Source organism: Cedecea sp. Ae19-4, assembly GCF_059801165.1.
Map to the genome: position 1 here is coordinate 1,425,457 of NZ_JBCHWG010000001.1, position 55,325 is coordinate 1,480,781.

The following is a 55,325-nucleotide window of genomic DNA, read 5'->3' on the forward strand; positions in this document are numbered from 1 at the left end:
TATTATTCATTTTTAAACTTTGTGCCTCAAGGCTACTGTTAACATCTCATTCACCTGTCGAGGCACCACCATGCAATCAGTAACCGGGCAAACCCACGCCATTTCACGCAATCCCGCTACCGGTGAGCGCATTGCGGTTTATCCTTTTGAGAACGCCGCCCGGATTGATGCCGCCCTGGCCCGTAATCAGCAGGCTTTTAACGCCTGGCGCGTTACCCCGCTTAACGAACGTGCGCAAAAGCTGCGTGATTTGGGCGCGGCGGTGCGTAAACACGGCGAAGCAATGGCACAAATGATTACCGCCGAGATGGGCAAGCCTATTTTGCAGGCGCGCGCTGAAGTGGCGAAATCCGCTAACCTTTGCGACTGGTATGCCGAGCACGGCCCGGCCATGCTGGGGGCGGAAGCGACTCAGGTTGAACACAATAAGGCGGTGATTGAATACCGTCCGCTGGGGCCGATCCTGGCGGTAATGCCGTGGAACTTCCCGCTGTGGCAGGTGCTGCGTGGGGCGGTGCCGATTCTGCTGGCCGGTAACAGCTATATTCTGAAACATGCGCCAAACGTGATGGGCTGCGCAGAACTCATTCGCCAGATGTTTGTTGACGCGGGCTTTGTGCCTTCGCTGTTCGAACTGCTTAATGTGACGCCGGAAGGGGTCAGCCAGGCGATTAACGACCCGCGTGTGGCTGCCGTCACCGTGACCGGTAGCGGTAGAGCAGGTGCCGCGATTGGTGCCCAGGCAGGTGCCGCACTGAAAAAATGCGTGCTGGAGCTGGGCGGGTCCGATCCGTTTATCGTGCTGAATGATGCCGATCTCGACGAAGCCGTGAAGGCCGCCGTGGCAGGGCGCTTCCAGAACACCGGGCAGGTTTGTGCCGCCGCGAAACGCTTTATCGTTGAAGAGGGAATTGCCGCTGCCTTTACCGACCGCTTTATTGCCGAGCTGAAAAACTATGAGGTTGGTACGCCGCAGGAAGAAGCTAATCGCATTGGGCCGATGGCACGCTACGATCTGCGTGATGAACTGCATGAGCAAGTGACAATGTCACTTAAGCAGGGCGCAAAACTGCTGATCGGCGGGGATAAACTGCCTGGCGAGGGCAACTACTATGCGCCGACCGTGCTCACTAATGTCACGCCAGAGATGACCGCGTTCCGCCAGGAGCTGTTTGGCCCGGTGGCCGCGATTACCGTCGCCCGCGACAGCGAACATGCCCTTGAGCTGGCAAACGACAGCGATTATGGCCTGTCCGCGACGGTTTATACCGCGAATGAACAGCTGGCGCTGGAGATGGCGGCACGCCTCGAATGCGGCGGAGTGTTTATCAACGGCTATAGCGCCAGCGATCCGCGCGTGGCGTTTGGCGGGGTGAAAAAGAGCGGGTTTGGCCGCGAGCTTTCCCATTTCGGGCTGCATGAGTTCTGTAATATTCAGACCGTGTGGAAAGACAGGCGCTAGCTTAGCCCGCCTGACGTCGGTTTGCCGGGGAGGAATAATGCTTGTTTTCTCCGGTAAGGGCAGACGTTATGCTGGTTTGTGCCCGCGCAATCAGTAAAAAGTAAGGCCGCCGTGAAGGTGGCCTTGTTTGTCATGAGAATGAAATAATTCTGTCATTTTCGCTCAGTACACTCGCGGCATCGTTGTGTTACTGAAGAAAATCATGAACATAAGTCAAATTTTTCGCCGTTTAAATCCCTTCAGGCTGCTTGCCCGTCGCCCTCGTGAGTTCGGGCTGCTGAGCGGGGTGGTTGGCGTTATCGCACTCTTTTCCGTGCTACAAATTCTCTCCACCGTGTCCCTGTCCAACATCCTGCACGAAACCCGCCAGAGCGTCCTCGAAAATAACCAGCTTCATCAGCAGCAGGTGGTCATGGAGAAGGCGAGAACCTCGCTGCTGATGACCAGTGACCTGCTGAACCGGGCGGGCGTTTACTTTATGCAGGACAAAGAGACCGGGTCGGTCGGCAGCTGGAACAGCCTGGTGGATGAGGCCGACGCCGCCCTGAAAGTTTCGCAGCAGAATTTTGCCGCCTGGCAGCAACTTCACCCGGCGGGCAGCGAGAGCCTGGCCAACAGCTATCAGCTGTTCTTCGGCGGATTGAAAGAACAGCTGGAAGGGATGCAAAAGAAGGCCTCCATCGATGCGTTCTTTGAAGTGCCGATTCAGGCTTTCCAGTCCGATTTCAACGAGCAGTACGCGCGCTATCAGACCGAAGGCGAGAAGCAAACAGCTGCGGCCAGCCACACATTGCTGGACAGCCTGAGTCAGGCGCAAACGCTGTTTATTATCGCGCTGGGTATATTACTGGTCGTGGCGATTGCCGTCTGGCTGGGCGTGGCTCGCTGGGTGATTCGCCCGCTGCGCAGCCTTATCGAACATTTACATATTCTGGCCGCCGGCGATCTGTCGCGGCTCCCCGCTGAGCGAAAACTGGTTAATCGCGAGGTGAAGCAACTGCACGGCAGCGTGCTGGAAATGCAGCAGGGCATTCAGCAACTGGTGCAAGAGGTGCGGGAATCCTCGGCCATTCTGTTAAGCAATATTGGCCAGCTTGCGGAAGGGAATAACGAGCTGTCTACCCACTCTTCACAGCAGGAGCAGGAGCTGGAGAAAGTCACGCTGCATATCACCGAGCTGGAATCCCGCGTACAGGAAAACAGCCAGTACGCTATTCAGGCGAACCAGCGCGCGGACGAAGCGCGTGAGATGGTGGCCGGTGGCGACCAGATGATGCACACGGTGAATACGTCAATGCAGGATATTGTGACCCGTTCCTCTGAGATGCGCGGCATTGTGGCGATGATTGATAACGTTGCTTTCCAGACCAATATCCTGGCGCTAAACGCCGCCATTGAGGCGGCTCATGCGGGCAACCAGGGGCGAGGTTTTGCGGTGGTGGCACGTGAAGTTGGCCTGCTGGCGAAACAGAGCAGTCAGTCGACCAGAAATATTCAGTCGTTGATCAATAACTCGCTGCAGGGTATTGAGCAAGGCAGCGAGGCCGTCTCAGAGCTGGAGGCGCAGTTGAAAAATGTGATTGCCCTGGTGACCCGCCTGAGCGGGCTGCTGAATGAAATTTCCAGCGCCTCCGTTGACCAGGGCGCCAGCGTGCATCACGTCACGGCGCGGATCACCACGCTTAATCAGGCGGTGAGTCAGACCGGGCTGCTGATTAAGGCCTCGGCTAATACCTCAAAACGTTTGCTGGATGAGTCCCAACGCCTTGAAAAAGCTGTCGCTCGCTTTCAAATGACCGCCTGAGTTCGTCTTATTATCGGCCCGTGGCTCTGGTATACTTTCGCCGCTTAACATATGCCTCAGGAGCGCACGGTGCCGGTTCAATTAAACAATCAGTTACTGGAAGAGATCCTCGACCAGGTTCGCCCTTTGCTGGGTCAAGGAAAGGTCGCGAATTATATTCCGGCGCTGGAAGAGGTTTCCGGCAATAAGCTCGGGATTGCTATTTGTACCGTGGACGGAGAGTTCTTCAGCGCCGGGGATGCGTCAGAGCGTTTTTCTATCCAGTCGATTTCTAAAGTGCTGAGCCTGACGCTGGCGATGGGTCGCTATGATGAAGCTGAAATCTGGCAGCGCGTAGGCAAAGAGCCGTCCGGCCAGCCGTTTAACTCTCTGTTACAGCTTGAGCTTGAGCAGGGCAAACCCCGCAATCCGTTTATTAATGCCGGTGCGCTGGTGGTATGTGACATGCTGCAAACCCGCCTCAGCGCGCCCAAACAGCGGATGCTGGAAGTCGTGCGGGCGCTCTCCGGTGCTGACGATTTAGTCTATAACACACGCGTCGCGCGGTCTGAATTTGAGCATTCGGCCCGCAATGCCGCGATTGCCTGGCTGATGAAGTCATTTGGTAATTTTGAGAATGATGTCATTACGGTGCTGCAAACCTATTTCCATTACTGTGCGCTGGAAATGAGTTGTCTGGAGTTAGCCAAAACGTTTTTATTTCTGGCCAATCAGGGGCGGGCTCTGCACATTGCTGAACCGGTGATCTCTGCTCAACACGCTCGGCAGATTAATGCGCTGATGATCACCAGCGGCATGTATGACGGCGCGGGAGAATTTGCCTATCGCGTGGGGTTACCGGGGAAATCGGGCGTGGGTGGCGGGATTATCGCCAACGTACCGAATGAAATGTCTATTGCCGTGTGGTGCCCGGAGCTGGATGCTTCCGGTAACTCACTGGCCGGGACGGCCGCGCTGGAAATTCTCTCTCAGCGCATCGGGCGCTCTATTTTTTAACCGACGCAGTTATTGCAGTAATAATAATCCCGGTATGCGCAACCATAGCACGCCAACCAGGCTAACGGTGGCCAGCACGGCCAGCATTATGGCGGTAATGATGAGTCGTTCCGCCCAGGGTGTTTTACGCATTTCAGCTCCGGGAAATCCTACGTTTATGGACTATAAGGCAGCGACGTTAAACATCGGTTAAACCTGAGGCTGCTAATTATTCCCCGGCAATAAGTCTGAATTTTTAGCCACAAAGCCTGCCGTTGACAAAAGGCGGGGGAGAAGGTGGCAAAAATTTAACTTATGGCTAATAGTTCATGCGGAACGCTGGCGAGTTGAGTGAATTTTCTTCTTTCTCTCAATGCCCTGGATTGTTAGCGGGATAAACATGCTAAGCTAATGCTTATTTTCGCAATCACCTGATGGCGCTATTTATTTTCAGCGGTGATGAATAGATATGAACCAGGATAGCATGGTTAATCGACCTAAGTTTTCATTCTTTTCCGCCGATAAAATGCTGTTAAATGCGATCAGTGTTTTTGCGCTTACCACGCTATTTTACTTCTTTGGCGCTTCGCTTCGGCTGGTTAACGATCTTTCGCTATTCTGGCCGCTGAATGCGGTGCTGGCCGCCATCTTTGTGCGTAATCCGTGGCTGAACAAAGCCATTTATTATTTTATTTGCTATGCGGCAATGCTGGTTTATGACGCCTTTACCACCCAGTGGGGCTGGCAGTCGACGATCATCAACTTTTCAAATATGGTGTTTATTGTCACCGCCGCCCGTTTATTGCTGCGCTATTCGCGCAATATGGATGAGAGTAACTGGGCGCTAAATGCGTTTAATATTTTTAACTTTTCGCTGATTGCCGCCATATTATCTTCATTATTTGGCGCGGTAGGATCGCTGGGGATAAGCGGCGATTACCATGAAAAGTTTATGCCGCTCTATGCTGACTGGGTGAGCGAGCAGTTTTCAACCGGCGTGCTGATGCTGCCCTGTTTGCTGACCGCCAGCTGGCCTTCCTGGCGGAGACTGACCGGTATCGTGCCGTCAGACATGTATCCGTTTTTTTCCGTGGTGATTGCAGTCTGCACGGCGATGATTATCGGCGGGGCGGGCAGCCTGGCGTTTCCGCTCCCTGCGCTTATCTGGTGCGCCATTCGCTACCCCCTCCCGGTTACTGCGCTGCTGACGCTGATTACCGGCGGGGTGGAAATTGTGCTGGTGGCCCACGCGGCAATTAATCTCCATTCCGAACAGCCGTTGTTGCTGGTCGATCAGATGTTCTCGGCGCGCCTGGGCATTGCCACTATCGCGATTTGCCCCCTGATTGTTTCCATCAGCGTGGATGCCATTAATCAGCTGATTAAGCAGACTTCGCGGCGTGCGGACTATGATTACCTGACGGGCGTTTATTCCCGTTCCGGGCTGTTTGAAGCACTCAAGCGCAGCGGGCGGCATCAACCAATCCCGCAAGAGCCGCTGCTGTGCGTGATGCTGCTGGATATTGATTTTTTCAAACGAATCAATGACAGCTGGGGCCACGAATGCGGGGATACCGTGCTGGCCTCTTTCGCCAGCAGAGTGCTGGACACCGTAGGTGAGCGAGGAATGGTGGCGCGCATCGGCGGGGAAGAGTTTGTGGTGGTGTGCCGGGTTCGGGATAACCAGCAGGGTTTTGAGATTGCCGAGCAGATCCGCAAAACGATTGAAGTCAGTACTTTTCACTACGAAGAACAATCGCTGTTTATCACCGTCAGTATTGGCCTGGCTGAGGCGGCGCTGGGTAATAACACGCTGGAAGCAACCTTTAATCAGCTTATTCCCGAAGCGGATAAGTATTTGTATTTATCGAAGCGGCAGGGGCGCAATAAAACCAGCGCGAGTAACGTGCACGCTGAAGTGTTTCCGGCCTCGCACATGCGTGATTCTTAATAGCCATGTTCACTTCGGATCCTTTATTATCGCGTAGTATGCCCGTGCAGTTTGTCGTGGCTGGTTCGTTTGCCTGAGATAGTTATGCGTACACCCGATCCTCACAAAAATGCCAGAACTCACGGCTCTCGCTTCGTTAATCGCATGTATATCATGCGTATGCTGGGGACGTTTCTGTGCTTCTTGCCCCTCTTTTCGGTGCTGACTGAGCAGCAGTCCTCTGTGCCAGTTATGGCGCTGTTGGTCGTTAACGCTTTTGTCTGGCCGCACGTGGCGCTGTTAAAAGCGCGCTTTTCTGCTTCTCCCGTCAAGAGTGAAAAACAAAACCTGGTGATCGACGCGGCAGCCGGGGGATTCTGGATTGCGATGATATCGCTCAGCGCGCTGCCGTCTGTAGTGATTGTCACCATTCTGGTTTCCGACCGGCTGGCCGCCGGGGGAAAACCGCTGATGAAGCGGGCGATGCTGGCAATCTTGCTTGCGTTTGGGCTGACCTGGATAAGCCACGGGATGCCGTTTAGTCCGGCGGTTTCTGCCCGGACAATGTACGCCACGCTGCCGCTGATTGCCGTTTACACTATCGCGCTCAGTATGCTGACGGCTTCGATAGCGCTGCAGCTGCGGGAAAAGAGCCGCGAGCTGGAAAACATTGCCATGATGGATCCCCTGCTGGGGATTGCCAATCGCCGCCTGCTGGAACGAAAAATCAGTAATGAGCTGGCGCGGTTGCGCATTGCCTGCGGCAGTTCGGCGCTGATGTTTATCGACATAGACAATTTCAAAGAAGTGAATGACCGTTTCGGGCATAAAGTGGGGGACGCCATTCTGATGGCGGTGTCCGACGTGCTGCGGATTGTCGCTCGCTCCAGCGACACGCCGGCGCGCCTTGGCGGGGACGAGTTTGTGGTCCTGATGCCGAATACCTCCCTGGAGGAAGCCGAAGGTATTGCCCAGCGGATCCTGCTGGAATCCATTAATGTTCGAGTCCTGCCTGAAAAAAATGCGTTCTGCACCCTGAGTATCGGGATTGCCTGTGCGACAAAACAGATGCCGGATGCCGCCGAATGGTTAAAAGCGGCAGATGATGCACTCTACAACGCTAAACGTGCGGGGAAAAACCGCATTTACGCCGCCTGAGTAATGATCATCTAAACTGTAAGCAGACCCTATGATGAGTCTGCACCGGAGGATGAGATGCTCGATACCACCCTGACCGACGAGCTGACGGGCCTGCTGAACCGTCAAGGCCTTATGTTTTTGGGGCAATACGCCACGGGGAGCGCTAACCGCCGGGCTGAGCCGCTTTCTCTGGTATTTATCCACCTTGACGGGATGGCGCAGATTAACGACAGTTTGGGCCATGAGCAGGGCGATCGTGCGCTGGTCGCTTTCTCAGAACTTATGCGTGCTTCTTTCCGTGAAACGGATCTGATCGCCAGGCCGGGCGGCGATGAGTTTGTTCTGCTTTTTAACGGGACGAATGAAGAAGGGGCATTTATCGCCATGCAGCACCTGCAGGGCAAAGTGACCGATTTTAATCAGCGAGCAGATAATCGCTGGATGCTCTTCTTTCGCTGGGGAAGCGCGGAGTACGACCCCCGGCGACATCTCAGCCTTGAGGATGTGATAGCTGAAGCCAGCCAGGCTGGGATAAAATTATGAAAAGCTACAGACGATCGGTGCAATCATAATTCCTTATGGTGGAAGGGAATTAACACCCTGAGTGGATATCTCTCCTGATGCGCTTTTATTGGCTGCAGCAAGGGGGAGATTCTATTCTGGAACGAAAACCGCATCCCCCCAAACCGCCCATCCATATCTTTTCTGAATAGTGGGTTCCTGAGTTACCGGGTAAGCTGGACTATTCTTATGTCCGGTAATATTCCGACATAACTCTTAACCACTGTTCAGGAGTCGCTGTGCCCGAGTATCGTATTCGTTCCCTGAAGGCCTGTGAATTTGCTGCCGCAACCGCATCATTAACGGATGTACTGATTGATTGTGTGGCTGGTGGGGCTTCGGTCAGCTTTTTACATCCTTTGGCGCCGGAAAAGGCCGCGGCGTTTTGGGGGGAGGTTGGCCAGAGCGTGGCGCGGGGAGAACGCACGCTGATTGTGGCGGAAGATGGGCAGGGGCGCATTGTGGGCACCGTGCAGCTGATCACCAGCCAGCCGGAAAATCAGCCGCACCGGGCCGATGTGGCCAAACTTCTGGTTCATCGCGTGGCGCGGCGGAAAGGCATTGCCCAGCGCCTGATGGCTTATCTGGAAGCCGTTGCCACCACGCAGGGAAAATCAGTGCTGGTACTGGACACCGCCACCGGCAGCGATGCGGAGATATTCTACCAGGGCATGGGCTGGCAGCGCGTGGGGGATCTCCCGCATTATGCGTTAATGCCGGACGGCAGCCCGTGCTCCACGACGTTTTACTACCGTAATTTATGAGGCAATAGGTGACAATGTCACTTATTCGATGCGTTTATGCTGACTCAGGCGTGATATAGTGCCTGCAATATGGCAGTTGCAGGCATTCAGTATGGAAAACGCAGCCCTCTGGTTCCGGCAGTTTGGCGAACCTGAACAGGTCTTAACCCTCGAACAAACGCCGCTGGCACCGTTTATCTCCGGCACGCTCCGGGTGCGCATGCATTACGCGCCTGTTAATCCCTCAGACCTTATTCCCGTTACCGGGGCTTATCGCCACCGGGTATTTCCGCCGCGTATTGCCGGGTACGAAGGCGTCGGCATTGTTGCGCAGGCGGATTCTCCGGAGTGGATTGGCAGGCGTGTGCTGCCTCTGCGCGGGGAAGGCACCTGGCAGCGGTGGGTTGACTGCCCGATTCAGTGGGCCGTGCCCGTGCCGGACAGCGTGCCGGATGAGCTTGCGGCGCGCGGGTATATCAATCCTCTGGCGGCCTGGTTAATGCTGAAAAAGTGGCCCGTGGCGGGAAAAAATGTGCTGGTCACGGCGGCAGGGTCAACGTGTGCTGGTTTACTGGCGCAGTGGGCCAAAAGGCAGGGCGCCACGGAAGTCTATGGTGTTTACCGCTCGGCACAGCGTCTTCCGGCGTTGCTTGAATCCGGCATTATCCCGCTGAGCGGGGATGACGAGCATCGCATTGCCGAAGCTGCTGGCAAAGTTGACGTTGTGTTTGACGCCGTGGGCGGTGAGTTAGCCACATTGATGCTCGATCACCTTAATCCGAATGCCGAGTTGGTTTCTTACGGTTTACTGAGCGGGAAGGCGTTCTCTCCGCGCGGGAAGAACATTACCGCGCAGCGATTTCATCTGCGCGATACGCTGGCGGTCACGCCGGTTGCAGAATGGCAGGGCTGGTTTATCTCAATCTGGGAACTGTTGCTACAAACGCAGCAGCCCGATGCGGCGGTGTATGCGCTGGAGGAGTGGCGGCAGGCGCTGGCGCTGTTCCGTGAACCTGGCCGCCAGCGCAAACCGCTGCTGCAGCTATAAGCGTTATTTATCGCCGAGGATGGTATTCAGCGTTTCGGCATCCGGCATGCCCTGATGCTGCTGCAGGCGGCCTTCGGCATTCAGGTAGTATATTGAGGGCGTGGCATTGCCGCCGAGATCGTCCATCAGCGTCAGGTTATCTTTTAGGGCTTCCCCGATAACCGGATCTATTTTCTCCGGTTTTTGCAGCGCCAGTTTACCTTTGCTGTTCTCATAGTCGGCGAGCGTTTTGGCCGGATCTTTCGACATCAGAATTGCCGCCGCTTTTTGACCGCTGTCCGGGCGCAGCATCCCGACGAGCAGCACGCGGAGCTGAACTTTACCCGACTTTATCCAGGGCTGAGCCTGCTCCCAGAACTGGGTGCAGTACGGGCAGTACGGATCGGCAAATACGTAGACAATACGCGGGGCTTTTTCACTCCCGGCGGCGATCCAGCGGTGTTTCTCCAGGTTTTGCCACATGGCTTTGGCCATTGGCGCATAAACAAATTTCTCCACTTCCGCGTCGCTCAGGTTTTTCCCTTCGGCATCGACCATGTTGCCCATAATGGCGTGCTGTTTATCCGGCGTCAGGTATACGATTGTGCCTTGCCCCTGATACTGCATCGCGTACCCCTGCAGGTCGCCCGGTGCTTTAAATTCCCCTTTCAGTTCGAAGCCTTGTTTTTCCAGGGCGGCTATTGGCGCTGGCAGTTCAGCGCCAGCGGCAAAGGCCGAAGCGTTAAAAAGCAGGGCCAGCGAAACGGACAGGGCAGATATTTTTTTCATCGAGCGGTCCTTAATTAAATGCTATTTTCTTCAAAGGGTAACATTCCTTTTTGCGTTAAGTCATCAGACTCATTTTCCTTTACGTAACGGAGCATTTCGGAGGTCAGAGAATGACGGTCAGACGAGCCACGCTTAATGAAGCTCAGGCGCTGTGGACAATAAGAAACGAGGCCATTCGCTTTGGCTGTCGGGAAACTTATCCAGAAGATGTGCTGGCCGCATGGACGCCAGATGAGATGCCCGAGGGTTACCGAAATGAAATCGTGAATAATCCTTTTTTTGTGGCGGATAATGAAAACGGCGAGCCGGTAGCCACGGGATTTTTGGATCTGAAAAACGGCTCGGTTGAAGCCATTTTTACCCTACCGGCATGGACTGGCCGCGGGCTGGCCAAACAGATTCTTCAGGCCATCAAGCAAGAAGCCAGATCGAGGGGAATGAGCCGACTGACGCTTTCTTCCACGCCCAACGCCCGCGACTTTTACCTGACGCAGGGATTTCGCGTGGTGAAAGAGGGGCTTTATCCTATGTCGCGCAGCGGCACACTGCTGCGCTGCTACGAGATGGTTTGCGAGCTGGATCCTGACATGTGAAAGGTGCCTGAATGAACGATCGCATCGATTACCAGATTGAAAAGTACAGTTTCACCGAAACAGAAGCGTCGCCGCGCCTCAGCCGCCAGTGGGAGGAAGTCCAGGAGGAGTTCCAGAGAGAGCCTCAGGATGCGGAGCAGCGCCTGCGCCTGGCGTTGCTGAACGTGGACTACGTGACCAGCTTCGAACTGCCTTTTCGGCTGCTGCTTCTGCGGGCGCCGCAGCTGATCGATAAACTGCGCGCTGAGCTGCAGCTTAACCAGAAGAGCGTGACGATCAATGACAATAAGCGCGGGGAAGTCTACAGCATCAAAGACGATCTCAGCGCCGTGCCGGATGCCTTCCGCTATCGTTTTTCGAATCGCATACGTAGAATCGAACCAGGCGGTACGCCCGCGACGGGCTATCAGCAGATCGCGCTGCAGATCAGAAACCCGAGAGAGCGGCTGAAAATCGCCCTGGAAGGCGGGCTTCAGGTCAACGCCCTCGATGGTTTGTTTTGGTTTGGGCTGCAGCGCATTGCCGCCGATATCTCAGTGCTGAGGCAGTCCGGGATGCCGATTATCACGACAGAACGCACGGTCTTCGACAGCCTGACGGGAACAACCCGCCCAATTCCTGCCTACAGTTTGTCGCCTGAGATCGCACGGTGAGGAAAATGATGGCAAAGGAATACCTTTAAGGTTGAGCGAACATCAGAACAGGAAAAAATGATGAACATCAGCCATATGCGTATTGCCCGTCCGGTGAGCAGTCTTGAAAGAAGCCGGGAGCTGTACTGCGAGGGACTTGGTCTTCAGCAAATAGCGCAATTTAGCGATCACGACGGTTTCAGCGGCGTGATGCTGGGAGGTCCGTCGCTGGGCTGGCATCTGGAATTTACGGTCTGCCAGCATCATCTCATTACCCCACGACCTACCGAAGATGACTTACTGGTGCTTTATGTGCCCGATCGTGTCGAATGGGAAGCCTTCTGCGCCAGAATGGTCGCAGCCGGTTTTACCCGGCTGGATGCATTCAACCCTTATTGGGACGTGAAGGGGGCTACTTTTATCGATCCCGATGGTTATCGGGTGGTTTTGCAGAAGAGCGACTGGTCACTTTAGTCAGCGGTATCAACGCCTCAGGCCTTTGGCGTACTCGACAAGCTGATCGACAACGATATTCCAGCCGATGAAGAAACCCATTTCCTCATGTGCCTGTCGGGCTTCTGGTGTACGGTGGCGGGCGATAGCCGTGTAGCGCGTTTTGTTGTTGTCCGCATCTTCCAGAAGCAGAATCGCCGTCATGAACGGATTTTCAGCAGGCTTCCAGTCTTCGCCGTAGGCATCGGTAAACACCAGCTTTTTACCGTCCACAATATCCAGCCAGACACCGTTATTACGCATTTCATTCCCGTCGACGTTAAACACCGTATTGAAACGTCCGCCAACCCGAAGGTCTATGTCACAGGCCGTTACGCTATGAGGCCGGGGCACAAAGAACTGCCTGATATGCTGCGGCTGGGTCCAGCACTCCCAGACAAGCTGCCTGGGAACGTCAATAATGCGCTCTAGTTTTAAATCGGTTTCAGCATCCAGATTCATAGTATTTCCTCAGCGAGTGGGTACCCGTATAGCCTGGCTGAGGATCCTTTCTACGGCTAACTATTTTGCTGTTGTAGCTGCCGGGTACGCAGGCCGCTTAAGCCTACAGCCAGCAATGTCGTTCCGGCGGCCAGCCAAAGATTGAGGGTAATGGCCTGCGACTCAAACGAGGCGGCATTTCCGTAAATCGCCAGCACAATACCGACGATGGCCGCCCCGAGACACTGGCCGAAAGTTCGCATAATGGCCAGTATGCCTGAGGCGTAGCCGCTATTTTCTCGTGAGGCGTTAGCCATCATTTCCCGGTTGTTGGGGCTCTGGAAAATACCGAAGCCAATGCCGCATACCAGGCTCCGTAAACCGATGTCCCATGCCTGAGCGTGGGCGGGCAACAGGGCTAAAAGTATCAGGCCAGCCGCAAACACGCCTAAACCTGTGGTGGCGATAAGCGCCGGCGAATATTTGTCGGCCAGTCGTCCGGCCCGGGGGGCTGCGAGCATTATTCCCACAGGCCAGGGCGTAAAGAGCAGGGCCGATGCAAAGGCGCTGTAGCCATAAACGTTCTGGAATAAAAACGGCAGGGCGACAAATGTGATCCCTTGCCCGATAAACGAAATCAGAGACGTCAGGGCCGCCAGCGAAAATCGCGCGGAGGCGAACAGCGTCAGCGGCAGCAGGGGCTGAGCGGCGCGGCGTTCTCGCCAGATAAATGCCGCGCCCGCCAACAATGCCGTCAGGCTATAAGCCACCGCCTGGGCAATCCCTCCGCTTTTAGTAAAGCTGTCGGCGGCCACGATCAGCGCGCCCAGCAGCAGAGCAGACAGAAACGCACCGGCGTAGTCAAAGGGCTTGGGATGGGTGGCCTTTTCCCCCGGCAGGACGCGGAGGCTGAGCCAAAGCGCCACAATGCCTAACGGTAAATTAACTGCAAAAAGCCATTCCCAGCCTAAGGTTGAAAGAAGCGTTCCCCCAAGGAGCGGCGCTATGGCCGTACTGGTAGCGATTAAGAAGGCGTTCAGACCGAGGATCCTGCCCAGCAGGCGGGTGGGGAAAACCGAACGCAGGATTGCCGGAGAAATGCTCAGTACCGCCGCGCCGCCGATGCCCTGCAATATCCGCATCAAAACCAACATCTCGAGCGAGGTAGAAAGCGCACAGCCCGCGGATGCCAGCGTAAACAGGCTCAGCCCAAAGACGAAAATTTGCCTGAATCCCCGCCGGGTCGCCAGCGCGGCAAAAATCGCCAGCGTCATGGCGGCGGCCAACAGATAGCCATTGGCGACCCAAACCGCGTCGCTGGCGGAAACGTCGAGCGCGCGGGCGATATTTGGCAGCGCGATGTTCACCATTGAGCCATCGAACACCGCCATTGTGACCGTCGTCATCACGGCAAACATCGCCATCATACGCGGGCGGCCCGGCAGGCCCTCATCTCCTGGTTGGTTTGAAAATAATTCCATCGTTGTTCCTTCCCGCTGCGCGGTCATCAGTCTCAGGTTGTCAGTGCTGCAAATATAGTGATACTTAAAGAGAGGCGGAAGACGCACCATATGCAGATAATAGTTGCACCAAACGCCATATCTCTTTACAGGATGCCTGAATGAATGACCCCGATCTGAATTTGCTGCTGGCGCTGGATACGTTTCTGGCGGAAGGCAGCGTGGCCGGCGCCGCGCGACGCCTCGGACTCAGCGCGTCGGCGATGAGCCGCACGCTGAGCCGCCTGCGGGCTGCAACCGGCGATCCGCTATTGGTCAGAGCGGGCAGAAATATGGTGCTGACGCCCTATGCCGAAGCGATTCGCGAGCGGGCGAGAAACGCGGCGCTGGAGGCTCGGGCTTTGCTGAGCCCGTCCACGGCAGAGCTAACGCTTTCAACCCTGGAATGTACGTTTATCCTCCGGGCCAACGATGGTTTTATCGAAGCCTTTGCGCCTGCGCTTATCACTACAGCGGCGGCTGTAGCGCCTCGGGTGCAGCTGTGCTTCACCTCCAAACCTGAAAAAGGTCCCCGGCATCTGCGTGAGGGCCTGGTCGATCTCGAAATCGGCGTCGTGGGCGAAATGGGGCCAGAGATACGGCTCCAGGCGCTATTCCGCGATCGGTTTGTTGGCGTGGTGCGCGCCGGTCATCCTCTGGCCGCTCTGTCTGAGGTTACCGTCGAGCAGTATCTTTCGTACGGGCACGTGGTGGCCTCCCGGCGTCTCCGTTCAACTCGCGGGCCAGTAGACGATGCCCTCGATGAAAGAGGGCTGACGCGCAAAATTGCCGCCATAGTACCGTCATTTCCTGCGTCGCTAAAGGTCGCGCAGGCGTCCGATCTTATTGCGCTGGTGCCTGCTTCTTTCCTGCTGAATCAGCCGGTTTTGGCGGTCGAGGGAGAGAACGCGAGGCTGGCAATGTTTGAGCTGCCGGTGAAGACGAGAACCATTACTGTGTCCCAAATGTGGCACCCGCGTTCAGAGGCAGACCTCGCGCACCGCTGGCTGCGGCAGCTGGTACTAAACATCTGCCGACAAAGGGCAGGCGATCTGTCTTCATAGGGGGAACGCCGCGTTTGTCTGCGACATTATTCTCATTAGCCAACGCTGGCGCAGGGTGAGGCTGGCGTTTATGATAAGGGCCACTCTGGCACCGTCCGGCATCAACAAAGAAACGCATGGCTGCGGCACCGTCTGCGCGATGGGCTCGTTTCTTAAATATAAGGATGATTATGCCTTCAGCAGTTGGATTTGGCCGCATTGCAGCGACGCTGCCAGTCAAAAATATGCCTGCCGCACTGGCGTTTTACGTGGGCGTTTTAGGCTTCACTAAGCGTTTCGAGAACGGCGAACCCGTTGGGTTTGTTATCCTCCAGCAGGGGGCAAGTGAGCTGCATCTGACGCTCCAGCCTCAGCATAAGGCCGCACATTTTCCGGTGGCCCATCTTCTGGTTGATGACATCGGGGCGCTGTTTGCTCTCTGTCAGCAGGCGGGCGCCAGGATCGTGAAGGGGCTTCAGGATAAAGAGTACGGCCTGCGGACGTTTGTGTTTGCCGACCCGGACGGGAACCGGATAGACGTCGGGCAGAGAGTCGATAAGCCAGATCCGGGGGAATAGCCTGAATCAGTCATAAAAAAGCCGCTGCGGGAGACCGTGAGCGGCTTTTTTATGGGAGCGGATGTGCATCCCGGACACGACTTGATGAATGAAATCCTACCATTCATTAACGATCATCACCGTATCTGCTGAAAGTTTTACTTTAGTTACTTTGGGTGGCATCGGATTAGGAAGTATAGTCATTCTCACGTCGAAATTTCCGCTGACGGACGCCAGAGACATTTTGAAGGGAGTGAAAAGGCACAGCGCCAGGAGAAGTTGTTTCATATTAATACAATTTGTTTGCTTTTAATTAAAATCAATGGATTGGTCAAAATTATATCATATATGATGCCGTCGAGGGAACGCCTGCCGCTTTATTAACACTTAAAGCGTGTTTCAGACTGAAAAGTTAAAATTCTATAAATACGATAATTCAATGATATTTAAGGCAAGAGGTGGTTTATATGAGGTTTACGTCGCTACTCGCCAGGCTGTGTCTGGCTTCCTCCCTGATCTGGTCTGGCACTCTGTGGGCCGCCACCGAGCAGGCAATGGATGCGAATTTAGATAAGTTATTCAGCTCGCATGAAAACTATCATGCGTTTTTTGATAATTTTAAAACGCAGATTGCCGCGCAGAATAAAGCGGAAGTGGCAAAGCTAATTTCCTATCCGATAAAGATCGCGCTGGCGGGTAAAAAAGTGCAGATCAAAACGACGCAGCAGTTCATTAAAAACTATGACGCCATTTTTACGCCGGATCTGGTAGCGGTGGTTAACGCACAGAAATATCAGGATCTTTTTGCGAATTATCAGGGGCTGGCGATCGGCAAAGGGCAGATTTGGTTCTCCGGTATTTGCCAGGATAATCAATGTAAGAAATCAACCGTGCTGGTTATTGGCATCAATAAATAGCGTGGGGCTGGCCGTCATTCACGGCCAGCTTATCAGACATTACAAGGCAGCCAGATAACGCCGGTAGTTATCCTCTATCGCTTTTAGCAACTCGCTATCTTCGCTCTGGTGGAGGAGCGCCGAGCGCTCAGTACCCAGATCAACGCTTTCACACTGCGGGTAATACGCGGCCCGCAGCGACGGTTTGATGGCGTTAAAATAAGCCGTCGTGGGCACCTCAAAGGCGGCGGCAATATGCAAGGCCGACGAATCACAGGTATAGACTTTACTGGCGTGACGAATAATGGCGATGTAGTCAGACGTTGTCCGGGAATGAGAAGAAAGATCGATGCACTGCGGGTGATCTATTTTTCCAAAGCCTGCCACGGGCAGACCGTGCTGCCGATAGATATGCTCGACTAAATCAACCAGCACGGCAGCCGGGATATCGCGAAGCGGCGTGCTGGCGCGGTGATTGAACAGGACGTAACGACCTTGCAGGGGGGACGTTTGCTCTGGCATTCCGTCGCGTAGCCAGCGGTTAGCTTTTATCTCTTCGGGTACAGTCTCAGGGGCAATCCCCAGGTGGCGTAAGAAGAAATCGTGCATTTCCTGAGTGGCGAAATCCTCCCGGAAAAGCTGGTTCCCCGCGTCAATCAGCGCATCATATCCCTCCAGTGAAGCCAGTTCCTGAGGCATGAAATGCAGCTCATCGATCACGTTCCCCGCAAGCCGATAAATCTCTTCCACATAAGACTGGCAGGTGTGAGGACGCAGCACCGTCAGATGAAGTTTGGGATTTATGGCTTTAATAGCGTGCAGCGCCGCAATCCCGATCAGCGAATCGCCGAGCGTGACGCCCATGCCGTTGATAATACAGAGCCTCTGGATCTGGCTATAGTCGAGAGAAAAGGGACGTAAAGCATAGTTAAAAATGCCGGGCTGGCGTAAAGCCTGAAGATGAAGACTGCGCTTCAGCTCAAAAGGCAAAGACTCAAGATCGTAAGAGGCGACTAGCGTTTTATCATCCTGGAGCAAACTTCCGACAAAAGTTTGAAGCGAAGGGTTCATGGGGTTCCTGGGATCTGGCCAGTACGGCGTAAAATATCCCTCTCACCTTAATGAGATTCAACCTGCTGTCAATTTCCTGCCATCGTTTTTTGCAGCAAACCACCGGCATATAAAGCGCATTACCAGGGAATCAGTCCCATTTCATGTAATGCACCCAGAATCAGCGCGATAGACATGCAGGCATCGAAGGGATTAGGCATCGTGTTTCACCTTTACACAGAGCGTCACTGGTTAAATTATAGCCTGTTTTGTGTGCTATTCACGAGATGACAGCCAGTCCCAGGTATTAACTCAGCAACCCGGCGCCCACGTTGACGGAAAGTCCCAGAATCGCCAGGTTGAAGATAAACGAGATAACTGACTGCAGCAGGGTTATTTTACGCATGCCGGTTGTGCCGGTTGCCACATCAGCTGTTTGTGCGGCCACGGCGATGGTGAAAGAGTAATAAAGGAAATCCCAGTAATCCGGATCTTTCGGTTTATCAGGAAAGATCATCGGGGTTATCTCTTTGCTGCGATGCAAATAATGTTGATGGGCATAGTGCATCGCGAAAACGCTGGGCAGCAACGTCCAGGAGACGACCAGCGTCATTGCCGTCAGTAAAATATGCAGCACAAGCGGGGTTCCTGACAAAGAACGCAGCGACGGAAGTTCGCTCATAATCGCCACGAGGCTGGCCATGCAGGCAAAGATAAGCAGGCTTAACACAAGCGCGGCGCTTTGATCCTGTACCCTGGCTATTCTCGGGATGTCGCAGACTTCCGTTCGCAGCATGCGAAACCAGATAAAAATCAGGTAAAGCCAGGCCAAAACATTCCAGCCGATCAACAGCCGCTGCAGCATGCCAAGCTGAGCGGGAAAGGCGAAGTAACAAACGACGCCGGCAGCCACTGAAATCAATAACCGAAGGCGGGCGAACAGGTGAGTCCTTAACGAAAAGCTCATGGGGTGATTTATTCGATGAGAATTAGATAAGTTAACTGTAGACGAGGCTAAAGCCATGATGGTCTGAAAGGGCTGATAAGTAGCGATTTCTTGACCATCCATTTGCATTACCTGCGTGAATTCAGACGCACTGGGATGCTGTCAAAAAAGGAATACGGCTTAGACAATCTTCACTTCGCCAACTGAAAAGATGTTGGGCGGTATCCTTTCCCTCCAGAGGATACCCTTATCCCTCACTGAAAACGCCAGAGCTTAAGGTGCATTTCTGGCGTGGTTATCTCCGATGATTAATGCAATGCCTTCGCAATAGCGCTGAACATCAGCGAAGCTTCCAGCGGCTGGGCGCTGAACGACGGTTCCGCCTGCGGCCAGGTAGACCACTGGACGATCACCAGATTTTCCGCACGGTTGACCATGATCATCTGCCCATAAATCCCCAGCGCCCACATGGAGCCTTTCAGCGAATCCTGCGGCGTTGGTTCCACGTTTTTAGCGTTGGCAGGCACTTCGTTATTCCACCACTGATAGCCATACAGCCCCTGTGGATGCGCCGCAGAGACGGAGTTCTTCGCTCTGTTCCAGTCGGCCGACTGGGCAACCCAGTTCTCCGGCAGAACCTGCTTACCGTTCGGCAGGCGGCCATTGTTCAGTACGAATTCGCCGAAACGTCCCCAATCTTCCAGCGTGGCGTTAAAGCCGTGTGCGCCTACATCATGCTGGTTTTTGGTATAGGCATGCCATACACCATCGTTCGCCATACCGTACGGCCGCCAGATATTGTTCTCAAGGTAGGTAGCAAGCGTCATACCCGTTGCGCGCTCCAGCACATCGCCCAGCAGCCATGCACCGCCGGAGGAGTAAGACCACACTTCACCCGCTGGGTGGGCGCGTTTCAGACCAGAAACCAGCGAGCGGACGCAGTCATAGGTACCCGCGTGCGCTTCACACTGCGTGAGTTTGGCGAAGTCAGACTGCGGATTGGCGTAATCTTCATTCCACGCCACGCCAGAGGTGTGTTGAATCAACTGTTTCAGCGTCACGCCGTTCCAGGCGGTGCCTTTCAACTCAGGTTCATACTGCGTGACCAGATCGTCCATTGAGTGGATTTTTCCCTCTTTTAAGGCCACACCCACGAGTGTAGACACCACCGATTTCCCCACAGAACGAGAGGTCCAGAGTGTGGTGTCGGTATTGCCTTCACCAAGATATTTCCAGGCAACTTTACCGTCCTTCAGTACCAGCATACCGCTGACGTTCTGGCGTTTAATATAATCCTGTAGCGTCCACAGTTTGCCGTTGACCTGATAGCGAGCCTGCGTCAGTGGTTTTTCAGCCATCGCTAACGGCACGGATTTGCCGTGGTGGAAAACATCGCCCTGATAATTACGGTAATCGTTACGAAAACCGATAACACGCTCGGCTTGATCCCAGCTCAGCATCGTTTTGGTATCGGGAAGTTTTGCATCAAAAGGGACCGGGCAGGCGGTGAGTTCGGTGCCTTCACAAGCCGCCATTACGGGAGAGGAGAGGAATGCACCAGCCACCAGACCTGCCAGAAGGCAGTACTTTGCAGGCAAGGATTTATGTTTATTTATCATAGCGTTCTCTATTTAAGTTAAACCCATAGACATGTTGTCCCGGCGGGATGACGGGATGGATGCAGTATAAAAATGGCGGCACTATAATAAAAAACGCGTAATGGGGGATAATCCCCCATAAACACGGCAAAAGGAGCCCAACGTGCCGTCATTGTCTTACTCTTTTTCTCAACTTGAAGCCTTCACTGCCGTTGCGGAACACGGCAGTCTGATGAAAGCTGCGATGAAGCTGGAGAAAGATCGCACCACGCTGCGCGATCTTATCGATCTGCTGGAAGATAGCTTTGGCTACCCGCTGTTTGCCCGCCAGGGGCGATCGCTGCAGCTGACAGCAGAAGGCGAACAGCTTCATCGCCAGGCGCACCTGCTGTTGCGTCAGGCAAGAGCATTCGATCAGTTTGCCCGTCAGGTGCCGTCAACGGAGGTTCAGGAGCTGGGCGTCGCCTACGACCCCTTTACACCCCGCCGTTTTTTGAAGGCATTAATTACGCGGATGGCGACGCGGGGGATCCGTCTGAGTCTGAGATGCACCTCGCGCGCGGAAGGCGAAAAAGCGCTGGCGAGCGGGGAGGTCGATCTGGGCTTCTTTCAGGCCAACAATCACAGCGTCGGCAGCGACATGGAGTGGCGTGCGCTCGGGGCTATCGACATGGATTTTTACGCCGCAGAGCCGCTGTTTGAAGAGGCCAAACGTCCGTGTTCACTGCTTGACCTTTCTTTGACGCCACAGGTGGTGATGCACTCCACAAGCGACGTACCAATGGCGCGGCGGCTGCAAATCTCCGGGAATATCATTGTGGCCAATGAGCTTGAAATGCTGCGTAGCCTGATGGAAGCCGGGTGTGGATGGGGATTTTTACCGACTCATTTTGAGGCGGTGCGTTGGAAAAATGTTATGGCTATTCCCACGGTGGTGGGCAATGAAGGTATTAGCCAGACTATGGTGACGATTTGGCGGCCTGGGAGCGAAAAGCGGATGCTGATCGATGATTCGCTGACCTGGTTATCTGCGCTGTGGCGAGAGGTGAGCACGCACAAGGAGTGCGACGTGTAACTTTGAATAGTTCCGGCATCTGAGCCAGGCTCAGCGCTTAACGGTAAAGCAGTACCTAACATAAGAAAAGGGAGGTATCTCAAAAATCACAATATGCTGATTGCCGTGGCGGCACCACAGAACCACCAAGTAATAGACCCATGGATTGAATTTAACTATTTTGCGACTGTCGGTTCATGAACTTGACTTTCTAATTTCATGATAAATGTCACGTTTTTCTTTAGGTCTACTTATCGCTCGCAGCGGACCTTCAGCTCAGGTATCGACGGAAGAGACCCTCCGAAAACTAGTAGTTGTGGCAATAAGGGCTAAAATAATTGTGTCTATGAACACCCTTCATGAGGGTGCGATGAAGGGAAAGCCTCCATAAGGAAATCGTCGATGCTAAAAGAAAACTTCAACGAACTGCAAATCTTTCTTGTGGTGGCAAGGGAGCGAAGTTTTACCAAAGCAGCGGGTAAACTGGGGGTTTCTCAGTCTGCACTCAGCCACGCGATAAAGGCCCTGGAGGAAAGGCTGAATATCCGCCTTCTGACCCGCACGACCCGAAGCGTTGCTCCCACAGAAGCCGGGGAGAGAATTATTGCCTGCCTTGAACCCCGCATTGCCGATCTGGAGCAGGAACTGGAATCACTGGTTCAGTTGAACGGCACCGCCTCCGGCAATATCCGTTTATCTGCCGGGGAGCATGCCGCGCGAAGTGTGGTATGGCCGAAGCTAAAACCCTTCCTCAGGGAATATCCAGAAATTAATCTCGAACTGGTGGTTGATAACGGCTTTGTCAATATTGTTGAGGGGCGTTTTGATGCCGGGATACGCCTGGGCGAAAGCGTGGATAAGGACATGATTGCGGTAAGAATTGGGCCGGATATGAAAATGGCTGTGGTAGGGGCGCCGTCTTATTTCGCTGAAAATCCTGCACCTGAAACGCCGCACGAACTTCAAAATCATCGGTGCATCAATATGCGCCTGCCGACAGCCGGTGGGCTTTACCACTGGGAGTTTGAGAAGGAAGGGAAACCGTTACGGGTCAGAGTAGAAGGGCAGGTAACCTTTAATCTGCAGGCGGAACGAATTGATGCGGCGTTATCCGGTTTTGGTATCGCCTGTATACCAGAAGACAGAGTGCAGGAGTATATAAAGGCAGGAGAGCTTATTCAGGTTCTGCAGGACTGGTGTCCATCTTTCCCCGGATATTACCTCTACTACCCGAGCCGTAAGCAGCATCCGCCCGCTTTTGCGCTGATGATTGATGCACTTCGCTACCAGGAATAACGGGTCCGCCAATTCCAGCGGCCCCGTCCGGGTATCAACGGCCCACTCGAGCCTGATGTTCAGGGGAGTATCGTTCGCCGACGATTGTAATGGTTTCAAGCGCCTGCGTTATCTGACGTAAGTCATCCTGCGAAAGAATGATGTCGGCAGCCCCCAGGTTTTCCTCCAGCCGGTGCAGTTTGGTGGTACCAGGGATAGGAACAATCCACGGCTTTTGTGCCAGCAGCCATGCCAGCGCGATTTGCGCGGACGTCACGCCTTTCTCTGCCGCCAGCTCACCCAGCAATAAGACCAGCTTTTCATTGGCTTCAATCGCCTGCCCGGCGAAACGCGGCACGGTGCTGCGGTAATCATCCTTGCCAAAAGTGATTCCTGGCTTAATTGCTCCCGTCAGGAAGCCTTTACCTAATGGGCTGAAGGGAACGAAACCAATGCCCAGTTCTTCCAGTAATGGCAGGATCTCCTGCTCAGGCTCGCGCCACCACATTGAGTATTCGCTTTGCAGGGCAGTGACAGGTTGTACGGCATGTGCACGACGAATGGTTTGCGCACCCGCTTCGGACAGGCCGAAATGTTTAACTTTGCCTTCAGCGATCAGGTCTTTTACGGTACCTGCAACATCTTCAATTGGGACATCCGGATCGACACGATGCTGATACAGCAGATCAATAACATCAGTCTTGAGACGGCGTAACGATCCTTCCACAGCTTCACGGATATGCTCCGGTCGGCTGTTTAAAATCTGTTGCTTGTTGTCTTCGCCAAAACTAAAACCAAACTTGGTGGCGATAACCACGCGGTCACGAAACGGTTTTAAGGCTTCGCCGACAACCTCTTCATTTAGGAAAGGGCCATACACTTCAGCGGTATCGAAGAAGGTGACGCCACGTTCAACCGCAGCGCGAATGAGCTCGATAGCCTGTCGGGTATCGGTTGCCGGGCCGTAGCCGTGGCTTAAGCCCATGCAACCAAGCCCAAGTGCGGAGACTTCGAGTCGGGATTGACCCAGATAACGTTTTTGCATTGAATGAATACCTCTTTTATCGCGGCTTAAACATCAAGTTGGCGGCCAGTCAGCCATTCCACCATTGCCGGGTCACGGTGAGAGAAGAAGGCGCTGGTTGCGGTGTCGAGGGCGGAAATTTGCAGCATATCTTCAGCGCTGAGTTCAAAATCGAGAATGTTGATGTTCTCTTCCATACGTTCTTTGCGCACAGACTTCGCCAGTGAAATGATGCTTCTCTGGAAGATCCAACGCAGCACAACCTGGCCCACGCTTTTGCCGTACTTTTGCCCAATTGCCGTTAGAACGGGATGCTGGAATAGACCATTTTTACCCTCGGCAAACGGGGCCCAGGCTTCCGGCTGAATGCCACGACTTTGATTCCATGGAACGGCATGCAGCTGCTGGTTGAAGGGGTTAACTTCAATCTGGTTCACCGCAGGGATAACTTTGTTGAAGGCGATAAGATCGGCCAGTCGGTCAGGATGGAAGTTGCTGACGCCGATAGCGCGAATTTTGCCTGCCTGCTGCAGTTCTTCCATAGCACGCCAGGCTCCATGGACATCGCCGTAAGGCTGGTGAATCAGGTACAGGTCAACGTAATCCAGCTGCAGTCGATTCAGGGAGCGTTCGAATTGGGCTTTAGCGCCTTCGTAATTCGTATCCTGTAGCCAAAGTTTGGTTGTGACAAACAGTTCGCTACGGGAGATTCCAGTTTGCTTCAGAGCGTTCCCGACCTGGGTTTCATTCTGGTATGAAGCGGCGGTATCGATCAGGCGGTATCCCGTATCGATAGCATCAATAACGGCTCTTTCGCATTCAGCGGCATCAGACATCTGAAACACACCAAAGCCAACCAGGGGCATTTCAATCCCGTTGTTCAGTTTTACCGTTTGCATGACGTAATCCTTCAGCTGTTGTGTTGGAAAAGCATAACGCAAACTGATTTATTCAATTAGATGGGATAATCAGCTAGGGTTTATTAGATTTGTTCATTAAAGAGAACGTCCGCCTCAAGAAGCTACTCGCCGAAGCCATGCTGGTAAAGAGACGCTACAGGTGGCTTTGGGCCGAAAGTACTGACGACAGATCAGAAGCGGGAAGCATAACGTCCGGTAAGTAGAAGATGGGGGATAGGTAAGTGTATGATTAGTCGTGGTCTGTGGCCGGTTATGAACTCAATGAGCAATGAATTTAATTTAACATAATATACATTATGCGCACCATAAAGGCGTTAGAGAGAATCCAGCATTCTGGCACAGGAAAACCCAGCCATCAGGTCATGGTCCATCAGAACGACTCTGGTGAAGCTGCCTCGCCGGATTAGCCCCAAACCTGTCATCATGACTGCGCGGCTTGGCCAACCCCGGTCAGCACCATAACAAGTTTTGTCACTGCCCGACGTTACCGTTAAAAACATGAATGCCAAAGTGTTCGCAGCCACAATAACTTCTGTCCTGTTATCCTTATTCAGTCGTGAGCAATTATGCAAAACGGATCGTCGTACTGTTTCCTCACCAGTTACACACGACAAATCGTCTGCAATGTTATAGGACGGATAAGCTCTGCGGTTATGCAATGCGCTCAAACTCGAACGGCTGGCGATTGATGCCAGCCATAGCGCTGGCCGTGCGATCACCTGGACTGATATTGTTAATCATCTAATTCACACAACCAAATCCAGTGAGTAAGATTAGAACAAACCGTGGGAAACCACAGTAAGTGACAGAAATTCACTAAGGGAAATCATACCCACCTGGAAATCCTTCTTGTCATCGATCACAGCCTACGTCCTGGTCAGAATTCGGAGATGCTGCGACTTTGAGTCCACATTCAGCCGCTGAAAAAATCAGTGCGCGTTAATCCTTATGGGCTCAACGGGAGGGATCTTCCCTACCCTATTTTTTGCTAATCGCGGTATTATCTCAGGTACAGCCATCCCGACTGCATAATAACGGGAGCATCCTGTGAACGTTACTGTTTGTAGCTCTCCGGCAGCTGCGCGATGTAAATCGAAGGCCCCCCATCAAAATCGCTGGTAACATTCTCATTTTGTTGGATTGTTTTGATCATATGATTTTTTTTAAAGCCTGCAGAGCAAATAATCATATCAACAATCAATAGCGACAAATCATTCATCGGCTTTAGACCTATTTTTACCAAAATACTATTCTTTATGGCGGACACGGTTTTTATGGATCGATTGTCTTCTCGTGCAATTGATTTTACCGTATCACCGGATGTTAACCGCTTGACAATTATCATTTGCCTCGGTGTGATGTTGTTCTTTTCTTTTTTTCTCCCCTGCGCGCTATCAGACAAAAAACGATTAATGCTTTCTATGCTATCTCGTTTGGACAGACAACGAGAGTGAGAGTAAAGCTTTTCCACTGGAATATCATATACGAGCGTTATAGCTGGTTTTTTTTCTGACATCCAACATACAAGTTCTCTGCTCATAGCTAAAGAGCGAATGGATATTATGTAAAGCGTGTAAGCTCTACCCATAATTTCTTTCAAGCATGTTTTAATATCTGTAAAGAATATTGTGTCAACGCCATTGAATGTGATTTCCTCTAGTCCCACGAGATAGTAAAAATCATCTGATATTACACAAACTCTATGCATTGTAATGCTCTTATTAATCTGTAAATTAATTTTACTTGTAACTTGAATGTCGATGGTTGGTATTTTTATTACATGTAGATGGAATGGTTATGGCAACGCCTAAGTTAATCCACTTACTTTAACTTGTATCTTCATTCATTTTCTCTTCATGATTTTTTTTGCCTGGGAATTATCTTACGAGAGAGCGGTGGAATTTTCTATCTTAGCGTGGCACACTTTATATTTATTAAATTTTGTTAATATTCTGTGTGTTTGCAATGACATCAATTAATATATAACGTAATGATAATCATGCGTTATTAACTACGGGGTTGCCTATTGGTTACATGTTGATAACGAGATCTTAAAAACAGTAAAACTTAAAGCGATTGAATTTTCTGGAGGATATGGAATGTCTGAGGTTATTTTAGTCAATCATCAGGTAAAATTTGATCCTGGCAACCACACGCTTTCATCGTTAAGCGCCCCAAAAAAATTTGTTACTCTGCCGGCATCAACAGCACGTTGCCTACACCTATTGCTGTCACAACATGGCCAGGTTATCACCATTAAACAGCTTCACACGTTAGTTTGGGGAAAGAACAAAACAATTGTTTCCAATAATACGATCTATCAGAATATTTCTATTATAAGAAAGGCATTGATCGGTGTCGGCGGTGATAAAAATATTATTGAAACTCTGACGCGGCGTGGGTGGTGTGTGCCTGAAACCGTTGACGTTAGTATTGAAAAAAACCGAAAACCCATTGCGGGCATTGAAGATATTAAAGAAAAAACGCTTGAGTCTCCACTGAAGAGGAGCGATGTACCGGCAGAGAAAGCACCGACAAAACCTGTGAATATAAGTAACATAAATAGCAATATGCAATCTAATAACAATTTATATTTATGGGTATATTTAAGTGTTGTACTGATTATTGCATTGTGTATGCTTGCCTTTATTTACTGGCCATAAGCTTCTTGTCAGGCTTTCCAACTTATAACGGCGTTATATTGCCTGCCCAGGATGACATGCGATGCTCTCCCCTCGTGTATGGGGCCTTGACTATTGCTCCATTATTCATTGACATTTTCTTGATGTATCTCTGACATGCTAAGAAAAATTCATATGAGGTGGGAAACGTGCTGATGTATCGAAAATTGATGTTTTGGGTATTTGTATTATGTTCTATAGCTGCGCTAAGCGGCTGCGTATCCCTTTTTTAAGTGCCAGAGAGACTATGAAATCGTTAATTACCCTGATGGTATATTCATCTATTTTTGCACTTACCGGATGCTTGTCAGTTGGCACCCACCTGTTTACTCGATAGCCATCGCGGCGCAGACGTGCTCTTTCTAATGGGATCTAATTATCATGATCCCATTTATGCTTATGCCCTACAACATTCAGGTTGTCCGATCCCGACATTACTCATATGGCACATCAGCGGGAAGATATGGGCGGTAAAATGGCACACTCTTTATCCAGTAGCGCTTCCACCGAGGCCCGGTTATTGCGATCCCAGCCTCGCTTCGTGGTGAGCAAAATAAACCCTTTTTGATCGCCGTAAGCGGTTGGAATGACGGCCACGCCCCACTCTGCCAGCTGTTCCGGCGATAAATGAAAATAGCTGGCGACGCTGTGAACAGGGTCAATTCCCATCACCGTCGGCTGCATCACCCGTCTCGCATACCAGGTGTAGCGCAGGAGTTTATCGGGCAAGGGGCGCCATTCTTCCGTGATAAAGGGACGTTCTGCCAGCATCTGACGCCTGACGTCTTCCCGCAGACAGGTCAGATGAATATGAAGCTGGTTTTGGCTGCGGCCATAAGCCGAGTTAAGCGCCAGGCCAAGTTTATCGACGGGGATTGGGCCGCCATACTGCCAGTCTAAAAGACGACGCATAAGCCAGGCATAGCCGAAATAGTCCGTGCGCCCCGCTGCTGCCAGCGCCGGGCTTTCAATGCCGGTCATCTTTGCTGTGGGGACAAGAATAAAATGGTAGAGGTAGCGCGGGTTCTGGATAACGCTAAAACCCTGGGCCTTCCCTTCAGGCATATAGATCTGCTGGCACGGCGCCGGGTTGCTAGTATGCTGATAGTTAGTCATGCAAACCTTATCGACCACGCCCCACAACGCGTCCGAACGCGCGCAGCCCACCAGCATAAAGATCCCTGTCAGGATTGCCCCCCGGAGGAAACCGACCTTAACCTTCGCGGCTATTCCATTCATTTGCATCATCTCTGCCCCGCTATCCACGGCCACGACTCGCCGCCGGCGGGGAATCATAACGTTTTATTGCAATGAAAACAGCTTAATATGAAAATAAACAGCTATTATATTTTTTATATTATGTATTAAATAATGCCTGCATATATTTATTAGCCAGATCGCCAGTGAAAATATTAAAAAATTTTAATGCTGAGTGTTTTTTATTTTTAGTTAACTACTTCGTCAATTTAAGGGAGGAAGATATTAAATTGCATAATGGCAATATAACTTGCAGGAAAGGCATCAGGCAGCCATAGATTAACAGGATCAAATGGATTCCAGAAACCAATATAAAATATATGGGGCGACATCCGAAAAGCCAAACGAGTAGGAAATATTTCACTGTTGAGGTATCACTATGTCGGAACAACAAACGCTGCTGCCTGGCGGCTGGACGGCTTATCATCCGCTGACTGCTCAGGACCGAAAAGTGTTCGAAGAGGCGCTCAACGGGCATCTGGGCGTGGATTACGAGCCACAAAAGGTAAAAACCCAGGTCGTGGCCGGAACAAACTACCGCTTCCTTTGTGAGGCTTCTGTCCCGCCGTCTACGGCCGTCTGGGAAGCGATAGTGGAAATTTATGCGCCATTACCGGGACAGGGCGCCCCGCATATTACTCAAATTATCAGAATTTAGTTTCTCGCTTTTTCTACACTCAGCCTGACAACATCAACCTGTTTACTGGCAGGTTGATGTTGAATAATTTCACGCTAGTTTCACCGGTGGAAAGCGCTCGAAATAATCCACCAGAAAATCAATGCAGACCTTTAACTTCGCAGAGCCGCTGGTGCGGTTGGAATAAACCGCCCAAATATTGGCGGGCTGGTGCCAGTCGGGCAAAATCTGCACCAGCTCACCGCGAGCAATATAGCGCTGCACTTCCCATTGGGAACGCAAAATAATGCCGTGACCCTTCAGCGCCCAGCTTAATACCACGCTGCCGTTGTTGGAGGAAAGCTGGCTGCTGACGTGAGCCTGCACGCTTTCCTCGCCGTTGGTTAACGGCCACACACCGAACTGCGCGCTACGCTCCTGAATGACAAGGCATTTATGGGCTTTAAGATCGGCTATGTTTTCTGGCATCCCGTGTTTTACCAGGTAATCCGGGGCGGCGCAGAGTATGCGGTTGTTGGTGGAGAGCTGCCGGGTGATATACAGGTCTTTGATATCGTCACCCACGCGAATTTCTATATCGACGCCCTCTTCTATCAAATCAACGACTCTGTCCGTCAGCGTTAGCTTGATATTTAGCGCCGGATAGCGCTCCGCCAGCGCCGAAAGCGCATCCGGCATATACGTTGAGCCAAAACCAAACGAGCAGCTCATCTGAATATTGCCTTCCAGCGTGTCCCGCCAGGCGGCAAGCCCTGAGACAAAATCGCCCATGCTCTCCAGCACCGAAAGCGCACCGCTCAGCGCCTTATGGCCATCGGCCGTTAAATGAATCGCGCGGGCACTGCGGTGGAACAGCCGCATCCCCAGGCTTTTCTCCAGCAGCGCGATGCGTTTGCTGACATAAGACGGAGACAGCCCCAGCTCCGCCGCCGCGTTGGCAAAGCTTTCTTTGCGCACCACGGTGACAAAGACATTCAAATCTTCAACAAGCGGCCAGGCGGCGCGTGGGGTTTCGTTGGGGCTCATCGGTATGCCATCTTCTGCGTCAGGTTAAGAAAGGCATAATAGCGCTCAGCAGCACATCAGGACACTCCTCTTGCGGACTGTGTCCGCAGGGCATGGCTCGCCCACGAACGTCCAGCGCTTTGTCCTGCCAGGTCGCGGGGACATCATACAGCTGGCCCACGGTGCCTTTCTCCCCCCATAACACCAGCAAAGGACTGGTAATGCGCAGATGCTTGTCGGCTTCGTCATCCTCAAGGTCGATAGTGGCCGAGGCGCGATAATCTTCGCAGATGGCCCGCAGCGTATCGGGATGCTGGTAACAGCGCAGGTACTCGGCAAACGCTGCAGGTTCCGTTGCGCCAGGAGTTTTAAGCTGGCCATCAATATGTTTACGCAGGAAAAACGCCGGATCTGCGGCGATCATTTTTTCCGGCACAGGCGAAGGCTGGATCAGGAAAAACCACCAGAAATAGCGGGTAGCAAAAGTTTTGTCCGTCAGCGCATACATGGTTGCCGTCGGGGCGATATCAATAAAAATGCTGCGCTTAACCTGCGCCGGGTAATCCAGTGCCAGTCGATGCCCGACACGCGCCCCGCGATCGTGCCCCATAAAAGCAAAACCGTCCTGGAAACCGAGCCGCGCCACCAGCAGGACAATATCTTTCGCCATCTCTCGTTTGGAATAGCGGCGGTGAACTTCGTCGCTGGCGGGCTTAGCGCTGTCGCCATAGCCGCGGATGTCCGGCATGATGACGGTGAAATGCTGTGCCAGAACCGGCGCGATTTTACGCCAGGTCACGTGGTTTTGCGGGTGGCCATGCAGTAAAACTAACGGTTCACCCTGTCCTCCCACGGCGGCGTGCAGGGTAATCCCGTTTTCTAGCGCCACGTCCATGAGCTGGAAACCCGGGATAAAGGGCGATTCGCCCCTGTCGCAAATAAAGTCAGCGTTCTCTTTCATCATTGAAAATTAATCCTGAGTCAGTAGCCACGGATGCGCAGCAAAATGGCGCTGTTCAAACTCGCGAATCTCCTGCTGAAACTGCAGCGTGTAGCTGATGGCATCGTGGCCCTCCAGCAGCATATGCTTTTTCAGCTCATCGACCGTAAAGGCAATATCTTTGCCCTCCACGCCAATCTGCTGCCGGGCGAGATCGACAGTAATGCGGTTAGCTTTAGGGTTGTATGCCGCCTGCGCCAGCCGCTCGATATCCTCCGCTGGCAGCGTCAGGGTCAGCACGCCGTTACGCTGGCAGTTGTCGTTGAATATCCCGGCGAAGCTGGTACCGATCAGCGCCCGTATGCCAAGTTGACGTAACCCCCAAACCGCATGTTCACGGCTGGAGCCGCAGCCAAAGTTAGGGCCAACGATAAGAAACTGCGCGTCCCGCCATGCGGGCTTGTTGAGGATAAACTCAGGATTCGGTGAGCCGTCGGTCAGAAAACGCTGGTCGAAGAACACGCCTCGGTCCAGATTGTTACGATCGATACCTTTTAAAAACTGCTTCGGCATGATCACATCGGTATCAATGTTGGCTGCCATCATCGGCGCAGCCACGCCGGTGACGCGGTTAAAGGGTTCCATTTACGCCTCCCCCTGCTGTAAATACGGACGGACATCGGTGAGATGACCAGCTACTGCCGCCGCCGCGACCATGGCTGGACTCATTAAATGCGTTCTGGCCCCGGCCCCCTGGCGGCCAGCGAAATTACGGTTGGTGCTGGAGGCGCAGCGGTCACCCGGCTGCAGCACATCTTCGTTCATCGCCAGGCACATGGAGCAGCCTGACTGCCGCCATTCAAACCCGGCGTCGATAAAGATTTGAGCTAAACCTTCTTGCTCGGCACGGGCGCGAACCTGCGTTGAGCCCGGCACAATAATTCCCCTTACGCCCGGCGCAATTTTTCTGTCTCGCAGCACCTCGGCAACCGCCCTGAGATCTTCAATTCGCCCGTTGGTGCATGAACCAATAAACGCATGGGTAATCGGAATTTGGCTCAGCGGCGTGCCTGGCGTGAGTCCCATGTATCTCAGCGCATTTTCAATGTCACGACGTTTAGCCGCATTAGATTCACTGGCAGGATCGGGCACATATTCAGTGATGCCGCCGCCCTGGTCCGGGCTGGTACCCCACGTCACACGAGGCGTTAAGTTGGCGCAGTCGAGCACAACTTCTTTATCAAACACCGCGTCAGCATCGCTGTAGAGCGTTCGCCAGTATTTCAGCGCCTGTTCCCACATCTCGCCTTTGGGTACACGCGGTGCCGGTTTGATGTAGGCATAAACTTTTTCATCAGGTGCCATAAAAGCACCCCTTGCTCCGGCTTCGACCGCCATATTACAGATGGTCATCCGCCCTTCCACGCTAAGCGCATCAATGGCGCTGCCGCAGAACTCGATAGCAAAGCCGGTCGCGCCGTCGGCACCAATTTCAGCGATCAGCAGCATGACAATATCTTTTGCCGTCGCGGCAAACGGCAGCTCACCGTTGACCGTCACGCGCAGCGTTTTTAGCTTTTTATAAGCTAACGTCTGCGTCGCCAGCATATGCTCAATTTCAGAGGTACCGATGCCGAATCCAAACGCGCCAAACGCGCCGTAAGTGGTGGTATGGCTATCCCCTGCGGCAATCACCATGCCCGGCAGCACGATCCCCTGTTCATGGGCGACGACGTGTTCAATGCCCTGGCGTGGATCCATTACGTCGAACAGCTCAAGGCCAAAATCACGGCTGTTGGACTCAAAGTAGCGAACCTGCAGCTCGCCGCCCGGATCGGTCATTTCTGGCGTACGCTCTGGCCGGGTCGGGTTAACGTGGTCCACGTTGAGCAGGATACTGTTTGGCTGCCAGACCTTGCGGTTGGCGTCGCGCAGGCCGCTAAATGCCTGCGGGCTGGTGTATTCGTTGAGGATGGAACGGTCGATATACAGCAGGACATTGCCCTGGTCGTCCAGAGGGCGGATGACGTGGCTATCGATGATTTTATCGTACAGCGTTTTAGGCTTCATGACGGGTCACCTTGTTGCTCTCACAGCATAAAATAACGGCGCGCTGGCACGCAGATAAAAAATGAACAATTTCTACAGGGATAGTAGCAACCGGGTGATTAGGCTGTCAGTAAAGGCATGATGCACAAGCGTAATAGGATAAAACACGAAGTGTGTTTTATTTATTGTGATGATAAATAAGGATTTTGATCGTAAGCAAGGTTAGTCCGCATCTGCTTTACTTCACGGCGTTAGAGATTGACTTGATGTCGAATAGTATGAAAATGCTTGTTGTTCACCGACTGGCAAAATCTGGAGCACATCATCGCCACTTCAAGCCGCTTCTTCTCTGCCGCCAGGGGCAAAAAACCTGGCGCGATACTTGCCGCCGCGCTGCTTCTGGCGAGCTGCGCCTCTAAACCGCCGGTTTCTCTCGTCACGCCCTTGCCGGGCACTAAGCCGAATGTGACGACCCCTTCACAAGATCATGAGCCGATGCGTGGCGTCTGGCTGGCAACGGTTTCCCGTCTGGACTGGCCGCCGGTTTCATCCGTTAACGGCAGCAGCGCCGCCGCGCGCATCAGCCAGCAGCAGCAGGCGTTAAAAGACAAGCTGGATAAGCTGAAGTCATTGGGCATCAACACGGTGTTTTTCCAGGTGAAACCCGACGCTACCGCCCTGTGGCCTTCGAAGATTTTGCCGTGGTCAGATATGCTGACGGGAACAATTGGCGAAGATCCTGGCTACGATCCGCTGCAGTTTATGCTCGATGAGGCGCATAAACGCGGCATGAAGGTACACGCCTGGTTTAACCCCTACCGGGTTTCTACCAACATCACGCCAGGCACAGTTGCCGCCCTGAACCGCACGCTTTCTCTGCAGCCCGCCAGCGTTTATGTGTTGCATCGCGACTGGATAAAAACGTCCGGCGACCGCTTCGTGCTTGATCCCGGCATCCCGGAAGTGCGCGACTGGATAACCAGCATCGTCGCCGAAGTTGTTTCAAACTACGCCATCGACGGCGTGCAGTTTGATGATTACTTCTATACCGAATCACCGGGCTCTACGCTCAACGACAGCCAGACTTACAGAACCTACGGCCAGGGCTACGCGTCCAAAGCCGACTGGCGGCGGCACAATACTGAGCAACTTATCGAGCAAGTCTCACGCACCATCAAACAGCTTAAGCCCGGCGTTGAGTTTGGCGTAAGTCCGGCGGGCGTCTGGCGCAATATCTCCCATGATCCGGCCGGGTCTGAAACGCGCGGTGCAGCAGCCTATGACGAGTCCTATGCCGACACGCGTCTCTGGGTGCAAAAAGGCCTGCTGGACTATATTGCCCCGCAGATTTACTGGCCTTTCTCCCGAAGTGCCGCCCGCTACGACGTGCTGGCAAACTGGTGGGCTAACGTAGTGAAGCCCACTCACACGCGTCTTTATATTGGGATTGCGCTGTATAAAGTCGGGGAGCCATCGAAGAATGAGCCTGACTGGACGGTGAGCGGCGGCGTGCCGGAGCTGAAAAAGCAGCTCGATTTGAACGACGCCGTGCCGCAAATTAACGGCACCATTTTGTTCCGGGAAAATTATCTTAACCAGCCCCAAACCCAGCAGGCGGTGAATTACATCAAGGAACGTTGGGGGGAATGATAGGCTAAAAAAACCGGATCGCCCTTCCCTGGGCGGATCCGGGGGCTGTCTTACTGACCAGCCAGGTCGTCATACACATTGCGCAGCCGGGTGCGCAGATACAGAACGGCTTTGTGTTTGCGGGAGAGCAGCGCCTGCACGGTGTCGCCGCTCTCGGCCGCCAGTTCCTTCACGCTATAGTCTTGCAGCTCGGTTTTGATAAACACCTCACGCTGCGGCGCAGGCAGCTCTGACAGGGCTGTCTCCAGCTCCTCCCACAGCAGTTGCTTCAGATACTCGTCCTCCGGCGTTTGCGGGACCCCGAACAGCGTTTCGGCCAGCTCATCTTCCGGGTAATCGTCTTCTCCATCACCGCCAAACCAGCTTGCCAAAGGCAGCTCGCGTTTTTTCCTTGCCCGGTCGGTCATTTCATTTCGGGCGGCGCGGAACAGCCAGGCGGCGACGTTCTCCACCGGCTGTTCAACCTTCATAAGCTGGTAGCTGACTTCCTGCAGAATATCGTCGGCGTCTTCACGCCCGGCGGTTCTCCCGCGAATAAACGCTTTCAGTCGGGTGCGGCAGCCGGCCAGCGCTGCCATCAGCAGAGATTCCCCCACTATTCCGGCTTTCATCGTCGTCACTCAGCGTCCGGTTTTTTAGCGCTGTTTTCATCTGGCTGGACTGGTTGCACCGGCGGCTGAGGCTGAGGACGTGGATCCATTTTCTCATCCCAGCGGGAATGCCAGCCGCAGCGGTCGCGGTGACCAAAGCCAAATTTCTCGCGGCGATGCTGCATAAACTCTTCGCGCTGCTCCGGCGTCATTTGCATCCAGCGTTCGTGCATGCGGCGACGGGCTTTGCCAAACATGCCCGGGCGGAAGCCCAGGCCACCGAACAGAATGCGGCACAGCGCCAGCAGGCCTAAAGACTGCCAGAAGCCAATCTCTTTCACGCCCAGCAGGCCAGGCAGCACCGCATTCCACAGCGTCATCACGATCAGGCCGAGTGCGACAAACAATGCCACGCAGAGCAAAATCGGCTTACCCATGCGGTGGCCACAGAATCCACGGCGGCGGTGTTCATGTCGGTGCATATCAAAATCTCTCATTATGTTTACCTCAGTAAAGTCACGGCTAATCACTTGTGATGAGGTAGACGAATCAGCGCGAGAAATATTGCTAAAAAATTCAAAATTTATTTTCACGCCACCGGGTAAGCGCCTGCGCATACGCTTCTGCCTTCGTTTTCAGCCCCGCAGCATCGAGCATATCGGCAGTGTAGACCACAAACGGGGTATGCCAGGTCAGGCCGCAGCGATTTGCCGTGGCCCGAAGGGGGGCTAACAGAGATTCGAGGGTAAAAAGATTACGGCCTCCGGGACGATAAGCTTCCTCCACGTTACCGGCGGTGACCGCCACATACAGCGGCGTTCCTTCCAGCTTTCTCCCCTCCTCCTCGTAATGCAGGTAGAACATCCGGGTCAGCACCGCGTCCTGCCACTGGCGCATAATGGCTGGCATGGAGTACCAGTGGATCGGGAACTGCAGCACAATGCGGTCGGCGGCAAGTAGCCGGGCCGCTTCGCGCTCGCCGTCGCGGTAAATGTCGAGCCCGTCAGGGTAAAGCGCCTGGACATCGACCACTTCAACGTGTTCAAGTTTTGCAACTTCTTGCGCCAGCGCGGCGTTGGCGCTGGAACGGGACAAATCCGGATGGAAAAGTAAAATCAGGGTTTTGTTCACGGGGCGTCTCCTTGGGTTGATGAGACGATAATGGCGAGGCCCAGAAAATTACTCCAACGGATAATCAAGATAATCTATTATCTGTTGTATGAATTTAAGAACGCTGGATCTCAACCTTCTGGTGGTGCTGGACGCCTTGCTCGACGAGGCGCACGTCACCCGTGCCGCCGACAGACTTTGCCTGTCGCAATCTGCCACCTCTGCAGCCCTTGCCCGCTGTCGCGATCTTTTTCACGACGAACTGCTGGAGCGTGGCAGAGGCACCATGCGGCTGACGCCCCTTGCTCAGTCTCTTCGTGCCCCGCTGAAATCCGTGCTGGGCGGCATTACTGAACTTATCGACCCGCCGGTGATTCCCCTGCATCAAATTAAGCAGCAACTGCGGATAACCATGGCGGATTTCCCGGCGCTGTTCGTGCTGGTGCCGTTGATGCAAAAACTTCAGCAGTCGGCCCCGGGGATTGACCCCATCGTTCAGGGCTGGGCTGGCGCGGAACAGGCTGAAACAGCGTTGCTTAACGGCACCACGGATATCGCTATTTCGGTCTTTCCTCAGCCTGCCGCGGACATTCACAGCGGACTGTTGATGGACGAGCACTATGTCGTGGCGATGCGTGAGGGACATCCTGCCGCATCCGGGTTTAGCCTTGAGCGCTGGCTCGCCTGGCCGCACATTATCACCTCCGGGAAAGGGGAAAGCGTCACTCCGGTGGATGCGGAACTCTCAAGGTTGGGATTACGCCGCCGCGTCGGGCTGGTATTGCCGAATTTCCAGATGGTGCCGCAGTTGCTGGCGGCCTCGGATATGCTGGCCCTGCTGCCTTCCCGGGTCATACCTTTTACTGAAGGGCTCGTCGCCTTCTCTGCCCCCGTAGAACTGCCGGGATTTTCACTGCACCTGGCCTGGCACAAACGCCGAAGCCAGGATGTGGCCCTGCAGCACGTGGCCGCGATTTTAATGGCGTTGTTGAAGTAACCCGTTTCACAACCCGGCTTCGCGCACCAGCGTTTGCAGTAATTCAGCGGCGGGCATTTCGCGGATCAGGTTCACGCCCTGCCCGGCCCAGTGCGCGCTGTAGCCCTGGTGACCGTGGCTTTTTGCAAGACCGGCAAGCGCTTTACCAATATCGTAGGCCACCGGATAAGCCGGGACGGCATGCTGGCCGACGATTCGCCCGTGGTGGCAGTAATCGTTCTCCAGGCTTCTGGCTGCCCTGCCTGAGATAGCGTGGGTCATTTCCGTCTGGTGTAACCGGCTCGATTTCAGCCGCTGCCGGTAGCCATCATCGGCGGCGGACTCTGGGCAAAGCAGAAACGCGGTCCCCAGCTGTACCGCGTCCGCCCCCGCGCTTAGCATGGCGTGAATACCGGCTCCGTCCATAATTCCGCCGGCGGCAACAACCGGCAAATCCACCTGTTTTTTCAGCAGTTGCACAAGCGCAAAGGTGCTGAGCTGTGTATCGTGAGCTTTATCGTCGAACATCCCGCGATGCCCGCCCGCTTCAAAGCCCTGCGCCACAATAACATCCACGCCGTTCGCCTGGATCAGCAAAGCCTCTTCGGGCCGGGTGGCGGTGGCAAGCGTCACAATTCCTTTGTCACGGAAGGCCTGAACAACGTCGCGATCGGGCACGCCAAAATGGAAGCTGACCGCGGCCGGAGCCGTCTCCAGCAGCATCTCCAGCATCGCTTCGTGGCCAATAAAGCTTTGATAAATTTCGCTGAGCACTTCCGGCGGCGTGCCGCCAAACTCAGCGAACAGCGGGCGCAGGCTTTCAATCCATGCGCGTTCCAGCGCCTCATCCCGTTTGGCAGGCTGATGGCAAAACAGATTCACGCTGAACGGGCGCGAGGTTAAGGCCTGCGTTTTCAGGATGGCTGTCCTGGCCTGCACGACGTCGCTCGCGCCAATGCCCAGCGAACCAAGGCCACCGGCATTGCTGACCGCCGCCGCCAGTTCCGGGGTGGAGACGCCCGCCATAGGGGCCTGTATGATGGGATGGTCTATCGCGAGCAGTTGGGAAAGGCTACGAAACATGGCGCTACCTCAGGAAATGAGAGATTGAAGGCTTAACATCTTATTTGAAGATGTTAAGATCAAGATCATTATCATATTGAGAATGAAAAATATGAACCACACCACACTGCAGATGTTCAAAATCGTTGCCGAAGAACAAAGCGTGACGAAAGCAGCCCAAAGGCTCGGCCGCGTGCAGTCGAACATCACCACCCGCATTCAGCAACTGGAAGAAGATCTTGGCGTCGCGTTGTTCGTGCGCGACAGCAAGAAAATGATCCTGTCGCCGGAAGGCGAAAGTTTTCTCTCCTACACCAAAAAAATACTTAGCCTGGCGGAAGAAGCCCGACAGGCGCTGCATCCGGGTAAGCCTGCAGGGGCACTGAATATAGGCTCGATGGAAGCCACCGCAGTCAGCCGCCTGATGCCGGTGTTCCAGCAGTTTCACCACCGGTATCCTGATGTCGCCCTCACCTTAACCACCCTGCCGACGCAGCAGCTGCTGGAGCAGGTTCGCCACGCTTCACTGGACTGCGCGCTGGTGAGCCTGTTACCGGAAGCCGGGGGACAGGTTCACTGCCCCGTAGATCTTGAGTCCATGGACGTGTTCACCGAACGCCTGGTGTTGCTCGTGCCTGAAACCGCCAGCGGCAATCATCCTCGCCTTGCCGCTTTTCCGCGCGGATGTTCCTATCGGGCGCGCGGTGAGGCTTTGCTCAACGCACAAACTCTGGTGGAAGTGCAGGACATCAGCTCTTATCACTCGATGGTCGCTTCCGTTGCCGCAGGACGCTGCAGCGGCGTGCTCCCGGAAAGCGTCGCCGCGACGCTGGCTTTGCCGGAAGGAACGCGGCAACAGTTTGTGGCCGAAGCCCTCACTCAGCTAGTCTGGCGTAAGGGCTACTGCTCCACCGCGCTTGAGGCGATGAAGCAGATACTCGCCTCAGCCAGCAACCTTTGAACGCCCCGCTAGCACCAGCCCGCCGGCCAGCAGCAATGCGCCGGTGGCGGCGGCTAACGATCCGTTAAAACTGCCCGTTAAGCCGTACAGCTCCCCGGCAACCAACGGCCCAATAATCTGCCCGATGCCGTAAATAGCGGTCATCGCCGCGATCATATTGAAGCGTACCAGATGCGCCAGCCTCCTGGCTTCCGGTAAGGCTATCGTCACCGTGCCGGTGAACGTAAAGCCCACCAGCACGGCGCTTAACAGGCAAAAAAGCAGCGAGTGGCTAAAGGCCGGAAGCACTACGCCCGCGGCCTGAACCAGAAGATTGGCGGCAAAAGCGTGGCGATAACCATACTTCAAGACGATTTGATGCCAGACAAAACAGGACGGTATCGCAGCCAGGCCAAAGATAGCCCAAAGCTGCACCGGATCCAGCGTACTAAGTGACCCGGAAAGAAAAAGCGGTAAATAGGTGGCCGTAATGATATACCCGAAGCCCGCCAGGCCGTAGATAGCCAGCAGTTTCCACGCCGCTTTAGCATTCTCTGCCGCCGGCTGAAGCTGACTGGAAGCCTGCCTTTGGTAGTCGATCAGATAATCCGGTGGGCTAAGCAGCAGTTTATAAACCAGCATAAACAATAGCAGCGCAGCGATCCCGCACAGCAGCCAGATTTGCTGACTGGTGTAGCCATAAGCTTTACCAAGCGCGATAAATTCCGCAGATAAAAAGATCCCCAGCCCAACCCCGGCATACAGCACCGGCGCGCCGGTAGGGTGTTTCATGTGCTGCAGAAGCCACAGTGAAGCCGCAATCAGCGACACGGCGCTCAGTAGGCCGGCAACCCCCCGAACCGCTACCACCGCCCACGGCGATTTCGTCCATGCCAGCAGAAGCAGGCAGCCAATGGTTAACCCGACGGAGGCCATGTTTAACCGCCGCGCGTCGGCAGGCTTAGCTTTCGCCAGCAGTAAGGCACCAATAAGATAACCTGCGTAGTTAGCCGATGCGGCGAGGTTGCCCTGATGCAGCGACAGCAGCCCTTCTTTCAGCATCACTGGCAGAATGCCGGTATAGGAAAAACGCCCGTAGCCCATACCTATCGCCAGCACCACTGCACCCGCAAGCGCCAGCTGTAGCGCACGAATTTCCGGCCTGAAATACATTGTCATAACCCTCACCCTTTCAATCTCTAAATATGAATATTATTTTTATTTAAATCTTATTTTGAGATTAATGTCAGCAAGAGCAACAAGCAAGCGGCTTTTCTGCCGCTTTGCATTTCATCGAAAGATCACAGCTGACGCAGATCGGTTTCTATGCGCTGGATCCAGCCTTTGGCCGTCTGGGTTTGTGCCAGCAGCAGCGCAGATTGCAGCGCCATGCTGAGTTCCAGGCCATATTCTGGTTGGCCGCCGTAACGAATGTGCGCCTGAACCCGCATCAGCTCGGGCAGGTTCCAGAGTGACTGGTTGACGTCAAGCGCGGACAGCCGCTCGTCGATCATCGCTTCGGCTACCTCTGGCTGGCCTTTTTGCGCCAGCGCGGCGGCGAAATCAGACAGAAAAAGTGAATAAGCGGGATCAAAACCGTTATCCCGCAGCCGGGTAAGCATGGCGAGGATCTGCTGGGGAAGTACCGTTTCAGGCTGCTGGCGAAGCCTGCCCCAAAAGGTAAAAGCGGCCGCATAAAGCCGCCAGAAGCCCAGGCCGTGTTCCAGGGCGATGGCCTCAATCTGCGAGGCTACCTGTAGCACGCCAGCGGTATCTCCGGTGAAGGCTGCCAGCGTGCAGGTGCCTTCCGCGAGGGCCGCACACAGCGAACAGGCATGATCCAGCGCCCGGGCTTCTTCCACCGCCAGCTGCGCCGCTCTTCTGGCTTTCGCCACATCGCCAGTCACCCACAGGGCCCGCACCAGGAAAGCCCAGCCCGCCACGCGCTGATCCAGCCCAAAGCGGAAAGGCGCTCTCTGGCTGTCATCATCCACGGTGCGATCCAACAAAGCCTGAATTTCGCTGAGCGCGGCCTGTTGCTCGCCGGAAAAATGCAGCGCGGTGCCTGCCAGGCGACGGGCGGTTAATAGCGCGCCGTAATCACCGGTTTGTGTCGCCAGTTCAGCCATTTTTTTGCCGTTCTCTGCGGCATCGGCGTAACGGCCACTGCGCAGGTGATACAGCCACAGCCCGTACTCGGACTGTAATTGCATTTCCACATCGCCAAGCGTGCTGGCAATCTCCCCGGTTCGCCGCCAGGCCTGGCCGTTTTCTTCAATGGGCCCCTGCGCCCAGCCCAGCGCCGAGCCCAGTGCGGCCTGCATTAGCATCTCTTCGCGCGGCGTGGCCTGACCATTGTGCGAATCGTTAATTGCGGCGGTAATCCGCTGGCGGCACTCGCCGTGGAGCGAAAGCTGGATCCAGAACGGCGTGGCGTTAGCGAGAATACTGCGTCCCAGCGGAGCGTTTTGACCCACACCAAAACACCAGTCTGCCGCCGCACGGAGATCGTCAATTAAATAGCCATACTGACGGCGCCACTGCGGACTGGACTCTTCGGCCCAGGCAACTTTTGCCCGCACCATGCTGTCGGCCACAAGTTGTGCATGGCGAAGAAAATACGGGGTGCTATTTGGGGCCAGCGTCCGGCGAGCGTACGTGCGCACAATGTTGAGATAGCGATACCTGGCCGGGCGCGTGCCCGCCTGCAAAACCAGCAGGGATTTCGCCACCATGCTGGCCACCACGTCGCTGACCTCTTGCTGATCTAACAATCCTTTCGCGGCGGCAAGGTCAAATTCACCGGGAAACACCGCCAGGGCATGAAACACTCGCTGTTCTTCAGCCGTAAGTAATCGATAACTCCAGTCCAGCGCCTCGGCCAGCGTTCTGTGCCGGGAAGCCGTCACTCCCGGCGTTTCGGGTAACGTCTCCCGTCCGCTCAGGTCGGCCAGCACGGCATCCGGTCCCAGGTTGGCAACGCGAGCAGCCACAATTTCCAGCGCCAGCGGTACGGCATCCAGCAACCGGCAGAGCGCCAGGATCGGCCCGATATTCTCTTCGCTCAGGCGGAACGCGTAATCCACCGCTTGAATGCGCTGTACCAGAAACTCAACCGCGCTAAAACTTTGCGCCTCGCTGGCGGCCAGTTGCGCTGGCGGCAAAGTCAGCGGACCAACGCGGTAAACCTGCTCCCCTTCAATCCCCAGCGGAGACTGGCTGGTGAGCAAAATGCTCAGTAATTCGTTTCGCTGTAGTAGATGCTCAATTTCCCTGGCGCAGGCGGCCGACAGATGCTCACAGTTATCAATCACCAGCAGCGCGGGGCGTGGCTGCGACGGCCCTGCGCCACGAATACCGGCCAGTGCCGCCCGCAAAACTGGGGCTGGATCTGATCCTGCGTTCAGGCTGGACAGGTCGGCAAAAAAGACGCCATCGGGATAAAGACTGGCGGATTCGCGAGCCACTTCCAGCAATAGCCGGGTTTTGCCGATTCCCGCCGGGCCCGCCAGCGTGCAAATAGTATGCTCGATCAGCCATTTTCTGATTTCACCCAGCTCCCTTTCACGCCCTATCAGCGGCGAACGGGGACGAGGTAATGCCGTTGAAGAGGTGATGACAGGCAGAGCCGACGTGGCCGCCTGCAGTTTATTCACCGTGGCGGTAAAGCAGTAGCCCCGGCCAAACACCGTGGTAATCAAATTACGGTCAGGACCAAAAATTTTGCGCAAAGCGGAGATTTGCGCCTGCAGATTATTCTCTTCGACGATCTCTTTTGGCCAGACGGTGGCCAGCAGCGTCTCTTTGGTCACCACCTGCCCCGCTTCGCTGACCAGCAGCCGGAGCACGGCCATTGCCCGCTCGCCCGGCTCCAGCCGAACGCCGTCCCTGAGCAGCAATCCCAAATCGGGAAACAGCTGATAGCGGCCAAAGACCACCATGTCGTCATCTCTTTCTGAGCGGAGTTGGGGCTCGTCGGCAGGCATAAGAACGGTCGCTTTTCAGGTGATTTCAGAAGTCTGAAATTCTAGGGCAAAGATTGCGGGCGGACAATCATTCAGCATCAGGACTCGTCATTCCCAGAGAGAAAAATCATGTCGGAGAATCCCCTGAGCATCACCCTGAATCGTCCGCCCGAGGCGGAAAAGAATTCGCCTTTAACCTCCAGTCTGCTGCTGATCATGGCGCTGGCCTGCGGGGTTTTCGTTGCCAATGTCTACTACAACCAGCCGCTGCTGGAACTGCTTCAGCAGGCGTTTCCGGGGCAGCTAGCGCTGGTCAGCCTTGCGCCGACGGCAACGCAGCTTGGGTTTGCCTTTGGTTTGTTCTTGCTTGTACCGCTGGGCGACAAGATTAACCGCCGCACGCTGATCCTTTGCCAGTCTGCGGGGCTGGCGGTAGCGCTGGCGTGCCTGGCCTTAGCGCCGAATGTTGTCACAATTATTATTGCCTCCGCTGCGGTGGGCGTAACCGGCTCCGTGGCCCAGCAAATAGTGCCGTTCGCCGCCGAGCTGGCTAAACCGGAACGCCGTGGACAGGTGGTCGGCACGGTAATGAGCGGCGTGTTGTGCGGCATACTGCTTGGCCGGGCCGTGGGCGGTTTTAGCGGCGATCACTGGGGCTGGCGAGCGACCTTCTGGCTCGGTGCTGTGGCAACTGCTTTCGGCTGGCTGATGCTGTTCTTTACCCTGCCGCACCACACGTCCGGTAATAAACAGAGCTACATGACCCTGATGCGCTCGCTGGTTTCTCTGTGGCGGGAAGAACCGCTGCTGCGTCGGGCGACCTGGATTCAGGCCGCGCTGTTTGGCTCGTTCATCGGCCTGTGGACCATTCTGGCCTTGCAGCTCCATGCCGCGTTTCATCTTGGCGCAGACGTCGCCGGTCTGATGGGCATTGTGGGTGCCGTAGGCATCCTGGTTGCGCCGCTTGCCGGGCGAATTGCCGACCGCCGGGGACCATATACCGTCATCGGGCTTGGGGCGCTGGTGATGGTTATCTCGTTTGCGGTGCTGGGGCTGTGGACTTCGCTCACCGGGCTGGTGATTGGCATCATCCTGATGGATCTGGGCGAGCAGTCGGCGCTGATCTCTAACCAGCACGTGATCTATGCCCTGAGGCCGGAAGCCCGCAGCCGTATCAATACGGTCTTTATGAGCGGCATGTTTATCGGCGGCGCGCTGGGATCCTGGGGCGCGAGCCTGATGTGGCGACTCGGCGGCTGGGAACTGGCTTCGATGCTGGGCGGTGGGCTTAGCCTCATCGGGCTAATCATTCATCTGATCGGGCAGCAAAAACGCGGTTAGTGCCCCAGGCGGCGGCACGAAAATCGCCGTCGCCTGAAGCATGAGACGTTACTGAATCAGCACGCCCTGAACGAGGTTGGCCTTCACCACGGTCACCTGAGGGATTTTCAGGGCTTCCATATAGCCCTGAACCAGTAGCAGGTTGCTGACGTCCGTGGCCCGGTAATCCCCGCGCAGCTCTGAATCCCCTTTCCAGACCTGGCTGGCGGAAGATTTTTGTAGATCGGCGAGGGTGTAAACCTTTTCATTGAGCTGCTTGCTGACGGAGAAGTCATGCACCCCGCCGATACCCACGACGGTACGCTTAGCCAGCGCCTGTTTCATCTCCGGGCTGACGTGAGTGGTGGCATAGAAGCGAACAAAACGCAGCACGCCGTCACGCAGGGAACCAATCGGATTTGGCGAGCTGACATCATGCAAATCTTTGTTTTTCACCACGTCGATGATGTAGTTCTTCAGCGTAACGGAGGCCAGCTTGCCCTGGTAAATCTCCGGCTGCCATTTGTCGTGTTTTTGCAGCCAGGTCGTCATTTGCATCGACCCGCCGCCAATGTCCCAGACCACCATCTGGTCGTCTGGCAGCGGCACGGGCATCGAGGCTTTGGCGGACAGGAAGCCCAGCTCGGCCTCTTGTTCCTGAGTAATAATTTTTAGATTCACCGGAGCAGCACGGTTGAAGGCATCGATCGTCTGCCGGGCGTTAGACGCGCTGCGAAAAACAGCGGTAGCCACGCCGTTAAAACGGGCAGGATGATAGCGGGCGGCCTCTGCAGCTAGCTCGCGCAACGCCGTCTGCCCCTGCTGTTGAATCGCTGGGCTGAGAGTGTTATCTGCAGATTTGGATAAATCTTCGTTAAAACCGATTGGACGCTGATCCTCGAACAACACTTTGTTGATGCGCTGCTGGCAGGTATCCACTTTGGCGACCACCAGCTTGGTGGTGCCGGAGCCCATGTCGATGCCCGCCCTGGTCTCTTCACAGCCAGCTGCGTGGGCCGCAACGCTCACGCCGGGTAATGCCGCTACCACCATCAGGGAAAAAAAATTGCGTCGAAATATTTTTGTCATATTGAGTATCCAGTGTCGATCCATTAAAAAGCTATTGATAACGTAACTTTAATATTCGTTAAAACACTTTTTAACAATACCTGCTGATTTTGTTAGAAAAAGTCACTGCATTGTTCAGTGCAGAGGCCGGCAGGTATCAATGGCGTTAATGATAAAAGCAAGGGTAAGGACATAAAAATGAAGAAAAGTTTATTGGGTGGCGCGGTGGCGCTGGTGCTGGTCAGCCTGACGGGTTGTGCAAATCAGCAGCAGGCGGCGGATCAAAAACTGGCGAGTCAGACGGTGATGGCGGTGGACTGGTTCCAGCAATCCGGCGAATACCGCGCGCTGGCGTACCAGTCGTTTAACAGCGCTCGCGCCGCGTGGGATCAATCCGCTAAACAGGGTAACGCTAAGCGGGCCGTTATCGTCGATCTGGATGAAACCATGCTCGACAATAGCGCCTACAGCGCGTGGCAGGCCAAAAACAACAAAGCGTTTGACGACAAAACCTGGTCCCAGTGGACTCAGGCTCGCCAGGCGCTGGCCGTCCCGGGTGCGGTGGATTTTGCTAACTACGTGAACAGCCACGGCGGCACGATGTTCTATGTGTCCAACCGCGACAGCAAAGACTTTGACGCCACCGTCGCCAACATGAAAGCTCTGGGCTTTACCGGCGTGAGCGACAAAACCGTGCGCCTGAAAACCGACAGCTCCAACAAGCAGGCCCGTTTCGATGCGATCAAAGCCGAAGGCTATGACGTAGTGATGTACATCGGCGACAACCTGAATGACTTTGGCAAAGCGACTTACCACAAGGATCAGTCCCAGCGTCAGCAGTTTGCCAGCGATAACCGCGGCAAGTTTGGCACCCAGTTCATTGTGCTGCCGAACCCAATGTACGGCGACTGGGAAGGTGCTTTAGCGCCAAATTACTACAAGCTGAATACTGCCCAGCAGGCCGAAGCGCGCGAAAACGCACTGCGTACCTGGTCCGGGAAATAAGTTTTCTGGCAACCCCACCCATGCGGTGGGGTTTTTAGAGTGATAGTTAAAGGATGAAACACATTTACTTTATCTATAATCCAGTAGGTAAAGAGCTTGATTGTGGCGACTACTTTTCATATCCGTATAAATTAATTCTGCCCGACAGATACTCGCCCAAATAGACTTCGCTAATTTTATTAAAGCCTTGCTTGATAACTTCATTTTCTAACCAGGCGTTGTCCTTGTTAAGGATTTCGAGCAAATCATGGTTAGCTAAACCATCAACTATAATTGGGTAGCGTATATTCTCATCACCACTTTGTATAATGGTTAATTGCCCATTCTGCTCGAGAACTACTCGCTTCAATTGTTCTATTTCATAAATGCCATTCGCCCTTAACTTGAACATCAAATCATTCGCAGAAACACCATTGCGTAAACACTCCCTAACATTGACACTGCCATTATGTACCAGAGTGATTGGTTTTCCATCAATAATCCTTTTAACTAGCCGATTATTTTCTTTTAAAAACTTAAGGACAAAGACGAGGAAGGTCCATATAATTAACACCAAAACAAACTGCAGTACTGTTATCGATTCATTATAAATTACGCCACCGATAATCCCCCCGAGCACATAGTTTTGAACCTGATCCATTGCGGATGAAGGCGCCAGATTGCCCTTCCCCATGAGATTTATTTGAATAATCAGACACAGTATCCCCAAGCCCAATTTTATCATGATCGGCGTATAAATTATCATTTCTGTTCCTCAGTTTTTTATGATTTCTATGCCTGGGTTTACTAACGACACCTCAACTAAACTATATGTTTTTTGATCCGGGCTTAAATTGACGCGATAGTAAAGATCATTAATTTTAATGATGATGCCATCCGAGAGTTGTACTGAATTTGAAAATATAGAATCCATACCCACTTCTTTTTCTTTTGATAGCAATTTAACAAAGCTCACCATTTGTGATGATTGAGAGTGTATATTTTGACTGTCAGTATAATCTGCATACTGAACACCAGAAATGAAGAGTAAAAATAAAAATACTATAATTGTTAGATCTCGATATTTAGTTTGTAAGCGATGACGCATGTACAGGCTAAAAAAAACGATCAGGATAAATAAAGTACTAAATATAATGATGTATTTTAAATAATCATTAATATTAGACTGCGTTTGTAGATATTCAATGCCATAAAATCTCATATAGTTATAATCCCTAACCCTTAAGACCCCGTTTTTTATTATAGTAACACATTGGCATTTTTCGCCCTAACGGCCGCGAACCGGGCTTTCTCCTCCCTGCCAGTTCACCCCTATCCCCCTTGCTGCTTTCCATGTTGAAAACCTCTTGATCGACATTTAGTCCAGATATAGATTGTTTGTCTAAATCTGACCGCGCTTGAGAGGATACATGGCCCCGAACATTACGCTGCGCAATATCGAACAGGTTCCTGCCCCCGTGGGGCACTATTCCCATACCGCCACTGCAGGCGGTATGGTGTTTATTTCCGGTCAGCTTCCCGTGGCGGCGGGTGGCACGCCTCGCGGCGAAGCGCCCTTCGAAGAACAGGCTCAACTGGTGCTGCAGAATATTGAATCTTGCCTGGCCTGCGCGGGCGTGACAAAACAACATCTTGTCTCCGTACGGGTGTACATCACTGATATCAACCTCTGGCCGCTGTTTAACAGCATTTATGCGGCGTGGATCGGTCAGCATCGCCCTTCTCGCGCGGTGGCCGGCGTGGCACAACTCCATTACGGCGCGGCGCTCGAAATTGAAGCCGTGGCGCTCTCTGAATAAGACAACCGTTTAAAGGTGGCAAAATGAGTGAATTAGTTCTCCCTGTTTATGAAGATGTGGTCGCGGCGGCTCAGCGCATTGTAGGCCATGCCAACCGCACCCCGGTCATGACGTCCCGTACCGTGAATGAAGAGTTTGATGCCGAAGTCTTTTTCAAGTGCGAAAACTACCAGCGAATGGGGGCGTTTAAGTTCCGTGGGGCCATGAACGCTCTCGCTCAGTTTACGCCGGAGCAAAAAAAAGCTGGCGTGGTGGCCTTCTCCTCCGGGAACCACGCTCAGGCGATTGCGCTCTCCGCAAGGCTGCTGGGGATCCCGGCCACCATCGTGATGCCGGAAGATGCCCCGGCGGCTAAAATTGCCGCCACGCGCGAATACGGCGGCAAAGTCATTCTCTATAACCGCTACACCGAAGACCGCCAGCAAATCGGCAAAGATCTGGCTGACAAATATGGCCTGACGCTGATCCCGCCTTACGATCACCCGCACGTCATTGCCGGCCAGGGCACCGCGGCGAAAGAGCTGTTCGACGAAGTTGGCGAGCTGGACGCGCTGTTTGTCTGCCTGGGCGGCGGCGGGTTGATTTCCGGCTGTTCGCTGGCGGCGCGCCATCTTTCCCCCAACTGCAAAGTCTACGGCGTGGAACCGGAAGCCGGGAACGATGCCCAGCAGTCACTCCGGCATCGACAAATTGTGCGGATTGATACGCCCAAAACCATCGCCGACGGCGCACAAACCACCTTCCTCGGGGACTACACCTTCCAGATGATTTGCCAGAACGTGGACGACATTTTCACCGCCACTGATGAAGAGCTGATCGATTCGATGAAGTTTTTCGCCGAGCGGATGAAAATGGTGGTCGAGCCGACGGGCTGCCTTGGCTTTGCCGCCGCGCGCGGAATGAAAGAGAGCCTGCGCGGGAAGCGAATCGGGATTATCATCAGCGGCGGCAACGTCGATATCAGCCGCTACGCTGAGTACCTCGCCGGCCCGCGTTAATTAACAGGAGAAATAGAGTGTCAAAATCAGAAAACAGTGCCCTGCTCGACCAGCTCGAAAACATCGCCCAGGGGTTGAGTGAAACCTTCGCGCCTTTTTGCGAGGTGGTGGTGCACGACCTGACGCAGCCCGAGCACTCTATTCTCTCCATCCACAACAACCTGTCTGGCCGCGAGGTTGGCCAGGGCGCCACGGAAATGGGGCTGGCGCGCATCGCCTCCCCTGATTTCCCGGCGGTGATCGCCAATTATGCCAACCAGTTTGCCGACGGACGCCCGGTGAAAAGCACCTCGATTGGGCTGAAAGATGACGCCGGGAACTATGTCGCCGCCCTTTGCCTCAACCTGGATATGACCTTGTTCAGAGGGATGCAAAGCGCACTCGCCCGCTTCACCGACACCAGCCCCGGCCCGGTGGAAGAACATATTGAACCCGCAGGTTCCGAAGCCATCCGGCTGAGAATCGATCGTTATGCGGCTGGCATAGCCACCACGCCGCGCGCGCTGAAAACTTCAGAAAGAATTGAGCTGTTGCAGACGCTAAAAAAAGAAGGATTACTGGATATCCGTAAGTCGATGGAGACCGTGGCGCAGCATCTGGGCGTTTCCCGCGCATCGGCTTATTTGTATGCAAAACAACAGCCGTCCGTTGACGACACGGCATAATTCAACCGCAGTATTTTTTGTCAGGGTAAACAGATGGGTTCTTTGAAGTGGCTGATAGCACCTCTATTTCAGGAGCCACAGCGCTCCGGTTCTTTGTTTCATCTCTTCGCCGGGCTGCCGGTTGCGGCACTTCTTCTCAGCGTCAGCGGCTGCAGTTCCGCCAGTAATAACGCTTCATCTACCCTGAAGCTGGATCGCCAGCTCAATGAGCAGATTGTGATGTTGCCCGTGCAAATAGAGGGTAAAACCGTTGAGCTGGAAACCACGCTGTATAAGCCTCCGGGTAATGGGCCTTTTCCCCTGCTGTTGATGAACCACGGTAAAAATCCGGGCAATGCGCGCACGCAGCCGCGTTCCCGTCACCTGGAGATTGCCTCAGTATTTGTTCATCGGGGATTTGCGGTCGCGATTCCGATGCGGGAAGGTTTTGCGGCCTCCGGCGGCGACTACCCGAAAGACGGATGCGATGTGCGTCGTCACGCGTTTGATGAAGCAGATGGCGTGGCTGCCGCCCTCAAGGAACTGGTCAAACTGCCCTACGTTGACCGTTCACGCATTGTGATTGCCGGCCAGTCTGACGGCGGGCTGGTGACTATGGCGCTGAGTACGCATCCACTCCCCGGCGTGCTGGGCGTGATTAATTTCTCGGGCGGTCTGCGCCAGCCAAAATGTGAAGGCTGGCAGCAAAATCTGGTACGCACCTATGGCGCGATAGGTAAACAGGCTCGCTACCCGTCGGTTTGGTTCTATGGCGATAACGACCAGCTCTGGCCGCAGCCGATGCCGGAGCAAATGTTTAATGCCTACACCCGCAACGCGGAGGGCGACGCCGGGCATGCCCGAATGATCGATATCGGCACCTTCGGCAAAAACTCCCACGACTTTGCCGACAGCAAAGCGGGCGTGAAGCTCTGGTATCCGCAGGTTAAAACCTTTGTCGAGTCTCTGGGGCTACCGTTCCAGCCTGTCTCTATTTAGGGCCGTGAATCGCTTTTCTTAGCGCGCCGGGCGTTAAGCTATAGCGAAGACGAAACCGACTGATAAAACGGGACAGCGAGGCGTAGCCGACCTGTTCCGCTATTCTCCCCAGGGGCGTATCGGTGGTTTGCACATATTCCATAGCGAGGGAAAGCCGGACGTCCTCCTGGAGCTGACGAAAGCTCTGCCCCTCCGCTTTGATTCGCCGGTTCAGCGTTGAAAGACTCAGGCCAAGCCGCTGGGCAAAGTGTTCCAGAGTATGGGGCTCGGCGGGATCTTCGGCGATGTGGGCCGTTATCTGCTGGCTGAGTGTGGATAACGGCGCTTTGGCTGCAACGCTATAGCCGGCTAGCGCCAGGCGCAGCAGTACCCCTTCTAAATGATAATTCAACAGCGGGGCGGGCTCTCCGGCGGACGCGGCGCGGATCAGCCGCTGCCATGCTTCGTGGATGTCTGGACTAAGCGGCACTGGAGCCGTGGTGGTTATTAGTCTACAGGCCGCAGTGACATCCCTGTAGCGGGCGATAAACTCAGCCAGTGCCGAAGCGGAAAACGAGACAACAAGCGCCTCGTAACCTGTATCATCCGGAATGTGCTGCATGGGAATGTGCTCATGCGGGGCATAAAAGATCAGGCTGTTGCTGCCCGCACTGCATTTCCCGCCGGGCAGATCCATGATCTTTGTGCCCCGGAGCACCAGGCAAAAACCGGGGCGCAAGAAAGTCATATTTCGCAGCGCGTGACGTTGATGGGCATGGTAGCGAGTCAGCTCTATGCCCTTGTCTTGTGGCTTATTTTTTACCGGGAGTACCATACACCGGACGTAGCTCCGTTTTGGCTAATACATGGGCATTAAGCTGATAGCCGACCAGAGCCCCACTGCTTTCGGCAGTCACGGGTAACGTCGGGGTATCCAGAGCCCAGAGAGTAAACAAATACGGGTGTGACTTAAAGCCTGGCGGTGGGCAAGCCCCGCCGAAACTGGCTGAACCGTAGTCGTTGCGTCCCTGTACGGCCCCGGCAGGCAGATTCTGGCCCGACACATTCCCGGCATCTGTTTTCAGCTCGTGAACGTCGGCTGGAATGTTGACCAGCGTCCAGTGCCACCAGCCGCTGACTGACGGCGCAGAGGGATCGTAAACCGTAATGGCGAAGCTGCGGGTACCTTTAGGTGCGCCTTGCCAGGAAAGATCGGGGGAAACGTTGTTCCCGTGGCAGCCAAATGCGTTAAAAACCTGCGCCGGTTTCAGCATCTCGCCGTCGGCAATGGTATGGCTCAGCAGACGAAAGTCGCTGGCCTGTGACTGGGCGGTAAGTAAGAGCGTGCTAACGATAAGTGAAGTGCTAAGACATTTGAACATAACCGTTCTCCTGATGTGTTGAGGAGATGAAGCATAGCCCCGGCAGCGCGGGAACGATGTGCGGCAAAATTCAATGTTTGTGCAGAAAATGTCACGCTCTGTTCTCCGGCGGGAAACGCGAGCTGTAAATCTCCTTCAGCCAGTCGATAAACACCCTCACCCGCGGCGAAAGCTGCCGGTTTTGCGTGTACACCGCGGATACCGCGATGGCCGGGCTTTGCCAGTCAGGCATCACTTCTATCAGCCGACCTTCGCTCAGTGGCTGTTCAACGTGGTAGCGCGGGAGCTGAACCAGCCCGCAGCCTCGTAGCGCACAGATCACGTAATTCTCAGCTTCGTTGACCGTCACCCAGCCTTTCGGCGAATAAGCCCGGCGCTCGTTATCGATAATGAATTCAAAAGGGTAATTCAGGCCGCCTGTCGTCGAGAAAAAGTTCACGCACTGGTGCTGGTCAAGATCGTCCGGGTGCGCAGGCACGCCAAACGCCGCCAGATAATCCGGGCTGGCGCATACCACCTGCGGGAGATCCGCCAGATGACGGGCGACCAGCGAAGAGTCCTGTAATTTACCGGCACGCACCACGCAATCTATCCCCTCGCGGATTAAATCCACCAGCCTGTCGCCGCTGCTTATAATCAGTTCGATATCCGGATAACGGCGATGAAACTCGTCCAGGCGCGGCAGGACGATGTGCGAGGCATGCGTTCCCTGCAGGTCAATACGCAGGATACCGCGAGGCCGGGCCACAACCGGGCGCAGCGCAGCTTCGGCATCATTCAGCTCCGCAAGAATGTACACACAGCGCTGGTAGTACGCTTTCCCATCCTGAGAGGCTCGCACATGCCGGGTGGTGCGCTCCAGCAAGCGGCAGCCCAGTTGGCTCTCCAGCTCTTTAATCGCATTGCTTGCCGTGGCCCTCGGGATACCAAGCTGGTCGGCGGCCTGGCTGAAACTGCCCAGCTCAACAATGCGGGTGAACAGCTGCAAAGTGTCAAATTTATCCATCTGCTATTGTTAATCAAAACGGAATTATCTAATCAAATTAGCACCATTTATCCCGAAATCAAAAACATTAACAATGCACCCACGCCCACTCGGGGCGATTCACTCACCGCATCTGGAGAACAACATGACGACTGCAAAGAAAACTGCCCTGGTGACCGGCGCTTCCCGTGGAATTGGCCGGGCAATTGCCGAAAGACTGGCCCGCGACGGCTTCACCGTCGTTGTGAACTACGCCGGAAATAAAGCCAGCGCCGATGAAACGGTCCAGGCGATTAAAAACAACGGCGGGAACGCCGTGGCGATTCAGGCCGATGTCTCTTCGGAAAGCGATGTCACCCGTCTGTTTGCTGAAGCGAAAGCTCTCCACAACCAGCTGGATGTGGTGGTGCACAGCGCGGGCATTATGCCGATGGTGAAAATTACTCCAGCAGGCCTGGCCGAGTTCGACAAAATCATCAATACAAATCTGCGGGGGGCGTTTATGGTGCTGGCCAACGCCGCAGAGTCTCTGCAGGATGGCGGCCGCATTATCGCCCTTTCAACCAGCGTTATTGCCAAATCATTCCCGGCCTATGGCCCCTACATCGCCTCCAAAGCCGGGGTTGAAGGCCTGGTGCACGTCCTCGCCAACGAACTGCGTGGCCGTAATATCACCGTCAACGCCGTTGCACCGGGGCCAACCGGCACCGACCTGTTCCTGAACGGTAAAACCGAAGAGCAAATTCAGGCCATCGCCAGCCTCGCCCCGCTGGGGCGCATCGGCACGCCAGAGGAAATCGCCAGTATTGTGGCGACATTGGCTGGCCCGGACGGCAGCTGGGTGAATTCTCAGGTGATCCGCGTTAACGGCGGCTTTGCATAAGACTGGCGACCAACAGGAGACAAACATGCAGCAAATTATACTGATAACCGGCGCATCCAGCGGCTTTGGTGCCTTATCCGCGCGCGCCCTCGCCCATGCCGGGCACACCGTTTATGCCAGTATGCGCGATATTTCAGGTCGCAATGCTCCCCAGGTTGAAAGCCTGCAAGAGTATTCGCGGCAACACGGCGTGGATCTTCGCGCCATTGAGCTGGACGTGCAGTCCGAGGCTTCTGCGGAGGCGGCAGTCGCGCATATCATCGCGGAGCAAGGCCGGCTGGACGTCGTGGTGCACAATGCCGGGCATATGTCCTTCGGCCCTGCCGAGGCGTTTCTGCCGGAGCAGTTCAGCCAGCTATTCGACATTAACGTGCTGGGCACCCAGCGGGTTAATCGGGCGGCACTGCCTTATCTGCGTCAGCAGAGAAAAGGTTTGTTGCTGTGGGTCGGAAGTAGCAGCACTCGGGGCGGCACTCCGCCTTATCTGGCACCCTATTTTGCCGCCAAAGCCGCGATGGACGCCGTGGCCGTCAGCTATGCCGCCGAACTGAGCCGCTGGGGTATTGAAAGCTCGATTCTGGTGCCGGGGGCTTTTACCAAAGGCACCAATCACTTCCTGCATTCCAGCAAGCCTGCGGACAGCAAACGTGAGCTGGCCTGGACCCAAACTGGCCCAACCGCTGGACTGGAAGATGAAGCGCTGAAAGGCCTGGCGGCCTGTGAACCAGAGGATGCCGATGTTACCGATGTCGCGGCGGCGATGGTGGATATTGTGAATGCGCCGTATGGCAAACGCCCGTTCCGCGTGCACGTTGATCCCTCTGATGACGGGGCCGAAGTGGTCAACGCCGTGGCCGACCGTATCCGCAAGGAGTTTTTGCAGCGTATTGGTTTAGGCGACCTGCTGACTCCCCGACAGTAAATCCCCAGCCTGCGGCTTATCTCGCAAA

Annotated in this window: 56 protein-coding genes; 29 read left to right on the plus strand and 27 right to left on the minus strand. The window is 54.3% G+C overall.

Translation table 11 applies throughout. The annotated features are described in order from the left end of the window. Positions 1–70: 70 nt before the first annotated feature. From sad to glsB, 3 genes are all read left to right on the plus strand, one after another. Positions 71–1,462 (plus strand): succinate-semialdehyde dehydrogenase, encoded by a 1,392-nt coding sequence (sad, locus tag AAIE02_RS06830; RefSeq protein ID WP_008459020.1) that lies wholly within the window; start codon positions 71–73, stop codon positions 1,460–1,462. A 202-nt stretch (positions 1,463–1,664) separates the two neighbouring features. Further along, positions 1,665–3,266 carry a methyl-accepting chemotaxis protein gene (locus AAIE02_RS06835; protein WP_498532214.1) on the plus strand — a complete coding sequence of 534 codons (1,602 nt, stop codon included), beginning with the start codon at positions 1,665–1,667 and terminating at the stop codon, positions 3,264–3,266. 51 nt (positions 3,267–3,317) lie between these two features. Next, positions 3,318–4,262, plus strand: a complete 945-nt coding sequence (gene glsB, locus AAIE02_RS06840) for a glutaminase B (protein WP_034809294.1) — start codon at positions 3,318–3,320, stop codon at positions 4,260–4,262. Positions 4,263–4,271: 9 nt separating this feature from the next. Here glsB and AAIE02_RS06845 read toward each other — a convergent pair whose 3' ends face one another. Continuing rightward, positions 4,272–4,394 carry a hypothetical protein gene (locus AAIE02_RS06845; protein ID WP_254902675.1) on the minus strand — a complete coding sequence of 41 codons (123 nt, stop codon included), beginning with the start codon at positions 4,392–4,394 and terminating at the stop codon, positions 4,272–4,274. Positions 4,395–4,710: 316 nt separating this feature from the next. On the opposite strand from AAIE02_RS06845, the gene AAIE02_RS06850 reads away from it, so the two are divergent. The 5 genes from AAIE02_RS06850 (at position 4,711) to AAIE02_RS06870 (ending at position 9,663) form a co-directional block, all read left to right on the plus strand. Continuing rightward, positions 4,711–6,192: a GGDEF domain-containing protein gene (locus AAIE02_RS06850; RefSeq protein WP_498532215.1), complete on the plus strand. Its 1,482-nt coding sequence runs from the start codon at positions 4,711–4,713 to the stop codon at positions 6,190–6,192. Positions 6,193–6,276: 84 nt separating this feature from the next. Further along, positions 6,277–7,329 (plus strand): diguanylate cyclase, encoded by a 1,053-nt coding sequence (locus AAIE02_RS06855; RefSeq protein WP_336981109.1) that lies wholly within the window; start codon positions 6,277–6,279, stop codon positions 7,327–7,329. Positions 7,330–7,386: 57 nt separating this feature from the next. Further along, the gene (locus AAIE02_RS06860; protein ID WP_498532216.1) at positions 7,387–7,854 is read left to right on the plus strand and encodes a GGDEF domain-containing protein; all 468 of its coding nucleotides are present in this window, start codon (positions 7,387–7,389) and stop codon (positions 7,852–7,854) included. Positions 7,855–8,111: 257 nt separating this feature from the next. Next, the gene (locus tag AAIE02_RS06865; protein ID WP_166873978.1) at positions 8,112–8,636 is read left to right on the plus strand and encodes a GNAT family N-acetyltransferase; all 525 of its coding nucleotides are present in this window, start codon (positions 8,112–8,114) and stop codon (positions 8,634–8,636) included. A 91-nt stretch (positions 8,637–8,727) separates the two neighbouring features. After that, positions 8,728–9,663, plus strand: coding sequence for a zinc-dependent alcohol dehydrogenase family protein (locus AAIE02_RS06870; RefSeq protein ID WP_498532217.1), 936 nt, complete (start codon positions 8,728–8,730; stop codon positions 9,661–9,663). A 3-nt stretch (positions 9,664–9,666) separates the two neighbouring features. On the opposite strand, the gene dsbG is transcribed toward AAIE02_RS06870, so the two are convergent. Further along, positions 9,667–10,413, minus strand: a complete 747-nt coding sequence (dsbG, locus tag AAIE02_RS06875) for a thiol:disulfide interchange protein DsbG (RefSeq protein ID WP_442892748.1) — start codon at positions 10,411–10,413, stop codon at positions 9,667–9,669. A 128-nt stretch (positions 10,414–10,541) separates the two neighbouring features. On the opposite strand from dsbG, the gene AAIE02_RS06880 reads away from it, so the two are divergent. Genes AAIE02_RS06880 through AAIE02_RS06890 form a run of 3 tightly spaced genes read left to right on the plus strand, consistent with a single transcriptional unit; the run spans position 10,542 to position 12,130 of the window. After that, positions 10,542–11,024, plus strand: coding sequence for a GNAT family N-acetyltransferase (locus tag AAIE02_RS06880; RefSeq protein ID WP_166864085.1), 483 nt, complete (start codon positions 10,542–10,544; stop codon positions 11,022–11,024). 11 nt (positions 11,025–11,035) lie between these two features. After that, the gene (locus AAIE02_RS06885) at positions 11,036–11,677 is read left to right on the plus strand and encodes an ECs1377 family protein (protein ID WP_336818696.1); all 642 of its coding nucleotides are present in this window, start codon (positions 11,036–11,038) and stop codon (positions 11,675–11,677) included. Positions 11,678–11,737: 60 nt separating this feature from the next. Then, positions 11,738–12,130 (plus strand): VOC family protein, encoded by a 393-nt coding sequence (locus AAIE02_RS06890; RefSeq protein ID WP_336981378.1) that lies wholly within the window; start codon positions 11,738–11,740, stop codon positions 12,128–12,130. Positions 12,131–12,139: 9 nt separating this feature from the next. Here AAIE02_RS06890 and AAIE02_RS06895 read toward each other — a convergent pair whose 3' ends face one another. Continuing rightward, positions 12,140–12,610: an SRPBCC family protein gene (locus AAIE02_RS06895; RefSeq protein WP_498532218.1), complete on the minus strand. Its 471-nt coding sequence runs from the start codon at positions 12,608–12,610 to the stop codon at positions 12,140–12,142. Between the two features lie 56 nt (positions 12,611–12,666). After that, positions 12,667–14,070: a DHA2 family efflux MFS transporter permease subunit gene (locus tag AAIE02_RS06900; protein ID WP_498532219.1), complete on the minus strand. Its 1,404-nt coding sequence runs from the start codon at positions 14,068–14,070 to the stop codon at positions 12,667–12,669. A 140-nt stretch (positions 14,071–14,210) separates the two neighbouring features. On the opposite strand from AAIE02_RS06900, the gene AAIE02_RS06905 reads away from it, so the two are divergent. The 3 genes from AAIE02_RS06905 to AAIE02_RS06915 all read left to right on the plus strand — a co-directional run bounded on the left by AAIE02_RS06905 (position 14,211) and on the right by AAIE02_RS06915 (position 16,605). Continuing rightward, positions 14,211–15,152: a LysR family transcriptional regulator gene (locus tag AAIE02_RS06905; protein WP_498532220.1), complete on the plus strand. Its 942-nt coding sequence runs from the start codon at positions 14,211–14,213 to the stop codon at positions 15,150–15,152. 170 nt (positions 15,153–15,322) lie between these two features. After that, positions 15,323–15,709: a VOC family protein gene (locus tag AAIE02_RS06910; protein ID WP_498532221.1), complete on the plus strand. Its 387-nt coding sequence runs from the start codon at positions 15,323–15,325 to the stop codon at positions 15,707–15,709. A 446-nt stretch (positions 15,710–16,155) separates the two neighbouring features. Beyond that, positions 16,156–16,605, plus strand: coding sequence for a hypothetical protein (locus AAIE02_RS06915; RefSeq protein WP_498532222.1), 450 nt, complete (start codon positions 16,156–16,158; stop codon positions 16,603–16,605). A gap of 39 nt (positions 16,606–16,644) precedes the next feature. Here the strand turns inward: AAIE02_RS06915 and AAIE02_RS06920 are convergent, their stop codons facing one another. From AAIE02_RS06920 to AAIE02_RS06930, 3 genes are all read right to left on the minus strand, one after another. Further along, a complete protein-coding gene (locus tag AAIE02_RS06920; RefSeq protein WP_498532223.1) occupies positions 16,645–17,655 on the minus strand; it encodes a glycosyltransferase family 9 protein in 1,011 nt (336 codons plus the stop codon). Positions 17,656–17,941: 286 nt separating this feature from the next. Then, positions 17,942–18,601, minus strand: a complete 660-nt coding sequence (locus tag AAIE02_RS06925; RefSeq protein ID WP_498532224.1) for a DUF1345 domain-containing protein — start codon at positions 18,599–18,601, stop codon at positions 17,942–17,944. Positions 18,602–18,888: 287 nt separating this feature from the next. Next, complete coding sequence (locus AAIE02_RS06930; RefSeq protein ID WP_498532225.1) at positions 18,889–20,199, minus strand: serine hydrolase domain-containing protein; 1,311 nt, start codon at positions 20,197–20,199, stop codon at positions 18,889–18,891. 142 nt (positions 20,200–20,341) lie between these two features. Here AAIE02_RS06930 and AAIE02_RS06935 point away from each other — a divergent pair, with 142 nt between their 5' ends. Together AAIE02_RS06935 and AAIE02_RS06940 are read left to right on the plus strand one after the other, a co-directional pair. Further along, entirely contained in the window at positions 20,342–21,253 is a 912-nt protein-coding gene (locus AAIE02_RS06935) for a LysR family transcriptional regulator (protein ID WP_008458980.1), read from the plus strand. Positions 21,254–21,634: 381 nt separating this feature from the next. Continuing rightward, a complete protein-coding gene (locus AAIE02_RS06940; protein ID WP_498532226.1) occupies positions 21,635–22,528 on the plus strand; it encodes a LysR family transcriptional regulator in 894 nt (297 codons plus the stop codon). 34 nt (positions 22,529–22,562) lie between these two features. On the opposite strand, the gene AAIE02_RS06945 is transcribed toward AAIE02_RS06940, so the two are convergent. From AAIE02_RS06945 to AAIE02_RS06955, 3 genes are all read right to left on the minus strand, one after another. Further along, positions 22,563–23,552 (minus strand): aldo/keto reductase, encoded by a 990-nt coding sequence (locus AAIE02_RS06945; protein ID WP_498532227.1) that lies wholly within the window; start codon positions 23,550–23,552, stop codon positions 22,563–22,565. A 26-nt stretch (positions 23,553–23,578) separates the two neighbouring features. Further along, positions 23,579–24,430, minus strand: coding sequence for an aldo/keto reductase (locus tag AAIE02_RS06950; protein ID WP_498532228.1), 852 nt, complete (start codon positions 24,428–24,430; stop codon positions 23,579–23,581). 1,075 nt (positions 24,431–25,505) lie between these two features. After that, positions 25,506–26,159: a LuxR C-terminal-related transcriptional regulator gene (locus tag AAIE02_RS06955; RefSeq protein WP_336981140.1), complete on the minus strand. Its 654-nt coding sequence runs from the start codon at positions 26,157–26,159 to the stop codon at positions 25,506–25,508. A 391-nt stretch (positions 26,160–26,550) separates the two neighbouring features. Between AAIE02_RS06955 and AAIE02_RS06960 the strand changes: the two genes are divergently transcribed. After that, positions 26,551–27,114, plus strand: coding sequence for a winged helix-turn-helix domain-containing protein (locus tag AAIE02_RS06960; protein ID WP_498532229.1), 564 nt, complete (start codon positions 26,551–26,553; stop codon positions 27,112–27,114). 468 nt (positions 27,115–27,582) lie between these two features. Here the strand turns inward: AAIE02_RS06960 and AAIE02_RS06965 are convergent, their stop codons facing one another. Then, a complete protein-coding gene (locus AAIE02_RS06965) occupies positions 27,583–28,305 on the minus strand; it encodes a CDP-diacylglycerol diphosphatase (protein WP_498532674.1) in 723 nt (240 codons plus the stop codon). Between the two features lie 463 nt (positions 28,306–28,768). Here AAIE02_RS06965 and AAIE02_RS06970 point away from each other — a divergent pair, with 463 nt between their 5' ends. Then, positions 28,769–29,047, plus strand: coding sequence for a cystatin family protein (locus AAIE02_RS06970; RefSeq protein WP_008458969.1), 279 nt, complete (start codon positions 28,769–28,771; stop codon positions 29,045–29,047). A 69-nt stretch (positions 29,048–29,116) separates the two neighbouring features. On the opposite strand, the gene AAIE02_RS06975 is transcribed toward AAIE02_RS06970, so the two are convergent. From AAIE02_RS06975 to leuC, 4 genes are read right to left on the minus strand one after another with little or no spacing between them, the layout of a single operon-like run. Then, a complete protein-coding gene (locus tag AAIE02_RS06975; protein WP_498532230.1) occupies positions 29,117–30,052 on the minus strand; it encodes a LysR substrate-binding domain-containing protein in 936 nt (311 codons plus the stop codon). 19 nt (positions 30,053–30,071) lie between these two features. Continuing rightward, positions 30,072–30,995 (minus strand): alpha/beta fold hydrolase, encoded by a 924-nt coding sequence (locus AAIE02_RS06980; RefSeq protein ID WP_498532231.1) that lies wholly within the window; start codon positions 30,993–30,995, stop codon positions 30,072–30,074. A 6-nt stretch (positions 30,996–31,001) separates the two neighbouring features. Beyond that, positions 31,002–31,616, minus strand: coding sequence for a 3-isopropylmalate dehydratase small subunit (gene leuD, locus AAIE02_RS06985; protein ID WP_498532232.1), 615 nt, complete (start codon positions 31,614–31,616; stop codon positions 31,002–31,004). Next, a complete protein-coding gene (leuC, locus tag AAIE02_RS06990; protein ID WP_166873873.1) occupies positions 31,617–33,041 on the minus strand; it encodes a 3-isopropylmalate dehydratase large subunit in 1,425 nt (474 codons plus the stop codon). A 303-nt stretch (positions 33,042–33,344) separates the two neighbouring features. Between leuC and AAIE02_RS06995 the strand changes: the two genes are divergently transcribed. Next, on the plus strand, positions 33,345–34,670 hold the full coding sequence (locus AAIE02_RS06995) for a glycoside hydrolase family 10-like protein (RefSeq protein ID WP_498532675.1): 1,326 nt from the start codon (positions 33,345–33,347) through the stop codon (positions 34,668–34,670). Positions 34,671–34,720: 50 nt separating this feature from the next. On the opposite strand, the gene AAIE02_RS07000 is transcribed toward AAIE02_RS06995, so the two are convergent. From AAIE02_RS07000 to AAIE02_RS07010, 3 genes are all read right to left on the minus strand, one after another. Continuing rightward, positions 34,721–35,281: an RNA polymerase sigma factor gene (locus tag AAIE02_RS07000; protein ID WP_498532676.1), complete on the minus strand. Its 561-nt coding sequence runs from the start codon at positions 35,279–35,281 to the stop codon at positions 34,721–34,723. A 5-nt stretch (positions 35,282–35,286) separates the two neighbouring features. After that, positions 35,287–35,757: a hypothetical protein gene (locus tag AAIE02_RS07005; protein ID WP_166992484.1), complete on the minus strand. Its 471-nt coding sequence runs from the start codon at positions 35,755–35,757 to the stop codon at positions 35,287–35,289. Between the two features lie 79 nt (positions 35,758–35,836). After that, a complete protein-coding gene (locus AAIE02_RS07010; protein WP_498532233.1) occupies positions 35,837–36,391 on the minus strand; it encodes an NAD(P)H-dependent oxidoreductase in 555 nt (184 codons plus the stop codon). Positions 36,392–36,479: 88 nt separating this feature from the next. On the opposite strand from AAIE02_RS07010, the gene AAIE02_RS07015 reads away from it, so the two are divergent. Continuing rightward, positions 36,480–37,367 carry a LysR family transcriptional regulator gene (locus AAIE02_RS07015; RefSeq protein ID WP_498532234.1) on the plus strand — a complete coding sequence of 296 codons (888 nt, stop codon included), beginning with the start codon at positions 36,480–36,482 and terminating at the stop codon, positions 37,365–37,367. Positions 37,368–37,373: 6 nt separating this feature from the next. Here AAIE02_RS07015 and AAIE02_RS07020 read toward each other — a convergent pair whose 3' ends face one another. Beyond that, positions 37,374–38,429, minus strand: a complete 1,056-nt coding sequence (locus AAIE02_RS07020) for an NAD(P)H-dependent flavin oxidoreductase (protein WP_498532235.1) — start codon at positions 38,427–38,429, stop codon at positions 37,374–37,376. A 91-nt stretch (positions 38,430–38,520) separates the two neighbouring features. Between AAIE02_RS07020 and AAIE02_RS07025 the strand changes: the two genes are divergently transcribed. After that, positions 38,521–39,369, plus strand: coding sequence for a LysR family transcriptional regulator (locus tag AAIE02_RS07025; protein WP_498532236.1), 849 nt, complete (start codon positions 38,521–38,523; stop codon positions 39,367–39,369). Here AAIE02_RS07025 and AAIE02_RS07030 read toward each other — a convergent pair. After that, the gene (locus AAIE02_RS07030; protein WP_498532237.1) at positions 39,352–40,527 is read right to left on the minus strand and encodes a YbfB/YjiJ family MFS transporter; all 1,176 of its coding nucleotides are present in this window, start codon (positions 40,525–40,527) and stop codon (positions 39,352–39,354) included. The genes AAIE02_RS07025 and AAIE02_RS07030 overlap by 18 nt on opposite strands. Before the next feature lie 122 nt (positions 40,528–40,649). Continuing rightward, entirely contained in the window at positions 40,650–43,289 is a 2,640-nt protein-coding gene (locus tag AAIE02_RS07035; protein ID WP_498532238.1) for an ATP-binding protein, read from the minus strand. Positions 43,290–43,442: 153 nt separating this feature from the next. On the opposite strand from AAIE02_RS07035, the gene AAIE02_RS07040 reads away from it, so the two are divergent. Continuing rightward, positions 43,443–44,654, plus strand: coding sequence for an MFS transporter (locus AAIE02_RS07040; RefSeq protein ID WP_008458940.1), 1,212 nt, complete (start codon positions 43,443–43,445; stop codon positions 44,652–44,654). Between the two features lie 48 nt (positions 44,655–44,702). Here AAIE02_RS07040 and AAIE02_RS07045 read toward each other — a convergent pair whose 3' ends face one another. Next, positions 44,703–45,722 carry a Ppx/GppA phosphatase family protein gene (locus AAIE02_RS07045; protein ID WP_498532239.1) on the minus strand — a complete coding sequence of 340 codons (1,020 nt, stop codon included), beginning with the start codon at positions 45,720–45,722 and terminating at the stop codon, positions 44,703–44,705. 177 nt (positions 45,723–45,899) lie between these two features. Here AAIE02_RS07045 and AAIE02_RS07050 point away from each other — a divergent pair, with 177 nt between their 5' ends. After that, the gene (locus AAIE02_RS07050) at positions 45,900–46,706 is read left to right on the plus strand and encodes a 5'-nucleotidase, lipoprotein e(P4) family (protein WP_336818680.1); all 807 of its coding nucleotides are present in this window, start codon (positions 45,900–45,902) and stop codon (positions 46,704–46,706) included. Between the two features lie 109 nt (positions 46,707–46,815). On the opposite strand, the gene AAIE02_RS07055 is transcribed toward AAIE02_RS07050, so the two are convergent. Together AAIE02_RS07055 and AAIE02_RS07060 are read right to left on the minus strand one after the other, a co-directional pair. After that, positions 46,816–47,451 carry a DUF421 domain-containing protein gene (locus AAIE02_RS07055; RefSeq protein WP_008458933.1) on the minus strand — a complete coding sequence of 212 codons (636 nt, stop codon included), beginning with the start codon at positions 47,449–47,451 and terminating at the stop codon, positions 46,816–46,818. A 9-nt stretch (positions 47,452–47,460) separates the two neighbouring features. Beyond that, positions 47,461–47,907: a DUF3290 domain-containing protein gene (locus tag AAIE02_RS07060; RefSeq protein ID WP_008458932.1), complete on the minus strand. Its 447-nt coding sequence runs from the start codon at positions 47,905–47,907 to the stop codon at positions 47,461–47,463. Positions 47,908–48,115: 208 nt separating this feature from the next. Here AAIE02_RS07060 and AAIE02_RS07065 point away from each other — a divergent pair, with 208 nt between their 5' ends. Genes AAIE02_RS07065 through AAIE02_RS07080 form a run of 4 tightly spaced genes read left to right on the plus strand, consistent with a single transcriptional unit; the run spans position 48,116 to position 51,146 of the window. Continuing rightward, positions 48,116–48,505 (plus strand): RidA family protein, encoded by a 390-nt coding sequence (locus AAIE02_RS07065; protein WP_498532240.1) that lies wholly within the window; start codon positions 48,116–48,118, stop codon positions 48,503–48,505. Positions 48,506–48,528: 23 nt separating this feature from the next. After that, positions 48,529–49,503 (plus strand): threo-3-hydroxy-L-aspartate ammonia-lyase, encoded by a 975-nt coding sequence (locus tag AAIE02_RS07070; RefSeq protein WP_498532241.1) that lies wholly within the window; start codon positions 48,529–48,531, stop codon positions 49,501–49,503. A gap of 17 nt (positions 49,504–49,520) precedes the next feature. Next, complete coding sequence (locus tag AAIE02_RS07075) at positions 49,521–50,168, plus strand: helix-turn-helix transcriptional regulator (RefSeq protein WP_498532242.1); 648 nt, start codon at positions 49,521–49,523, stop codon at positions 50,166–50,168. Between the two features lie 33 nt (positions 50,169–50,201). Beyond that, a complete protein-coding gene (locus AAIE02_RS07080; protein ID WP_498532243.1) occupies positions 50,202–51,146 on the plus strand; it encodes a dienelactone hydrolase family protein in 945 nt (314 codons plus the stop codon). On the opposite strand, the gene AAIE02_RS07085 is transcribed toward AAIE02_RS07080, so the two are convergent. The 3 genes from AAIE02_RS07085 to AAIE02_RS07095 all read right to left on the minus strand — a co-directional run bounded on the left by AAIE02_RS07085 (position 51,139) and on the right by AAIE02_RS07095 (position 53,513). Then, positions 51,139–51,960, minus strand: a complete 822-nt coding sequence (locus tag AAIE02_RS07085; RefSeq protein ID WP_498532244.1) for a helix-turn-helix transcriptional regulator — start codon at positions 51,958–51,960, stop codon at positions 51,139–51,141. The genes AAIE02_RS07080 and AAIE02_RS07085 overlap by 8 nt on opposite strands. Next, positions 51,938–52,507, minus strand: coding sequence for a YbhB/YbcL family Raf kinase inhibitor-like protein (locus AAIE02_RS07090; protein ID WP_498532245.1), 570 nt, complete (start codon positions 52,505–52,507; stop codon positions 51,938–51,940). Before AAIE02_RS07090 ends, AAIE02_RS07085 begins: the two co-directional genes overlap by 23 nt. 91 nt (positions 52,508–52,598) lie before the next feature. Beyond that, positions 52,599–53,513, minus strand: coding sequence for a LysR family transcriptional regulator (locus tag AAIE02_RS07095; protein ID WP_498532246.1), 915 nt, complete (start codon positions 53,511–53,513; stop codon positions 52,599–52,601). Positions 53,514–53,637: 124 nt separating this feature from the next. Between AAIE02_RS07095 and AAIE02_RS07100 the strand changes: the two genes are divergently transcribed. After that, positions 53,638–54,375, plus strand: coding sequence for an SDR family oxidoreductase (locus AAIE02_RS07100; protein ID WP_008458914.1), 738 nt, complete (start codon positions 53,638–53,640; stop codon positions 54,373–54,375). Positions 54,376–54,400: 25 nt separating this feature from the next. Beyond that, positions 54,401–55,297, plus strand: a complete 897-nt coding sequence (locus AAIE02_RS07105; protein ID WP_498532247.1) for an SDR family oxidoreductase — start codon at positions 54,401–54,403, stop codon at positions 55,295–55,297. Positions 55,298–55,325: the final 28 nt, after the last annotated feature.

Bases quoted from the DNA above. Each gene is read 5' to 3' on its own strand.
- sad (WP_008459020.1), top strand. From the start codon at position 71: ATGCAATCAGTAACCGGGCAAACCCACGCCATTTCACGCAATCCCGCT.
- AAIE02_RS06835 (WP_498532214.1), top strand. From the start codon at position 1,665: ATGAACATAAGTCAAATTTTTCGCCGTTTAAATCCCTTCAGGCTGCTT.
- glsB (WP_034809294.1), top strand. From the start codon at position 3,318: ATGCCTCAGGAGCGCACGGTGCCGGTTCAATTAAACAATCAGTTACTG.
- AAIE02_RS06845 (WP_254902675.1), bottom strand. From the start codon at position 4,394: ATGCGTAAAACACCCTGGGCGGAACGACTCATCATTACCGCCATAATG.
- AAIE02_RS06850 (WP_498532215.1), top strand. From the start codon at position 4,711: ATGAACCAGGATAGCATGGTTAATCGACCTAAGTTTTCATTCTTTTCC.
- AAIE02_RS06855 (WP_336981109.1), top strand. From the start codon at position 6,277: ATGCGTACACCCGATCCTCACAAAAATGCCAGAACTCACGGCTCTCGC.
- AAIE02_RS06860 (WP_498532216.1), top strand. From the start codon at position 7,387: ATGCTCGATACCACCCTGACCGACGAGCTGACGGGCCTGCTGAACCGT.
- AAIE02_RS06870 (WP_498532217.1), top strand. From the start codon at position 8,728: ATGGAAAACGCAGCCCTCTGGTTCCGGCAGTTTGGCGAACCTGAACAG.
- AAIE02_RS06880 (WP_166864085.1), top strand. From the start codon at position 10,542: ATGACGGTCAGACGAGCCACGCTTAATGAAGCTCAGGCGCTGTGGACA.
- AAIE02_RS06885 (WP_336818696.1), top strand. From the start codon at position 11,036: ATGAACGATCGCATCGATTACCAGATTGAAAAGTACAGTTTCACCGAA.
- AAIE02_RS06890 (WP_336981378.1), top strand. From the start codon at position 11,738: ATGAACATCAGCCATATGCGTATTGCCCGTCCGGTGAGCAGTCTTGAA.
- AAIE02_RS06895 (WP_498532218.1), bottom strand. From the start codon at position 12,610: ATGAATCTGGATGCTGAAACCGATTTAAAACTAGAGCGCATTATTGAC.
- AAIE02_RS06900 (WP_498532219.1), bottom strand. From the start codon at position 14,070: ATGGAATTATTTTCAAACCAACCAGGAGATGAGGGCCTGCCGGGCCGC.
- AAIE02_RS06905 (WP_498532220.1), top strand. From the start codon at position 14,211: ATGAATGACCCCGATCTGAATTTGCTGCTGGCGCTGGATACGTTTCTG.
- AAIE02_RS06910 (WP_498532221.1), top strand. From the start codon at position 15,323: ATGCCTTCAGCAGTTGGATTTGGCCGCATTGCAGCGACGCTGCCAGTC.
- AAIE02_RS06915 (WP_498532222.1), top strand. From the start codon at position 16,156: ATGAGGTTTACGTCGCTACTCGCCAGGCTGTGTCTGGCTTCCTCCCTG.
- AAIE02_RS06920 (WP_498532223.1), bottom strand. From the start codon at position 17,655: ATGAACCCTTCGCTTCAAACTTTTGTCGGAAGTTTGCTCCAGGATGAT.
- AAIE02_RS06925 (WP_498532224.1), bottom strand. From the start codon at position 18,601: ATGAGCTTTTCGTTAAGGACTCACCTGTTCGCCCGCCTTCGGTTATTG.
- AAIE02_RS06930 (WP_498532225.1), bottom strand. From the start codon at position 20,199: ATGATAAATAAACATAAATCCTTGCCTGCAAAGTACTGCCTTCTGGCA.
- AAIE02_RS06940 (WP_498532226.1), top strand. From the start codon at position 21,635: ATGCTAAAAGAAAACTTCAACGAACTGCAAATCTTTCTTGTGGTGGCA.
- AAIE02_RS06945 (WP_498532227.1), bottom strand. From the start codon at position 23,552: ATGCAAAAACGTTATCTGGGTCAATCCCGACTCGAAGTCTCCGCACTT.
- AAIE02_RS06950 (WP_498532228.1), bottom strand. From the start codon at position 24,430: ATGCAAACGGTAAAACTGAACAACGGGATTGAAATGCCCCTGGTTGGC.
- AAIE02_RS06955 (WP_336981140.1), bottom strand. From the start codon at position 26,159: ATGCATAGAGTTTGTGTAATATCAGATGATTTTTACTATCTCGTGGGA.
- AAIE02_RS06960 (WP_498532229.1), top strand. From the start codon at position 26,551: ATGTCTGAGGTTATTTTAGTCAATCATCAGGTAAAATTTGATCCTGGC.
- AAIE02_RS06965 (WP_498532674.1), bottom strand. From the start codon at position 28,305: ATGCTGGTGGGCTGCGCGCGTTCGGACGCGTTGTGGGGCGTGGTCGAT.
- AAIE02_RS06970 (WP_008458969.1), top strand. From the start codon at position 28,769: ATGTCGGAACAACAAACGCTGCTGCCTGGCGGCTGGACGGCTTATCAT.
- AAIE02_RS06975 (WP_498532230.1), bottom strand. From the start codon at position 30,052: ATGAGCCCCAACGAAACCCCACGCGCCGCCTGGCCGCTTGTTGAAGAT.
- AAIE02_RS06980 (WP_498532231.1), bottom strand. From the start codon at position 30,995: ATGATGAAAGAGAACGCTGACTTTATTTGCGACAGGGGCGAATCGCCC.
- leuD (WP_498532232.1), bottom strand. From the start codon at position 31,616: ATGGAACCCTTTAACCGCGTCACCGGCGTGGCTGCGCCGATGATGGCA.
- leuC (WP_166873873.1), bottom strand. From the start codon at position 33,041: ATGAAGCCTAAAACGCTGTACGATAAAATCATCGATAGCCACGTCATC.
- AAIE02_RS07000 (WP_498532676.1), bottom strand. From the start codon at position 35,281: ATGAAAGCCGGAATAGTGGGGGAATCTCTGCTGATGGCAGCGCTGGCC.
- AAIE02_RS07005 (WP_166992484.1), bottom strand. From the start codon at position 35,757: ATGAGAGATTTTGATATGCACCGACATGAACACCGCCGCCGTGGATTC.
- AAIE02_RS07015 (WP_498532234.1), top strand. From the start codon at position 36,480: ATGAATTTAAGAACGCTGGATCTCAACCTTCTGGTGGTGCTGGACGCC.
- AAIE02_RS07020 (WP_498532235.1), bottom strand. From the start codon at position 38,429: ATGTTTCGTAGCCTTTCCCAACTGCTCGCGATAGACCATCCCATCATA.
- AAIE02_RS07025 (WP_498532236.1), top strand. From the start codon at position 38,521: ATGAACCACACCACACTGCAGATGTTCAAAATCGTTGCCGAAGAACAA.
- AAIE02_RS07030 (WP_498532237.1), bottom strand. From the start codon at position 40,527: ATGACAATGTATTTCAGGCCGGAAATTCGTGCGCTACAGCTGGCGCTT.
- AAIE02_RS07035 (WP_498532238.1), bottom strand. From the start codon at position 43,289: ATGGTGGTCTTTGGCCGCTATCAGCTGTTTCCCGATTTGGGATTGCTG.
- AAIE02_RS07040 (WP_008458940.1), top strand. From the start codon at position 43,443: ATGTCGGAGAATCCCCTGAGCATCACCCTGAATCGTCCGCCCGAGGCG.
- AAIE02_RS07045 (WP_498532239.1), bottom strand. From the start codon at position 45,722: ATGACAAAAATATTTCGACGCAATTTTTTTTCCCTGATGGTGGTAGCG.
- AAIE02_RS07050 (WP_336818680.1), top strand. From the start codon at position 45,900: ATGAAGAAAAGTTTATTGGGTGGCGCGGTGGCGCTGGTGCTGGTCAGC.
- AAIE02_RS07055 (WP_008458933.1), bottom strand. From the start codon at position 47,451: ATGATAATTTATACGCCGATCATGATAAAATTGGGCTTGGGGATACTG.
- AAIE02_RS07060 (WP_008458932.1), bottom strand. From the start codon at position 47,907: ATGAGATTTTATGGCATTGAATATCTACAAACGCAGTCTAATATTAAT.
- AAIE02_RS07065 (WP_498532240.1), top strand. From the start codon at position 48,116: ATGGCCCCGAACATTACGCTGCGCAATATCGAACAGGTTCCTGCCCCC.
- AAIE02_RS07070 (WP_498532241.1), top strand. From the start codon at position 48,529: ATGAGTGAATTAGTTCTCCCTGTTTATGAAGATGTGGTCGCGGCGGCT.
- AAIE02_RS07080 (WP_498532243.1), top strand. From the start codon at position 50,202: ATGGGTTCTTTGAAGTGGCTGATAGCACCTCTATTTCAGGAGCCACAG.
- AAIE02_RS07085 (WP_498532244.1), bottom strand. From the start codon at position 51,960: ATGGTACTCCCGGTAAAAAATAAGCCACAAGACAAGGGCATAGAGCTG.
- AAIE02_RS07090 (WP_498532245.1), bottom strand. From the start codon at position 52,507: ATGTTCAAATGTCTTAGCACTTCACTTATCGTTAGCACGCTCTTACTT.
- AAIE02_RS07095 (WP_498532246.1), bottom strand. From the start codon at position 53,513: ATGGATAAATTTGACACTTTGCAGCTGTTCACCCGCATTGTTGAGCTG.
- AAIE02_RS07100 (WP_008458914.1), top strand. From the start codon at position 53,638: ATGACGACTGCAAAGAAAACTGCCCTGGTGACCGGCGCTTCCCGTGGA.
- AAIE02_RS07105 (WP_498532247.1), top strand. From the start codon at position 54,401: ATGCAGCAAATTATACTGATAACCGGCGCATCCAGCGGCTTTGGTGCC.